Source organism: Reyranella sp. (assembly GCF_004296935.1).
In the GTDB taxonomy this organism is placed as follows: Bacteria; Pseudomonadota; Alphaproteobacteria; order Reyranellales; family Reyranellaceae; genus Reyranella.
The window spans coordinates 1-55,690 of record NZ_SCVH01000043.1; the positions used below are offsets into that span (position 1 = coordinate 1).

At 64.4% G+C, this 55,690-nt stretch carries 58 protein-coding genes and 1 tRNA gene (1 of these 59 cut by a window edge); 24 read left to right on the forward strand and 35 right to left on the reverse strand.

Features of this window, described 5'->3' with window-relative positions; translation table 11 throughout:
- Window positions 1-207: 207 nt before the first annotated feature.
- The 5 genes from EPO55_RS05565 (at window position 208) to EPO55_RS05585 (ending at window position 5,647) form a co-directional block, all read left to right on the forward strand.
- On the forward strand, window positions 208-1,470 hold the full coding sequence (locus EPO55_RS05565) for a hypothetical protein (RefSeq protein WP_296335511.1): 1,263 nt from the start codon (window positions 208-210) through the stop codon (window positions 1,468-1,470).
- Window positions 1,471-1,473: 3 nt separating this feature from the next.
- Entirely contained in the window at window positions 1,474-2,379 is a 906-nt protein-coding gene (locus EPO55_RS05570) for a hypothetical protein (RefSeq protein ID WP_296335512.1), read from the forward strand.
- A gap of 222 nt (window positions 2,380-2,601) precedes the next feature.
- Entirely contained in the window at window positions 2,602-3,198 is a 597-nt protein-coding gene (locus EPO55_RS05575; protein ID WP_296335513.1) for a recombinase family protein, read from the forward strand.
- A gap of 75 nt (window positions 3,199-3,273) precedes the next feature.
- The gene (locus EPO55_RS05580; RefSeq protein WP_296335514.1) at window positions 3,274-5,175 is read left to right on the forward strand and encodes a DUF262 domain-containing HNH endonuclease family protein; all 1,902 of its coding nucleotides are present in this window, start codon (window positions 3,274-3,276) and stop codon (window positions 5,173-5,175) included.
- A gap of 34 nt (window positions 5,176-5,209) precedes the next feature.
- Window positions 5,210-5,647 carry a hypothetical protein gene (locus EPO55_RS05585; protein ID WP_296335515.1) on the forward strand — a complete coding sequence of 146 codons (438 nt, stop codon included), beginning with the start codon at window positions 5,210-5,212 and terminating at the stop codon, window positions 5,645-5,647.
- 1,540 nt (window positions 5,648-7,187) lie between these two features.
- On the opposite strand, the gene EPO55_RS05590 is transcribed toward EPO55_RS05585, so the two are convergent.
- From EPO55_RS05590 to EPO55_RS05600, 3 genes are all read right to left on the reverse strand, one after another.
- Window positions 7,188-7,385 (reverse strand): hypothetical protein, encoded by a 198-nt coding sequence (locus EPO55_RS05590; protein ID WP_296335516.1) that lies wholly within the window; start codon window positions 7,383-7,385, stop codon window positions 7,188-7,190.
- Window positions 7,386-7,514: 129 nt separating this feature from the next.
- Entirely contained in the window at window positions 7,515-8,231 is a 717-nt protein-coding gene (locus EPO55_RS05595; RefSeq protein WP_296335518.1) for a hypothetical protein, read from the reverse strand.
- The gene (locus EPO55_RS05600; protein WP_296335520.1) at window positions 8,228-8,839 is read right to left on the reverse strand and encodes a hypothetical protein; all 612 of its coding nucleotides are present in this window, start codon (window positions 8,837-8,839) and stop codon (window positions 8,228-8,230) included. The genes EPO55_RS05595 and EPO55_RS05600 overlap by 4 nt, the downstream gene beginning before the upstream one ends.
- Before the next feature lie 944 nt (window positions 8,840-9,783).
- Here EPO55_RS05600 and EPO55_RS05605 point away from each other — a divergent pair.
- The 3 genes from EPO55_RS05605 to EPO55_RS05615 all read left to right on the forward strand — a co-directional run bounded on the left by EPO55_RS05605 (window position 9,784) and on the right by EPO55_RS05615 (window position 11,699).
- Complete coding sequence (locus EPO55_RS05605; RefSeq protein WP_296335521.1) at window positions 9,784-10,275, forward strand: gamma-glutamylcyclotransferase family protein; 492 nt, start codon at window positions 9,784-9,786, stop codon at window positions 10,273-10,275.
- A gap of 154 nt (window positions 10,276-10,429) precedes the next feature.
- A complete protein-coding gene (locus EPO55_RS05610; RefSeq protein ID WP_296335522.1) occupies window positions 10,430-10,894 on the forward strand; it encodes a hypothetical protein in 465 nt (154 codons plus the stop codon).
- A 145-nt stretch (window positions 10,895-11,039) separates the two neighbouring features.
- Window positions 11,040-11,699 carry a hypothetical protein gene (locus EPO55_RS05615; RefSeq protein WP_296335523.1) on the forward strand — a complete coding sequence of 220 codons (660 nt, stop codon included), beginning with the start codon at window positions 11,040-11,042 and terminating at the stop codon, window positions 11,697-11,699.
- A 19-nt stretch (window positions 11,700-11,718) separates the two neighbouring features.
- Here the strand turns inward: EPO55_RS05615 and EPO55_RS05620 are convergent, their stop codons facing one another.
- Window positions 11,719-12,273, reverse strand: a complete 555-nt coding sequence (locus EPO55_RS05620; RefSeq protein WP_296335524.1) for a DUF2569 family protein — start codon at window positions 12,271-12,273, stop codon at window positions 11,719-11,721.
- 671 nt (window positions 12,274-12,944) lie between these two features.
- Here EPO55_RS05620 and EPO55_RS05625 point away from each other — a divergent pair.
- The 3 genes from EPO55_RS05625 to EPO55_RS05635 all read left to right on the forward strand — a co-directional run bounded on the left by EPO55_RS05625 (window position 12,945) and on the right by EPO55_RS05635 (window position 15,118).
- Window positions 12,945-13,991, forward strand: coding sequence for a hypothetical protein (locus tag EPO55_RS05625; RefSeq protein WP_296335525.1), 1,047 nt, complete (start codon window positions 12,945-12,947; stop codon window positions 13,989-13,991).
- Window positions 13,992-14,072: 81 nt separating this feature from the next.
- Window positions 14,073-14,660, forward strand: a complete 588-nt coding sequence (locus tag EPO55_RS05630; RefSeq protein ID WP_296335526.1) for a hypothetical protein — start codon at window positions 14,073-14,075, stop codon at window positions 14,658-14,660.
- A gap of 29 nt (window positions 14,661-14,689) precedes the next feature.
- Window positions 14,690-15,118, forward strand: coding sequence for a hypothetical protein (locus tag EPO55_RS05635; RefSeq protein WP_296335527.1), 429 nt, complete (start codon window positions 14,690-14,692; stop codon window positions 15,116-15,118).
- Between the two features lie 215 nt (window positions 15,119-15,333).
- On the opposite strand, the gene EPO55_RS05640 is transcribed toward EPO55_RS05635, so the two are convergent.
- The 12 genes from EPO55_RS05640 to EPO55_RS05695 all read right to left on the reverse strand — a co-directional run bounded on the left by EPO55_RS05640 (window position 15,334) and on the right by EPO55_RS05695 (window position 29,057).
- A complete protein-coding gene (locus EPO55_RS05640; protein ID WP_296335528.1) occupies window positions 15,334-16,689 on the reverse strand; it encodes a tyrosine-type recombinase/integrase in 1,356 nt (451 codons plus the stop codon).
- Window positions 16,690-16,777: 88 nt separating this feature from the next.
- Window positions 16,778-16,854, reverse strand: a tRNA-Arg gene (locus tag EPO55_RS05645).
- Window positions 16,855-16,942: 88 nt separating this feature from the next.
- Window positions 16,943-17,227 carry a hypothetical protein gene (locus EPO55_RS05650; RefSeq protein WP_296335530.1) on the reverse strand — a complete coding sequence of 95 codons (285 nt, stop codon included), beginning with the start codon at window positions 17,225-17,227 and terminating at the stop codon, window positions 16,943-16,945.
- A 25-nt stretch (window positions 17,228-17,252) separates the two neighbouring features.
- Window positions 17,253-17,726, reverse strand: coding sequence for a hypothetical protein (locus tag EPO55_RS05655; protein ID WP_296335531.1), 474 nt, complete (start codon window positions 17,724-17,726; stop codon window positions 17,253-17,255).
- Between the two features lie 20 nt (window positions 17,727-17,746).
- On the reverse strand, window positions 17,747-18,319 hold the full coding sequence (locus EPO55_RS05660) for a DUF2478 domain-containing protein (protein ID WP_296335532.1): 573 nt from the start codon (window positions 18,317-18,319) through the stop codon (window positions 17,747-17,749).
- 17 nt (window positions 18,320-18,336) lie between these two features.
- Entirely contained in the window at window positions 18,337-18,666 is a 330-nt protein-coding gene (locus tag EPO55_RS05665; protein ID WP_296335533.1) for a hypothetical protein, read from the reverse strand.
- Between the two features lie 9 nt (window positions 18,667-18,675).
- On the reverse strand, window positions 18,676-19,527 hold the full coding sequence (locus tag EPO55_RS05670) for a peptidylprolyl isomerase (protein WP_296335535.1): 852 nt from the start codon (window positions 19,525-19,527) through the stop codon (window positions 18,676-18,678).
- 5 nt (window positions 19,528-19,532) lie between these two features.
- Complete coding sequence (gene narI / locus EPO55_RS05675) at window positions 19,533-20,246, reverse strand: respiratory nitrate reductase subunit gamma (protein WP_296335536.1); 714 nt, start codon at window positions 20,244-20,246, stop codon at window positions 19,533-19,535.
- Complete coding sequence (gene narJ, locus EPO55_RS05680; protein WP_296335537.1) at window positions 20,243-21,013, reverse strand: nitrate reductase molybdenum cofactor assembly chaperone; 771 nt, start codon at window positions 21,011-21,013, stop codon at window positions 20,243-20,245. The genes narI and narJ overlap by 4 nt, the downstream gene beginning before the upstream one ends.
- Window positions 21,013-22,536 carry a nitrate reductase subunit beta gene (gene narH / locus EPO55_RS05685; protein ID WP_296335538.1) on the reverse strand — a complete coding sequence of 508 codons (1,524 nt, stop codon included), beginning with the start codon at window positions 22,534-22,536 and terminating at the stop codon, window positions 21,013-21,015. Before narH ends, narJ begins: the two co-directional genes overlap by 1 nt.
- Before the next feature lie 14 nt (window positions 22,537-22,550).
- Window positions 22,551-26,297 (reverse strand): nitrate reductase subunit alpha, encoded by a 3,747-nt coding sequence (locus tag EPO55_RS05690; RefSeq protein ID WP_296335539.1) that lies wholly within the window; start codon window positions 26,295-26,297, stop codon window positions 22,551-22,553.
- A gap of 12 nt (window positions 26,298-26,309) precedes the next feature.
- On the reverse strand, window positions 26,310-29,057 hold the full coding sequence (locus EPO55_RS05695) for an MFS transporter (RefSeq protein WP_296335540.1): 2,748 nt from the start codon (window positions 29,055-29,057) through the stop codon (window positions 26,310-26,312).
- A 243-nt stretch (window positions 29,058-29,300) separates the two neighbouring features.
- Here EPO55_RS05695 and EPO55_RS05700 point away from each other — a divergent pair, with 243 nt between their 5' ends.
- Both EPO55_RS05700 and EPO55_RS05705 read left to right on the forward strand, forming a co-directional pair.
- Window positions 29,301-29,990, forward strand: coding sequence for a cyclic nucleotide-binding domain-containing protein (locus EPO55_RS05700; RefSeq protein ID WP_296335541.1), 690 nt, complete (start codon window positions 29,301-29,303; stop codon window positions 29,988-29,990).
- A gap of 22 nt (window positions 29,991-30,012) precedes the next feature.
- A complete protein-coding gene (locus tag EPO55_RS05705) occupies window positions 30,013-31,209 on the forward strand; it encodes an NnrS family protein (protein ID WP_296335543.1) in 1,197 nt (398 codons plus the stop codon).
- Window positions 31,210-31,276: 67 nt separating this feature from the next.
- Here EPO55_RS05705 and EPO55_RS05710 read toward each other — a convergent pair whose 3' ends face one another.
- Complete coding sequence (locus tag EPO55_RS05710) at window positions 31,277-31,936, reverse strand: YoaK family protein (protein WP_296335544.1); 660 nt, start codon at window positions 31,934-31,936, stop codon at window positions 31,277-31,279.
- An 83-nt stretch (window positions 31,937-32,019) separates the two neighbouring features.
- Between EPO55_RS05710 and EPO55_RS05715 the strand changes: the two genes are divergently transcribed.
- Genes EPO55_RS05715 through EPO55_RS05725 form a run of 3 tightly spaced genes read left to right on the forward strand, consistent with a single transcriptional unit; the run spans window position 32,020 to window position 35,128 of the window.
- Entirely contained in the window at window positions 32,020-32,415 is a 396-nt protein-coding gene (locus EPO55_RS05715; protein WP_296335545.1) for a hypothetical protein, read from the forward strand.
- Window positions 32,412-33,896 (forward strand): malate dehydrogenase (quinone), encoded by a 1,485-nt coding sequence (gene mqo / locus EPO55_RS05720; protein ID WP_296335547.1) that lies wholly within the window; start codon window positions 32,412-32,414, stop codon window positions 33,894-33,896. Before EPO55_RS05715 ends, mqo begins: the two co-directional genes overlap by 4 nt.
- A complete protein-coding gene (locus tag EPO55_RS05725; protein ID WP_296335548.1) occupies window positions 33,893-35,128 on the forward strand; it encodes a threonine/serine exporter family protein in 1,236 nt (411 codons plus the stop codon). Before mqo ends, EPO55_RS05725 begins: the two co-directional genes overlap by 4 nt.
- Before the next feature lie 3 nt (window positions 35,129-35,131).
- Here EPO55_RS05725 and fumC read toward each other — a convergent pair whose 3' ends face one another.
- The 6 genes from fumC to rsmI are packed head-to-tail and all read right to left on the reverse strand — an operon-like array spanning window position 35,132 to window position 40,121.
- Window positions 35,132-36,535, reverse strand: coding sequence for a class II fumarate hydratase (gene fumC, locus EPO55_RS05730; RefSeq protein WP_296335549.1), 1,404 nt, complete (start codon window positions 36,533-36,535; stop codon window positions 35,132-35,134).
- Window positions 36,536-36,576: 41 nt separating this feature from the next.
- On the reverse strand, window positions 36,577-37,017 hold the full coding sequence (gene arfB, locus EPO55_RS05735) for an alternative ribosome rescue aminoacyl-tRNA hydrolase ArfB (protein WP_296335550.1): 441 nt from the start codon (window positions 37,015-37,017) through the stop codon (window positions 36,577-36,579).
- A complete protein-coding gene (gene gshB / locus EPO55_RS05740) occupies window positions 37,017-37,976 on the reverse strand; it encodes a glutathione synthase (protein WP_296335551.1) in 960 nt (319 codons plus the stop codon). Before gshB ends, arfB begins: the two co-directional genes overlap by 1 nt.
- 22 nt (window positions 37,977-37,998) lie before the next feature.
- On the reverse strand, window positions 37,999-38,844 hold the full coding sequence (locus EPO55_RS05745; RefSeq protein ID WP_296335552.1) for a transglutaminase-like domain-containing protein: 846 nt from the start codon (window positions 38,842-38,844) through the stop codon (window positions 37,999-38,001).
- A 3-nt stretch (window positions 38,845-38,847) separates the two neighbouring features.
- On the reverse strand, window positions 38,848-39,213 hold the full coding sequence (locus tag EPO55_RS05750; protein ID WP_296335553.1) for a YraN family protein: 366 nt from the start codon (window positions 39,211-39,213) through the stop codon (window positions 38,848-38,850).
- A complete protein-coding gene (gene rsmI, locus EPO55_RS05755; RefSeq protein WP_296335554.1) occupies window positions 39,210-40,121 on the reverse strand; it encodes a 16S rRNA (cytidine(1402)-2'-O)-methyltransferase in 912 nt (303 codons plus the stop codon). Before rsmI ends, EPO55_RS05750 begins: the two co-directional genes overlap by 4 nt.
- Before the next feature lie 29 nt (window positions 40,122-40,150).
- Between rsmI and EPO55_RS05760 the strand changes: the two genes are divergently transcribed.
- A complete protein-coding gene (locus tag EPO55_RS05760; protein WP_296335556.1) occupies window positions 40,151-41,347 on the forward strand; it encodes a penicillin-binding protein activator in 1,197 nt (398 codons plus the stop codon).
- 5 nt (window positions 41,348-41,352) lie between these two features.
- Window positions 41,353-42,075, forward strand: a complete 723-nt coding sequence (locus EPO55_RS05765) for an HAD family hydrolase (RefSeq protein WP_296335557.1) — start codon at window positions 41,353-41,355, stop codon at window positions 42,073-42,075.
- 523 nt (window positions 42,076-42,598) lie between these two features.
- Here EPO55_RS05765 and EPO55_RS05770 read toward each other — a convergent pair.
- The 5 genes from EPO55_RS05770 to EPO55_RS05790 all read right to left on the reverse strand — a co-directional run bounded on the left by EPO55_RS05770 (window position 42,599) and on the right by EPO55_RS05790 (window position 45,618).
- Window positions 42,599-43,789 carry an ATP-binding protein gene (locus EPO55_RS05770; protein WP_296335558.1) on the reverse strand — a complete coding sequence of 397 codons (1,191 nt, stop codon included), beginning with the start codon at window positions 43,787-43,789 and terminating at the stop codon, window positions 42,599-42,601.
- Between the two features lie 90 nt (window positions 43,790-43,879).
- Entirely contained in the window at window positions 43,880-44,164 is a 285-nt protein-coding gene (locus EPO55_RS05775; RefSeq protein ID WP_296335559.1) for a Fis family transcriptional regulator, read from the reverse strand.
- Between the two features lie 187 nt (window positions 44,165-44,351).
- The gene (locus EPO55_RS05780) at window positions 44,352-44,708 is read right to left on the reverse strand and encodes a HepT-like ribonuclease domain-containing protein (protein ID WP_296335560.1); all 357 of its coding nucleotides are present in this window, start codon (window positions 44,706-44,708) and stop codon (window positions 44,352-44,354) included.
- Complete coding sequence (locus tag EPO55_RS05785) at window positions 44,698-45,000, reverse strand: nucleotidyltransferase family protein (protein WP_296335561.1); 303 nt, start codon at window positions 44,998-45,000, stop codon at window positions 44,698-44,700. The genes EPO55_RS05780 and EPO55_RS05785 overlap by 11 nt, the downstream gene beginning before the upstream one ends.
- A gap of 78 nt (window positions 45,001-45,078) precedes the next feature.
- Complete coding sequence (locus EPO55_RS05790; RefSeq protein ID WP_296335562.1) at window positions 45,079-45,618, reverse strand: VOC family protein; 540 nt, start codon at window positions 45,616-45,618, stop codon at window positions 45,079-45,081.
- Between the two features lie 443 nt (window positions 45,619-46,061).
- Here EPO55_RS05790 and EPO55_RS05795 point away from each other — a divergent pair, with 443 nt between their 5' ends.
- Complete coding sequence (locus EPO55_RS05795; RefSeq protein WP_296335563.1) at window positions 46,062-46,286, forward strand: hypothetical protein; 225 nt, start codon at window positions 46,062-46,064, stop codon at window positions 46,284-46,286.
- 61 nt (window positions 46,287-46,347) lie between these two features.
- On the opposite strand, the gene EPO55_RS05800 is transcribed toward EPO55_RS05795, so the two are convergent.
- The gene (locus EPO55_RS05800) at window positions 46,348-46,719 is read right to left on the reverse strand and encodes a (2Fe-2S) ferredoxin domain-containing protein (protein ID WP_296335564.1); all 372 of its coding nucleotides are present in this window, start codon (window positions 46,717-46,719) and stop codon (window positions 46,348-46,350) included.
- Window positions 46,720-46,726: 7 nt separating this feature from the next.
- Complete coding sequence (locus EPO55_RS05805; RefSeq protein ID WP_296335565.1) at window positions 46,727-46,990, reverse strand: DUF6489 family protein; 264 nt, start codon at window positions 46,988-46,990, stop codon at window positions 46,727-46,729.
- A 45-nt stretch (window positions 46,991-47,035) separates the two neighbouring features.
- Between EPO55_RS05805 and EPO55_RS05810 the strand changes: the two genes are divergently transcribed.
- From EPO55_RS05810 to EPO55_RS05830, 5 genes are all read left to right on the forward strand, one after another.
- Complete coding sequence (locus EPO55_RS05810) at window positions 47,036-48,208, forward strand: diaminopropionate ammonia-lyase (protein WP_296335566.1); 1,173 nt, start codon at window positions 47,036-47,038, stop codon at window positions 48,206-48,208.
- 62 nt (window positions 48,209-48,270) lie between these two features.
- Complete coding sequence (locus EPO55_RS05815; RefSeq protein ID WP_296335567.1) at window positions 48,271-49,014, forward strand: creatininase family protein; 744 nt, start codon at window positions 48,271-48,273, stop codon at window positions 49,012-49,014.
- Window positions 48,999-50,390, forward strand: coding sequence for an adenylate/guanylate cyclase domain-containing protein (locus EPO55_RS05820; protein WP_296335568.1), 1,392 nt, complete (start codon window positions 48,999-49,001; stop codon window positions 50,388-50,390). The genes EPO55_RS05815 and EPO55_RS05820 overlap by 16 nt, the downstream gene beginning before the upstream one ends.
- Before the next feature lie 27 nt (window positions 50,391-50,417).
- Complete coding sequence (locus EPO55_RS05825) at window positions 50,418-51,362, forward strand: NAD(P)-dependent oxidoreductase (protein WP_296335569.1); 945 nt, start codon at window positions 50,418-50,420, stop codon at window positions 51,360-51,362.
- Window positions 51,355-52,152, forward strand: a complete 798-nt coding sequence (locus EPO55_RS05830) for an N-acyl homoserine lactonase family protein (RefSeq protein ID WP_296335571.1) — start codon at window positions 51,355-51,357, stop codon at window positions 52,150-52,152. Before EPO55_RS05825 ends, EPO55_RS05830 begins: the two co-directional genes overlap by 8 nt.
- A 114-nt stretch (window positions 52,153-52,266) precedes the next feature.
- Here EPO55_RS05830 and EPO55_RS05835 read toward each other — a convergent pair whose 3' ends face one another.
- The 5 genes from EPO55_RS05835 to tsaD all read right to left on the reverse strand — a co-directional run.
- On the reverse strand, window positions 52,267-53,127 hold the full coding sequence (locus EPO55_RS05835; RefSeq protein ID WP_296335572.1) for a DMT family transporter: 861 nt from the start codon (window positions 53,125-53,127) through the stop codon (window positions 52,267-52,269).
- Window positions 53,128-53,222: 95 nt separating this feature from the next.
- Window positions 53,223-53,630 (reverse strand): EVE domain-containing protein, encoded by a 408-nt coding sequence (locus EPO55_RS05840; protein WP_296335574.1) that lies wholly within the window; start codon window positions 53,628-53,630, stop codon window positions 53,223-53,225.
- Window positions 53,631-53,643: 13 nt separating this feature from the next.
- Window positions 53,644-54,633, reverse strand: a complete 990-nt coding sequence (locus tag EPO55_RS05845) for an NAD(P)H-dependent glycerol-3-phosphate dehydrogenase (RefSeq protein WP_296335575.1) — start codon at window positions 54,631-54,633, stop codon at window positions 53,644-53,646.
- A gap of 10 nt (window positions 54,634-54,643) precedes the next feature.
- Window positions 54,644-55,270, reverse strand: coding sequence for a TIGR02466 family protein (locus EPO55_RS05850; protein WP_296335576.1), 627 nt, complete (start codon window positions 55,268-55,270; stop codon window positions 54,644-54,646).
- 10 nt (window positions 55,271-55,280) lie between these two features.
- Window positions 55,281-55,690, reverse strand: partial view of a tRNA (adenosine(37)-N6)-threonylcarbamoyltransferase complex transferase subunit TsaD gene (tsaD, locus tag EPO55_RS05855; RefSeq protein ID WP_296335578.1) — the final stretch only. Its footprint extends 664 nt past the window's final position; 410 of the gene's 1,074 nt are visible here — the last part of the coding sequence; its start codon lies off the right edge, out of view — the gene reads right to left on this strand; its stop codon occupies window positions 55,281-55,283.

Sequence of the window (55,690 nt, forward strand, 5' to 3'; positions counted from 1 at the left end):
GGCGACGCAATCATGCACGGGGTTTGCGGTGAAGCACCTCCACCACCTGCCCCGGTAAACGATCCCACAGCCGAATCGCCTCTACTTTCTGTGCCGCACGGTGATTTTCCAGTCGCGTCCTGCAGGAAGTGGAATGGAACAATTACTGAGCGAACCGGACTAGGTGATTCTAGGGCCTCGATATCCGGAGTCGTCACCGAGGCCGACGTGTTTGAATACGCTGTGCGCGATCCCGGCGGCACTACGACTCGCGCTGGCGGCAAACTTACGGTCGCGCAGTACTTCGAATCTCTGCGCAAGGAAGTGGGCACTCGATTGTTGGCAACTGCCAACTGCCGAACCGGGGAACTGCAATTCCACTACGGAACTCGGCCGCCCCGAAAGGTAAAATTTCCTCTACCGCCCGGTACCGATGAGAGTTGTGCGTCTGGGATGCCACCTTTAATCGAGCAATTTCGGTTACTTTGCCCGACCTCAGCGAGCAAGGCCGAGCAAACACCACCGCCACCATCCTCTAGCGCCGCCGGTGCGCCGCAATCATCCAGTTCCGGCGTTCTTCCAGTTCCCGTCTCGCCCCAAGCTCCAAGAGAAAACTCGACAATCGTTGCGCCTGATTCACTCCTATCGTTTCGGGACCTTGGAGATATTCAAGCGCTCGAACGGTCCCGCATCACCGAGACCGCGAACCCAAGCGTGCCTATTGAAGTGCTGGTGCTTGTCGCGGCTGAACGCTTCAAGGTCGTTCTCGGCTGCACTAACGTTGGCTCTCGGCCGGATGAAGCGCGTCCTAGCGTCTATCTAGCTGGGCTGCCAGATGGACCCGCTAAATTTCGATGGGCTATTCTTTGGGGAGCAACCGGCAAGCGCGAACTATTCGGAGACGAAATCCAAGGACAAACAGTCAAAACGTCCGCAGGCGCTCTTATGAAGTTGGAATTGTCGGAGGCTCAGCGAGCAGAGTTAAGCGTGATAGTCGGTGGCTACCGTTCGGACTCGGACGGTTTCTATGTCGTGTGGCGCAATGCCAACGAGTCGGTGGGATTCAAGCTGAATCCGCTCCATGCAAAAGTCCGCCAAGAATATTTCAATATGATTATGTCTTGCAGCCCGAGCGCAGCCACAGCAATGGCTGCCGCGAAAGAAAAACAGCAACGAGAGGCAATGCTTGCCGAAATCGTAAACAATGCATGCCCATGCCGCGGATGGTTCCAAATGGCGGCGCGCTTGGGATTCTCAATCCCCGCCGCAGATAAGAATGCGATTGACGAAGCATCACAGGAAGCGAATCGCATCCGCTCGGGTCCGGATGACAGGAACAGAGCTTGGCGCGAGGACGGCTGGGCCTCCGATTGTTCGGCGCTGATCGAGAACCTAAAGCGCCAGTACGGTAGCGAGCCTAGTGTTGTGAAACCACGTGCCGAATCATGTCAGGCTATCGCTAGGCACTGGCGTACTCTGAAAAAGCAGTGAGCGATGCAGAATTTATTTTGCTCAGCGCCATACTCGGCGACGTTCGCCCTTGTCGAAGCGATGATGAAGGAGATGGGGTTCCGGATAGATAGCCGGGAGCCCAAGCAGGGAGTTCTGAAGACATCGAAGCGCTATCACGCACTCGCGCTCCCATGGGAACGACACTTGGTTTCCCTGCTCTTCAGCAACCAAACGGCGGGAGCCGAAGGCCCTATTGTGGTTCAAGTGAGCACTACCAATTGGCTGCCCGGCGCATCTGACCCGCTTCATGCAATTCCCAAGATCGAGGCGGCAGTCACACAGGGAATTGTGGCTGTGGTCGAGAAGGCTTTCCCGGGAAAAATCAGCCAGCAGGCCCCCGATAGCGCTGCCTCGGGGATTCCGTCCATGGCACTTCCAGAAGCGGCGCTAGCCACCGAAAATCGATCACCCGCCTCTGGTCCCGTTGCGCCGCCTCAAATGGCGCTGGATGGCCAGACCGACGTAGGTCCTATAGCAACGGAAAGTGGAAAGAAGTCCAACTCAGCTTCTTCGAAGACTGCTTTGATTGGAATCATCGCCGCCATAGCTGGCTTGGCGCTGGTCATCGTTCTCACCACTGGTAATTCCACCCATCCCAAGAGAGCATACTACTGCATTGGCATCCTCAGTTGGGCGCAGTCGGCCGCCGCCCTTGGGAAGGCCGAGCACTATCAGCAGCGGGAGCTGCTGGATGTTGCCAGCAATGCTGGGAAAGTTTTTCGCGCCACCGCGAAGGATTTGACGGCCGTAGACCTGTCCGACGCTGACGAACGAGTTCGGAGGTGGGCTGCTCTATTCGGGACGACAGGAGGTGGTGCGTGGAACGGCCGAAAAATTTCTGGAACCGATCTGGCCGAAATTGATTCCTGCTTCTCAGAATTTAAGTAAAGAGATCAATAGGGGAATACCAGTCGCTCTGCCGAGACCAGCGTAGAAAGCCTGCGCGGAGTCCGACGTTCTGTTCAATGGGGTACAGAAATCCCCTGAAAAATCCATCCGCCGGGACCCAGCATTTTGGGGCTCCAGACAGGTCCGTCACACCTTGCTCGCTCCCGTACGGAAAACAACTGATTTCCGCACCCTAGGGTAGGGACACCCTTTGGAGGCGGCATGGCTAAGCGAGTGGCGGTCTACGTCCGGGTCTCGACCGGGAGCCAGACGGTCGAGAATCAGGAACGGGAGCTTCGGGCGGTGGCAGCCCAAGCTGGGTGGCGGATCACCAAGGTCTATGCCGACCGGGCGATCTCCGGGGGCAAGTCTCGGGAAGAGAGGCCCGCCTTCCGGGAATTGTGCGACGATGCGGTCCGAAGAAAATTCGACACCGTCGCCGCATGGAGTATCGACCGCCTTTCGCGGAATCTCCAAAACCTGCTCGACTTCGTTGCAGAACTTCAGGCGCTGGGGGTCGGCCTGTATCTGTATCGGCAAAACATCGACACCTCGACGCCGGCCGGCCGAGCGATGTTCCAAATGTGCGGGGTGTTCGGTGAACTGGAAAAGTCCGTGAACCGCGAGCGTGTCGTGGCCGGGCTGGACCGGGCTCGGGCGGAAGGCAAGAAGCTCGGCCGACCCCGGATCGATCCGGAGATCGAAGAGCGCATTAAGGCGGCGCTCATTGCCGGTGATAAAGGGATTAAGAAGATCGCAAAAACTCTCGGTGTCGGCACTGGTACGGTCCAACGGGTGAAGATGACCCTCACGGTATAGAGGTTGCCACCAACGTGTACGGTTGTTCTTGCGCGGGACGATGCTACCGTGCACGTCCAAACGCGGGGGGCGAACGTGGAATCGGAAACTGTCTCAGTTCAAAAACTATTTCAGGACCGTCGGCAGTTTCGAGTGCCTTTCTTCCAACGCAAGTACGTTTGGAATCGTGACGACCAGTGGGAACGCCTGTGGCAGGACATCTCCGGTAAGGCAGACAGTCGAGTCGCCGGCAAACCAACTACCCCGCATTTCCTCGGTGCTACCGTTGTGGAACCGCAACTGCGCACCGGCCTTCTCGGCGTCGATGCCTTGCACATTATCGACGGCCAGCAACGCCTCACGACACTTCAATACGTGCTGGCGGCCCTCGCCATCAATTTGCGTAGCCTTAGTCAGGGCACCCTCCTTACCATCGTCAACGGCTGTCTCCTGAACGGCAACGAATCGACCATGACCGATCCGGGGATGGAGGTGTTCAAGGTCTGGCCGACGTTCCGGGATCGAGAGATGTATCGGCTAGCGATGACAGCGGAGTCGCTTGAAGACCTGCGGTCTCGGTTTCCCGACAGCTTCACCCAAGGCGGGTCGCTAAGGAAGATTGGCATCGATCACTCGCCCCCGCTGGAAGCAATCTGGTACTTCGCTACGGAAGCCGAGGCGTGGATCAAGCAAGAGGATGAGTCCGCCAAAATCACCCATCGGGCTATGGCCTTGACGGAGTCCGTGCTGACCGATCTTCATCTGGTTTCAATCTCACTTGGCACGAAGGACGATGCTCAAGTCATATTCGAAACGCTGAACGGCCACGGTGCTGAACTTCACGCGACGGACCTGATCCGGAACTTCGTCTTCATGCGAGCGGATCGGGAAAACGCCGACCCGAAGCTCCTGTACGACAATCTTTGGACTCCGCTGGAGGGCGACTTCTGGTCGGAGGACCAGCGGCGAGGACGCCTCGTACGGCCCCGGCTTGAATGGTTCATGCACTCGGCTCTGCAATCGGAGACGACCGAAGAGATCGACGTAAGCCGGCTGTATGTTGCCTACAAGGCTTTTGCCGGCGCAGGCGAGACGGCTAAGCCCGCGAAGGCCCAGCTTGAAATTCTGAACAAGCTCGCCGGCCACTACCAGCAACTCATATCCGGTATCGGCGCGAAACCTATCGCGCGATTCGGATACAGGACGCGGGCTTGGGATGCCTCGACTACCCATTCCGTGGCCCTACGGATCGCAACCTCATCAATGTCTGCGGCAGACCAGTTAAGCGCATTCGAGGCCATCGAATCTTACCTCGTTCGCCGGTCCATCTGCGGACTCACCACCAAGAACTACAACAACATATTTTCTTCTCTTCTGAAGAAGACTGCCGAGGAGGCCACCATCACGGCCGCCGGCATTCGCTCGGCTCTCGCCTCACTCGAAGGAGACGCTTCGCGCTGGCCAACCGACGCAGAGTTTCTGAAAGAGTGGGTAGACGGGCCAGCTTACTACGGCCGGCTCGACGCTCAGCGCATCAAGGCCGTGCTGATTGCGCTCGAAATCGGAATGCGCCCCGGACAATCCGAAGAGCAGTTGCCCGTGAATCTGGAGGTGTTGGACGTAGATCACGTCCTTCCCACCCATTGGTTCGAGTATTGGCCGCTCGGCGACGGATCACAGGCGACTTCGACGGAAGCGCAGGAGGCGTACCACGCCCACCTATCCGGGCTTCCTCTGACGAACCGGCTCGGAGCGATATACGAACGAGAGGCCGCCAAATCCACGATGGGCAATCTGACGCTGCTCCACTATGGCGCGAACAGGTCGCTCCAGCACCATGCCTTCCCGGAGAAGAAGGCAAAATTTTTCGAAGTCTCAAATCTTCATCTGAACCGTTTTCTGATGGTCGCATCCGACTGGAACGAAGCGGAAATTCGGGGCAGAGCCCAGAAGACGTTCGATGTCGCCCGGAAAATCTGGCCCGGCCCGTCGAACTGATTCAACATACCTGTAGGTGATACTGGAGTTCACAATGTCGAACGAGAAGAATTTCGAAGAGTTTTCGGCAATTACGGCACTCATCTTGGGTAGATCATTTAGCAATTTTCCAATCGCCTCAGACATCGACTTCAATCGTATTGCGCAGTCGATGGGGTTAAGTGACATACAGGCGAAATTGGAGTCCGGGCGAGTATTTCAGGTCGTCGCGGCTCACACCCTGAAGTGGCTAATGGACAATGACTATGTCCGTGCGGCTGGCGTGCTCCCACGAGATCGAGTGTCAATTACAGATAAGGGCCTAGCTGGAATGCGAGCGAAGTCTGGAACCGGAATTTCGTTTGGAGAGGAGATTGAACAGAAAAGCACGGGCGCGAATACGAGTGAAGGCCGCCGAAACCTCGCAGAGGTCATCGGTTCCTTTGTCGGCTCTGCCGCTGGCTCGTTCACGAAGAGCTTGTCCGGCGGCTAAAGGCCCGCGGGAAATGTGCGCGCTTTTTCCAATCCGCCGGAAATGGATAGGCAATTTTAGAGAATATTGTCGGGGGTTTTGATAATCGCCGATAGATTCCGGCTGGCGCTCGATCCACCGGTCGGTCCGTAGATCGAGACCTAGCGCCTCCGGGCTGGTCGTGCCGGAAGAGACCGATCTCGATTTGCAATCGGCCGAGCTTTCGGCGGACCGCGTGCCGGTGTCTTCCACGTCGCGACGCGCCAGACATCGGCCGGACCGTGACCGGGCCCGGGTGAGCAGTCGCTTTGCCCTCCGGGCCGCGCTAACCAATCCGAAGCTCTCCAACCCTGCTCTTGCCGGAACAGATATCTATACACCCCCCCCTTAGTTTCCCCAGACCATGTCCAATCAACCAGATTTACCAAGTTCCATATCCGGACCAAGGATTGTTCGAAGATACTCAATTGATGCTCTGCGCCTCGGGCAGTCACTAGCTTCTGTTTCCGGTTCTTCATTCTCCGAACGCCGAGCCTGATGGTAAGTCGGATCGGATTACCCTTCCGGTTCCTAAGAGCGGCTTGGAGTTCGACCCATCGAAGCTTCTCCTCCGGAGTAGTCAACGAGTGGTGTTGCCAGTCCGGCTTCCGATTGTGCTTCGGTGCGGTAATAGCGGAGTCGAGCGCGTACGACAGCCATGTTGTTGGGCCGTCCGAATCGTCATTGAGGCGATCCCGGAGTTGGTCCGCCGAGAAGCTACGGAGCCCACTACACCGAGCCCTCAGAGTATTCTCGGCTTCCCCCAGCCTCTCCGATGGTCCAATCAACGCCGCATGAACATGGACCATGACTCGCCCATTTGGCTTTAGAGCGAAGTCGAAACCTCCGACCAAAGCGCACTGTTCCAGTTGCCGTTCATATAGCTTGCTCAATATGACCCGCTGACGCTCGACGGTCTCGGCAACCTCGCACTCGGAAACATCCAAGAGATTGAGTGTCACGCGCCGGACGTTCGTGAGGTCCGAGTTCGATAGGTCTCGTACGTCCTTGGCCAGCGTCCGGGCGGTTTTGCGCTTCCACCTATCACAGCAATGCCGACAGATATGCTGGCCACACCGATAACGGGCTGGGGTTCCCCACGCATTATAAGAGCGTCCGTTCCAAGTCCCGCAGGCACCAAGCATTCCAATGGCCCGTTTCGCCGCCGGGCTGGCCGTGGTCCAAAACGGAAGGAGCGCCGCGACCACCTCCCGGTGCGCCTTAGACTGGAGCACCAGCGGCGGATCGGCTGATCGGTATTTCCTCGATCCAGCCCTATCTGTCTCTAAGATTCGCTCGGCATTCGACACCGCAACTCTGATGCTCCAAAGAAATCGCCCCGGCTGAGGCACCAGCCGGGGCGAAAAGCGTCGAGGTCGCGTTGCGGTCGCGTGGTTCGACGAGGAACCCTAGTCAGACGTATACACTTACATCCGCCATTCCATTGCGACCGCTGTCCTCGCCGATATGCCTTCGGCTCCCAGTATGTAGGTCGGTGGAGTCACAGACCCAAATGGTTCAGTTAGTCCCGGTGTAGGCCGCGCAGCGTGCGCTCGACGATCCGCGGATGCCGATTCGCCAGCCCACGTAACCGATGCTCAAGCGCTCCCATCAGCACATCTGAATCCGGATCGCGGGTGCGTTGCTCCGCGAGCTTGATTGCAGCCAACAGCCCCGTGATCTTGACAGCACGCTGCCTTGCCACCCTGAACCCGATCACTGTCGTCTCGCCTCCATGAACCCGGGGACGACCTCGCTTCCGCTTGCCCACGCCTGCTTCCCCGGCCATTGCCATTCTCCAATTTCGTTAACGATATTTAGGCCGAAGCCAGCTTCGCGATCAGGGTGTTCAGTGCAACGCGAAGATAATCTTCTTGGTTGTCGTCAGGCACAGGCCGCAGGACTCGCACTTCGGGGTGTCGCCGGTCTCCGCTGGGCAGGTGATCGCGCCGTCGGCGTGTCTGCCGCGGGGCGCTGCCTCCATCACCTCCGTCGAACGTTCGCCCTCCGCTCCACTGAAACGAACCTTAAAGCGGTCCCATTCGCGAGAGGCGTCGTCGATGATCTTGCCAATCGGCGTCGACTTCGGCCACGCAGTGAATCCGAAACAGTGCAACCCCGGTCGCCGTCGGACCTGATCCACCCAGAACCGAGCGTATCCTTCATCGAAGAAGTCGCCCAGTTGGTGAAGACGCACGCTGATCCGGCTGAAGCGCGACAGCAGAATCCCGATCTCCGCCTCCAGCTTGGGGATCAGATGCTCGTCGGGACGAACCCGGATAGTGAAGCGTTGGCGGTTTCCGTAACAGGAACGCCACTGCTCACATGATCTGGGGCAGGTCGAACGCTCTGGCAGGCTGAGTGTGACTATCCGAGTGCCCCGCCAGCCCTTCTCCCACAGGCCGCCGATCTTGGAGTTCATTTCGCCCGGAATCAGGATGCGAGCCAGGTCGCGGGCCGAGAACACTCGCGATGTGAACAGCGGCTCGCCGTTGACCACCGCGCGATGGTTTTCCGGCAGAATGCGGGGTTTACCGCCGGGCTTGAAATCGAACCGGCTCCTCACTGAAGCCTCCCCAACTCGATGAGGAAGCGCCGGTTCAGGGCCGGCTCCAGCGGTTCGCGCGTTCCGTCCGGTCCCACTAGAAACAGCGTCAGAGTCGGCGGAATGTCGAGGATGACCTTCTTCCGGCAGGAGTTACCCTTGGCCGTTCTAGCGATCCGTAGGATGCCTTTGACACCCCCAGCGTTGACGATGTGCGTCAGAAGCTCCTCGACGTTAACCTTGCCATCGGCGCAGTAGGCATCTCGGGCAACTCGGATGGCCTTACCATAGAGGGAGATTCGTTCCCGGCTCGGGTAACTAGCGCGATGTCGTCTCCACAGAACTGACGCGACTTCACGGGCCTCCCAATCTTTTCCCTTGCAGGCGATCTCCTTGGCTTGCGGATCGGCATTCTTGAACGCCTCCCACGCCGCTGGGTCATTGTGCTGAATCTCCAGCATCTGGACCCCCGCGCTGATGATCTTGGCCGAGCCGCTTCTATCGGCTTCTTCCGACCGGATCATCGATTTGAGGATGCCGGACACGTCGGCGTCGATCTGTTCGAGCTTCCGACGATTGTCAGCCGGGCTGACATTGGGCTGGGTGCCCAATTCTACTACGCTATCCATGACTACGCCTTTCGGTTCGCGGCACCGTCGCGGAGGTATCGACCTCCCCACGCCCTCGCTGGGCACGACGGCTCGAAACGATTTCGAGCAATTTCGGCTGATCTACTTTTCGGGGACTTCAGTCAAGCAGACCGGAATAAAGATTCAAATGGTCGGCTGTATACGACTCGATGTTGCATCGAAGACACATGCCGGCGCCCCGACTTCCGGGCATCATGGTTACATGGCCTACCCGTCTCTGTCTGTCGTCGTTACATCTCTGCACCATATCGCCGATGCACTAGACCAGTTCAAACCCGACTTCGTCGTTTCGATATTGAGCGCGAAGGAGAGATCGCAGTTCCGAGCGCCCCAGTTTGGGAGCCGGCGGGTTCTCAAACTCGACTTCGAAGATTCCGAGAGAGCGGACAACGCGCTCGGGCCAACCCGAAGCGATATCGAGCGGCTCATTGCATTTGCCCGGGAAGAGTGGCGAGGCCGAGGTCCAATGTTATGCCAATGCCGGGCCGGCGTCGCTCGATCCTCAGCGGCTGGCCTGATTGCGGCGGCAGTGCTTCGCCCCACCCATCCGGAGTTCCTTGCCCGAGTTGCCCGGGCGAAGGCGTACTTCAAGCCGAACACCACAATGCTTCGGCTCGCCGACGATGTGCTCGGCACGAGTCTGGTCGAGCTTGTACGTGGTCTTCCGCCCCCGGACCGGCGGGACGAATGGGGTCCAGCATACGTGCCCCTCGACCGGTAAGTGGTTCGGATAGAGGCCGCCCTATGCGGAAGCCATCCAGACTCTGCCTCAAGAAGGCCCTCCGCAGCCGTTCCGGGACTCGTAGGACGCAATTTGGGCGTCCGGACGGACTTGGGGTCCTCCCGGCGAGAATTGATCCTACAAGGTCCAAATTGCCCCTGTGGATTCGAAACCTCGCCCGTATAGGGTAGGAGGTCTCGAAATGCTCGATCAGCCGAATCCCCTGCTCCACATTGTGGGCGAAGTGATCCGCCCAGAACGCGGCCGGCACATGGTGTTCACCTACGACGAAGCAATGGACGACGGCGTCGTCCGGGCCCGATGCCCCGATCCCAAGTTCGTTTGCACAGCCCGGTGCACGGGTCGCCGAATCATCTTCGGGCCAACCGGCGCGAGCGTAATTCATGCGCTCGGCCGGGAGGTCTACGGTGCCGTGTGGGAAGTCGATGCCGCCGGTTTGGCGGGGCTGGATGCCAGCATGGGCGCACCCGGCGTTAAGGAGCGGCGCGGCGCGTTTGTCAGAACGTCCGAGGGGCGACTGTTGGTGACGGACATCTACGCGCTGACAAATCCCGAACTCGGCGAACCGGACCCCGCATTGGTTCTCCGGATTGCGGAATTGGGAGGTCGCCTCGGATTCCCCATCGGCTACAAGGAGCAAATCAGAGGTTGGCTCGGTGCGTCCATTCACTGAGCCGTTAAGCCTTACTCCGTCGATTGGCTTCACTAAGTGCCAGCACGAGCGGATCGGGCGATGGCCCAATCTGGCGCGTTCGACTGGGTGCAACCCTCTCTTCGCACGTACACTAGAAAGCGCATGTATGATGGTTCCCGGCTGGGGAGTATCCATGGAAAAGATCGTGACCATCCTGACGCAGATCGGGGCCTTCACTGGCTTCGTCGCGTTCGTGTTCAAGGCGTATGAGTTCTGGCGAGACCGGCGGCCAAGCCTGCGGATCAGCACCTCGTTCACTTCCGATCCTAACCGGGGCAGCACGATCCTGATCCTGAACTCCTCCAAGGTCGGAACCACGATCAACTACTACACACTGGAAGCCCTTCCTCCGTCGTGGCTGAGGCGGCGGGGTTGGTGGCGTCGGTTCCCCGAGGGGCACGATCACGTCGAGTTCACCCTTGAGGCCGAACATGTGAAGATTGAAGTTCCCGGGTACGGTCAAGGGATGATCAAATTTTCGGAGGCCGATCACTTCCAATGGGGGGTGAAGCGCACCGATGACCTGTATCTCCGTGTCTGGACCTCGACCCGGGAGGCCCCGTTCAGTTTCTTGGTCGCCCGAGCCGGGGGCAGTTAGAGCCGCTAGGGAGCCCGTACAGCGCGATCCTGAGTTTCTTGGCCGCGTAGAGCGTCAAAAATATCCTGTTCGCCTCTCTAAGGCTCCCAGAACGCATCTATTGAGGAGGTTGAGTTTGACTAGGCTTCGGAATGTGGCAGCCGCCTTGAGCGTCATCTCGCTCCTTTTACTAACACTGCCAGCAACGGCTGGGCCTTCCCGGTCCGACGAGCGCGAGGCCGCCGTCGTCCTGTTCAAGCGTAGCCTCTACATTCTCGGCGCGGCGGCCTACTGCGATAAGCGGATCGGAAGGAATCCGGAACTCATTGAAGCCGCAGCGGCGTGGAACAAGCGCAACATAGCGACCATGGAGCAGATCATCGCCGTCCTGAAAGCGACCGGGGACCTGTCGAAGGACGAGAAAGACCAACTCGACAAAAATGGCCTAGTCGAGGTTCGCACTGCCATGAAGAGCAAGACAGATTGCGACCGGCATCGGGCCGATCTGGAAGGCCAGAAACTTGAACTCGCAACCAACCCCAACACACGAGACCCAACCCGTGCCGTACAAGGCGCATCCCTAGTACAGGCAAAGCTAGTTTGGGTAATTCTGTCGATGGACATCGGGCAGAAGTCCCCCGTTCAAATGACGTTCAGAAATCCAGACCGCCCTCAGGAATCAATGGACGAATGTCGCAAGTCTCTCAAGGCACTGGAGCCTGAACTGATCAAGGCTGCACGTGAGAAAGAGCCAATGCTCAAGTCCGCCAAGTTTGTCCGTGCGGAGTGTATCCTCTCGACGGATGACCCACTCCGGCCGAAGTGAATGTCTATAGACCTCGTCACTACTTGATGAAGGTATTGCGGACCCGCTTGGACACCAACATGTACCAAGTCCAGATGCCCGCCGCGATTGCCATGGGAATCACTTGGCCCAACTGAGTTAGCACCGGGCCTGCGGGCACACTCGTTGCACTCACGACTACAAAGGCGTCTATAAGTGGCAACAAGATCGCCGCTACCGCTTGCGCAATCCAAAGCCTAGGAAACGAGCGCAACTCACGAAACATGATCGTGGTCACGTAGACTACAAACGCAAGGAACGCCGCATTCAAGACAAGTTCAAACGTGACTACCCAATGAAGGTTCTTGGGTAGCTGGTTGTATACGTCGAGATCATCGATAATCGCCTTTAACACACGCAGGGCGCCGACGATCTGGCCGATTACGATCAGGATCAGCCATCCACCTAGCCCTCTGGGCTCCACGTAGCCGGTCCCGGTTCCCCCATCGGCAGTCGCGACCGCCGCTTTCGGCCTCCGACTCCTGACCACCGCGTAAATGACAATTGCGATGGGCACGAGAACAATCACCCAATGCCAAACCGAAAACGATCCCATCGTCTCCCCCGAAGACTCGTTCGAATACATTAGCCGCCACGAATTGCTGACACCAGACTCTATAGGCGATTGCAACCGTTGGTGGCTTGCTCCCGAAATGCTCTCGCACCACCATTTATAGATGCATTGGCTCCTTCTCTTGCTTCTAGTTCCTTACTCGGCCCTCGCGGGAACATGGTCGGGAGTTCCACGGATCGTGGATGGGGATACCGTCGTGATCGATGGGACCCGGCTTCGCTTCATCGCCATGGATGCATTCGAGATCGAGCAGGCTGTCAGAGGGATTCCGGCCTCTACGCGTGCGGGGTCGAGGCACCTATGCGCTGGCCGACCTGATCAGGGGGCGGATCATCACCTGTACCGGGGACAAACGGGATCGGAACGGGCGTCCGCTGGTGGTCTGCGAACTCGACGGGACCGACTTGGGCCGGGCGCTAATTCGGGCTGGCTGGGCAGTTCCCGAGTACGGACATCCGTACGATGCAGAATGGGATAAGGCCCGTATGGGCCGGCTTGGCGCTTGGGCTGGTACCTTTGTGACCTCTAGGGAGTGGCGCTCCGGGAAGCGTTAGAGCAACCACAACCCAAAATTGGTGGCTGCCCACAGGCCGCTGGAGGTAAATGGGTATGGCTATGCCCAATAACGAAGCGAACCTCATGGAGTCCCTCCCTTGAGTAGCCTTCAGCGTCCCGGCGTATTCAAAATCTCACTGGCCGACGAGGAACTGATCTCGCGTCGCGTGACCAGCGACAATCCCGAGGCAGAGCCGAACATCCTCGATTTCATCCCAACTGACCTCAAGGATTGGCTGATTACGCATCGATACGACCGCCCTCGGGGGATGGAAGTCCGATGCCGTCATTGCCGGGCGGTTGGGAAGATGCCCAATCATCGGCGTGGCTACGTCGTCCGATCCGACCATGGGCGCGGCCCCGGCATCCTCGTCGGCAACAAGTGCGGAGCGGACCATTACAAAGACGAATGGGGGATCATTACAGACGTTTGGGATCGGAAGGAGCGTCGGCGTCGCGCTGCCAGCCGATTGCAGGAGCTTGGCTTCCACTGGGAAGTGATCCGGACCGAACTCTTCCAGTTCTCGGATTCCCCGATGTGGGGGATTCACGACACGATCTCGCAGAACATCCGCGAGAAGCTGCCCCGCTTACAGGAGTTCATCAGCCGCACGCTATCGGAGCGCGGCGGAGACCTCTTCGTGATGGAACGGTTCCGGGACCTCAAGGCCGAGGAGAAGCAGTCAGACGACAAGAAGGAGCAAATCTTCAGGATGCGTGAGCGCGGCATGGGCTCCATCGGTGGTCGCGAGTTCGTCGTCGGAACCGGATCGTTGAAGGCGAGCTTCGAGGACTATCGAGCGAAGCTGATCGCCGAGATCGAATCCCTGCGGAAACTCGGCTCCGACCTCGGCACGGAAGAACTCGAAAAGCGGTTGCGCCGCGTCACGGCCCTCTTCAAGCAGATCAGAGCCGCCGTTGAACGCGTTCGGTCATTGCAACGGTTCGTCGATCCCGAGCACCTTCGCAGGCTCTGCCTTTGTGCGACGGATTGGAGCAAGCATCGTGACGGGCGCGATCAGTACACGTTCGACGGCAAGAACGTCATCTGGATCGAGCGCGATGGTCAGGGGCCGGTGAAATGTCCAATCCAAACCTTCGTGATTGCCCCGACGAAGCGGCTCCAGATGTATATCGGCCCATAGAGGCGCATATCCGGATGGCGCGCTGGCTACTAAGGGGTAGGTTGCACAAAGAAGAATCATGGGGAGAGGATGCAAGCTCTTATGGTGGCACTGATGTTGCCCCTCACATTGCTCAATGTCTTCGGCGGTATCGTTTCAGGTATTTGGCTGGCTGTTCTGGGACAGTGGTGGGCTATTGGAATTGGCTTGGCAGCAATCTTCGCGCACGTCTTCATTTCACCCGTTATGTTGCTTGGACTGGCTTTCGGCGCTCCAGCAGCAGCGCTTATTAATAGGGGGCAATACGTTCTAGCATTGCCGTTTGTCTTCCTTAGCCAGCTATTCACCTACGGCGTAATTGCGACGTGGTGTGTCGCGGCCTTCCATATCTTTATGTCACGTGCTGATCATCAGACTTACCTCCCCCTTCTGATTTGGTCTTACGGAGTTGCGGTGGGACCTTGGGGAGCACTTAGCGAACGGGAACGCCGGTCGGGTGGCGGCGAGGCTGGGCTGATGGCGACGTTCTTTGTGCAGATTGCCTACGTCGCTACGGCATTAGTTGTAGTCTTCGGAACGGCGTCTCCAATTACATGGCTGATGATCTTCCTTGGAATCATGCTGGTTGGCCTGTTGGCGCAGACGGCTTTCGCTGCCGCAATCATGTTCAGCCACAAGCCGGTGCGTTAGTCAGTGACTTCGAGAGTGCAGAGGTTTCGATGATCTGGCCATTCAAGAAAAAGCATGTGCCTATGCCGAAGCAGACAATTCCAGAGCCGCTATCAGCGGCTCGTCTTTTCAAGAAAACATTAAGCGAACAGATGCCAAATGGCCGCGCGCAGATTGTTATCGCGCTGTGGCATACACCCATTCACCTATCGGTATTTCGCAGGGCATTAACCGAGGAAGGAAACCACGAGGAATTTAGAATCGAGCATATGCTTCCTGTCTTAGAAGACCAGCTTCAGCGGGCCACAGGCGATATTGCGCCGCGACGCCTAGGCTGGCTGACATTGCCGGAATGCTCTACTATCTTTGCTACCCGGGAGCAGATGTCGCTCCAGCCGTGCAAGACGAGCTCGCAGACATCTTCGTCATGCTGGCCGATTCGATGTACGTCATCCCAAACATTGTCGAGCACAACGTGATCTGGAGCGAGCATGAGAAAGACCCATTCCGAGATGGATTGTTTACGACCAAGGACTACGCGATCAATTTCCTGACGCCTCCCTATCTTCGGAGCCATCCAAGCCTAAAGGCTTACGCTCAGGCAAATGGCGTCTACATCTCGTCTTAAGATTTTTTCTATGCATGGCCGGGAGTTCCATCGTTTGTTCCCGGCGCTGATGCCAGCTAGGCTCCGCTACTTGCGGATATTGGTGGGTTTCCACCTCGGAATAACGACGCCCTCGAATTTCACCTTCCCTATCTCCTCCGCCAAAGCGGCAAGCGAGATGTCCCCGTAGGTCTGCACTACGTCTCTGACAGAGTGGCCGGTCCATCGCGAGAAAATATCGGTCGGAATCTTCGCATTTCGACACGCCGTGATGTGCGTATGTCGGAAAGAATGGGCGTCCTGACGATACAGGTAGATGCTGTTCTCCTTGCGATACTTAGTAAACCAAGTCGAAAAGCGGCCGCCGGAGCGCTTCATCTTGTCGGGTTTGACGAGCGGGAACAGGCGCTCGTCTCCACATTCGCACTTATGCCATTTGAGGAATCGAATGAAGTCATCTCGAATTAGGGGATGCAGAGGTACTTCTCGCTTTGATCCAATATTCTTGACGTGCTGCTCGTCGCCCGCGTCCGTAATGCTTAGACCGATCTGTTCACCCACGTAGATTACATCCGAGACCCGAAGTTGAGCGAATTCGGAGAGCCGATTCCCATGGAGGAGCGACAGCACTGGCAACCACCAAGATGCTTCTCCGCCCCCAACCAAGGGGCGTTCGCCAGATGCCCACACTGGCGTTGCGAATAGCTTGTTGAGTGCTTCGGACGACCAGTCCAAACGCTCGACCGAATCATCCTCTAGCTCCAGTCGAATATCTCGAAACACATCGACGGACACCAATCTGTTGGCCTTCGCAAATGTGAATAGAGCAGAAAGCATGTTCCAACGCTTGCGCTTGGTCCCGTTCTTAACGGGCTCGGCAAGTACAGCGGCTTTGACCTTACGCACGTCGTCATGATCATACTCGTCGATTGCCTTGGTGCCACAGGCCACTTTCAGAACGCGCAGGGCTGTGTTCATATCTGAGCGACTTGAGGGGCGCACGCCCCGCTCTGTTGCCCATTGCTCGACTACCGCGTCCAGCTTGACCAACGCACGATTCGTCGTCACCTGCCCCGGAAGGACGCCCGCCGCGACCAGCTTCTGCGTAAGTTCACGAAGGTCGTGCCCGGGAATCCGAGAATTGACATATGCTGCCGTAACCTCGGGATCGAAACCCGCCAACGAGGGCATCTCGAACTCGAACATGATGGGCTGGATTGGCCGGGGCATACCCTGCTGCTCGCGCCAACTCGCGAGGTCTCGATCCGATTCGGCCATATACTGGCGGTAGAGGCGGGCGGTCGTAGCGTTCCATTCCCGTGCGCGCAGCGTCTTTTGCCAAGTTGTGCGCCCGGCGACAGGTCGCAATTCCTTCGGAATATCGCGCTTAAACAGCAGTCGACCGTCGCCGTGTGTCGTTACGTGTTGCATCTTGATCCACATTGCCCGCCCGCCAATCCGCAGCGTTTTCGTAGCGGCACAAGTGGAAACTGTTGCGCGATTTCAATGACTTCAAGGGCTTATGCGAGAATGGCGTCCCCGAGAGGATTCGAACCTCCGACCTCCGGTTTAGGAAACCGCTGCTCTATCCGGCTGAGCTACGGGGACGTGAGGCGGATATAGCATCCGGTCCATATGGCGTCTGCCATTTTTCAGGGTTCCAAATACGCAACCCGATTATGTGAGTCCGGCAACGTCACCTCGGCGGGATGGGAATCTTGCAGTGCTTCAGGATCTTCTCCAGCTCCCGAATGCCCTCTTCGTACCGGCCGGCTTGGCAGTCCATCATCGCCAGCTCGACCCGCGCCTTCTGGCCAGTGTGGAAGAGAGTCAGGACCGGCTCGTAGCGTACCCAAAGCATCTGGAGCTTCTGGCAATGCGCCATGAGCTCGGGCGACGCGGGCGGGGTCGACGTACAGCCGGACGCGCCGATGATGAACGCGGCCGTGGCCGCGAGCCGCGACGCCAGACGAACAACCATGGACATTTCATGCTCCCTTGCGGCCTCAGTCCAGCAACCCGTGGGCGCCGAACACGCCGGCGGCCGAGACCGTCGTGCCGATCAGCAACAGAAACGCGTGCGCCCGTTGAAGCCGCCGGAACGTGCCTGCCGGATCGGCCGCCACATGGCGGTGGAACCAGCCGCGCAGCAGCAGCGGCTCGACAACGAACAGGATCGCCATGAACAGCAGCCAGACGAGCGCCATCGCCGCCAGCCACCAGCCCGCCGGCTCGAGGAACCGGCTCCACGCGTCGAGACGCCAGACCATCCAGGCGCCGCTGAGGCCTGCCACCGGCACCGAGATCTTCACCTGGGCGGAGAAGCGATGCTCGATCGCCTCGAAAAGCGCGAAGCGGCGCGATGGCTCCTCGAGCGCAGCGATGGCCGGCAGGATCACCGCGGTGACGAACGCGACGCCGCCGAACCAGTGGATCACCGCCAGGACATGAATGGCCCGCGCCACGGTGAGATCGTCCATCTCATGCTGCCCCGCGGCGCCTAGGCGCGCCGCGTTGCGGCTGGCCGCGTCGCATCCCGCGCACCCGGCACCGCGGGCAGGCCCTGCGTCTCGAGCCACGCCGCGATCGCGGCCGGCTCGGCCGGCAGCTCGACGGCGAGCGGGCCGGCGAAGGCGCGCCAGCGATCGAGGTTGCGCGCCGGGACGCCGACCAGGACGGGAATGCCAAGGCCGGCCGCCTCGGCGATCGCGCCACGCAGGCCGCCGCCGTCGGCTTCGATCTTGCCGAACTTGTTGACGACCAGGAGGCGCGGTTCCTCGCTATGGAGGCTGTAGGCGACTGACTCGGCGAGGTCGGTCAGGAGGCTGACGTCGAGCCGGCAGCCGCGCGCCTCGCTGCCGCGATGCTCGGCGATGGCCGAGACCTCGCCGCTCGCGAGATCCTGCAGGAGCATGTCGCAGGGGTGTCGGCCCGGCAGGTCGGTGGACTCGAGCTGCAGCGCGCCCGCCAGGGCAACGCCGCGCTCGCGCAACGGCTCGATGGCGCGCGCGATCACGCGATCGGGATAGATGCCGTCGGCGTAGACCAGCGCGGCGATGAGGACTTCGGACATCGTTCAACTCCCCTTGTTCAACTCCGCTCACAGGTGCATTCGCCGCCGCAGCCCTCGTCCGCACTTTTGGCGTCGTGGCGCAGAGACCATTCGAGCATGTGTTTCAGGCAGGCCGTGCCGGCATCGTCAGCGCGCTCGAGCGCCGTCATGAGGGCGAGCCAGTCTTCATCCGAGGCAATTTGCGCAAAGCGGCGCGAGGCCCCCGCGGCGTATTCCCCGATATCTTCCCCGAACGGCCGTCCGGCCGCCTCGACCTGGACCATCAGGTTGAGATCTTCGAGCGCCACCAGCGTCTCGGCGGCATAGGCCTCGTCGCCCAGACGTTCGAGAACCTCACCCAGCACCATCGCCGCCTCCTACTGAACCAGCGGGCCGCGCGCGGCGGCGAGATCGACACCACTCACCTGGGCGCGTCCGGCCAGGATCGACACGTACTGCTGCTGGGCACGGCGGCGGACCACCTCGTCGAGATAGTCGGCGATGCAGTCGCGGACGAGATCGAAGGGCAGCACCTCGCCGTCGATACGGCGGTCGAGCCGCACGACGTGCAGGCCGTAACGGGTTTCGACCGGCGCGGGATGCACCAGCCCCGGAACCATGCCGCGCAAGGCCGTCTCGAACTCGGGAACGGTCTGGCCGGTGCTGACCTGGCCGAGATTGCCGCCCTGCTTCGACGAGGGGCAGGCCGAGTGAGCGGCGGCCGCGGCGGCGAAGCCGGCCGGGTCCTGCACCAGGTCGGCGATCAGCGCGGTTGCGGCCTCGCGGGCCTTGTCGCGAGCGTCCAGATCGTCAGGTGCCGCCACAAACAGGATGTGTGCCGCCTCGAACAGGTCGGGCGAACGGAAGCGGCGGCCGTTGGCATCGTAGTAGCGACGGCATGCATCTTCGTCGGCGCTCGGCACGACGACCTCGCGCTCGATCAGGGCGCGCAGGCGCGCCTCCTGCGGCGTCTCGCGGCGGCCTTCGCCGTCGTCGAGCGGCTCGGCCACGATCGAGAGCCGCTCGACTTCCTGCGACAGCAGCTCGCGGATCGCCAGCGCCCGCGCCGCCAACATCCAGGCCTGGTCCGGATCGGAGGCCTGGTGATGCTGGGTCTCGCGGGCGATCGCCGCACTCGGGATGATCACGCCGTTGACGCTGACCGGTTCGGGCCGGGTGAAGCGACGGCGGGCCGGGCGCGGCGCGACGGCGGATTGCAAGGTGCTCATGGCCTTCACTCCGCCGGTTGACGAGAAGCCGGTAACGGCCGGCGGCGGCGCACGACCTGGTAGCCGCGACGGCCGAGGTACCACACCGGTGCCGACCAGATGTGCACCAGGCGGCTGAACGGGAAGACCAGGAACAGGGTCATGCCCAGCACGAGGTGCGTCAGGTAGGGCCAGGCAAGTCCCTGCAAGGTCGTCGCATCGACCGGGTGCAGGATGACGATGCCCTGCGCCCAGTGCGACAGGATCAGCATCACCGACCCATCCGAATGCGCGAAGGAGAACGGCAGTGTGGCGAGGCCGAGGCAGAGCTGGAGCCAGAGGATCGCCAGGATCGCGATATCCATCACCGAGCTGTTGGTGCGGATGCGGACATCGAACAGGCGACGGTGCAGCAGCATCGTGAGACCGACGAAACAGACGACCCCGGCAATGCCACCGGCGGCAACGGCAATCAGCTGCTTCTGCTCGACGGTGATGACGAGTGTGTAGAGCCAGGTTGGCGTCAGCAGGCCGACGGTGTGGCCCAGCAGCAGGAACAGGATGCCGACATGGAACAGGTTGGAACCCCAGCGAAGCTGACGCTTGCGCAGGATCTGGCTGGAGCTGGCGCGCCAGGTGTATTGCTCGCGGTCGAAGCGGACCAGGCTGCCGAGCAGGAAGATCGTCAGGCAAATGTAGGGATACCAGACGAACAGCAGGTGGAAGATGTAATCCCTCATGACCGGACTCCCGTGCTGGACGGCGAGGTGGGGCGGCGCCCGGCCGACCTCGCGTGCGCGAGCGGCGGGGCGACGCCGTCGGCCGGCCGCATGGCGGCGCGCAGACGGGTCGAGAGCCCCTCGACGCCGCATGCGCCTTTGGCGTCGGCGGAACCGGGACCGAAGGTCACTTCCTCCTCTTCCCACGCCGCATCCAGCGCCTCGAGATCGTCGGGTTCGGGATCGGGTTCGGCGCGCAGGACTGCGAGAGCCTTGTCATCGAGCCTGGCCTTCGAGATCGCCAGCAGCGCCGACATCACGGCGGCGTAGGGCGAACTCCGCTTCGCCAGGCGCTCCTTCAGGGCCGCGATCACGTTAGCCGGCTGGCCGATGAGTTCGACCGCCGCCTGCGGCGGGCGCGTGGAAGCATATTCCAGGAACAGCGGCAGGAAGTCGGGCAGCTCGGTCGCGGTCGGCGTGTAGCCACTCTCTTCGTAGAGCTTGAGCAGGTCGACCATGGCCTGACCGCGGTCGCGGCTCTCGCCGTGGACATGCTCGAAGAGGTGCAGCGACAGCGAACGCGTGCGATCGAACAGCAGGCCGTAGCGCTCCTGCAGGTCGTAGAGATCGCCGCCGGCAAGATCGTCGATCAGGCGATGCAACTCGGCGCGTTGGGTGGCCGGCAAGACAGTGTCGCCATCGATCACATGGCGGATTTCGTCGGCCGCCGCGATGAGGTCGGCGGACGGATAGGAAAGCAGTGCGGCCAAGGCCCTGAGCGTCTTCATCACACGACCTCCATCGGATTCTTGCTGCGCAGCTTGCCGCCGGAGAACAGATTGCCGCCGTCGTCGCCGGACGAGCAGCCGTTGCCGAAACTGAAGCCGCAGGCGCCACGGAGCTGATAGGCATCCTCGGCGGTCTCTCGATGCGCCGTCGGGATCACGAAGCGGTCCTCGTAGTTGGCGATCGCCATGATCTGGTACATGTCCTCGATCTGCTGCGGGCTCAGCCCGACGCGCGCCGCGACCGCGCCATCGATCACGCCATCGACCGTCTTGGCGCGCATGTAGGCGCGCATGGCGAGCATGCGCTCCAGGCCGCGCGCCACCGGGCCCTCGTCGCCTGCCGTCAAAAGATTGGCGAGATAGCGCAGCGGAATGCGCAATGAACGGACGTCGGGCATGCCGCCGTCGATGCCCATCTTGCCGGCCTCGGCCGCCGCCTGGATCGGCGACAGCGGCGGCACGTACCAGACCATCGGCAGCGTGCGGTACTCGGGATGCAGCGGGAACGCGACCTTCCATTCCATCGCCATCTTCCACACCGGCGAGCGGCGGGCGGCCTCCAGCCAGGCATCGGGCACGCCGTCGCGGCGCGCCTGGGCGATCACCGTCTCGTCGTTGGGATCGAGGAAGATGCCCATCTGCGCGTCGTAGAGCTTCTTGTCGTCGGCGACGCTGGCGGCCTGCTCGATGCGATCGGCATCGTAGAGCATCACGCCGAGGTAGCGGATGCGGCCGACGCAGGTCTCGGAGCAGACCGTCGGCTGGCCCGCCTCGATGCGCGGATAGCAGAAGGTGCACTTCTCCGATTTGCCCGACGACCAGTTGAAATAGATCTTCTTGTAGGGGCAGCCGGACACGCACATGCGCCAGCCGCGGCACTTGTCCTGGTCGATCAGGACGATGCCGTCCTCCTCGCGCTTGTAGATGGCGCCCGACGGGCAGGCCGCGACGCAGGCCGGGTTGAGGCAATGCTCGCACAGCCGCGGCAGGTACATCATGAAGGTGTTCTCGAACTGGCCGTACATCTCCTTCTGCACGCCCTCGAAATTGCTATCGACGGAGCGCTTGGCGAATTCACCGCCCAGGATCTCCTCCCAATTGGGGCCCCACTCGATCTTCTCCATGCGCTTGCCGGTGATCAGCGAGCGCGGTCGCGCGGTCGGGAAAGCCTCGAGCTCGGGCGCCTTCTGCAGGTGCTCATAGTCGAAGGTGAAGGGCTCGTAGTAGTCGTCGATCTCCGGCAGGTCGGGATTGGCGAAGATGTTGGCGAGGATGCGCCACTTAGAGCCGATCTTCGGTTGGATCTTTCCGTTGCGCTTGCGCGTCCAGCCGCCCTTCCAGCGCGTCTGGTTCTCCCAGTCCTTCGGATACCCGATGCCGGGCTTGGTCTCGACGTTGTTGAACCAGGCGTATTCCATGCCCTCGCGGTTGGTCCAGACGTTCTTGCAGGTGACGGAACAGGTATGGCACCCGATGCACTTGTCGAGGTTCAGCACCATCCCGATTTGAGCGCGGATCTTCATGATACTTCTCCCCTTCACTCGGCGGCGCGCAAGACAGGAACGGCGTCCTTGTGCGGGCGTTCGAGCCAGTCGACCTTGCCGAGCTTGCGTAGCACCACGAACTCGTCGCGGTTGGTGCCGATGGTGCCGTAGTAGTTGAAGCCGTAGGCCTGCTGGGCATAGCCGCCGATCATGTGCGTCGGCTTCATCACCGCGCGCGTGACCGAATTGTGGATTCCGCCACGATTGCCGGTCATTTCCGAGCCTGGCACGTTCACGATCTTCTCCTGCGCGTGATACATGAAGAGCGTGCCTTCCTTCATGCGCTGGGAGACGACGGCGCGGGCGACCAGCGCGCCGTTCACGTTGTAGGCCTCGACCCAGTCGTTATCGACGATACCCGCCCTGGCCGCGTCGGTTTCGCTCAGCCAGACGATCGGCCCGCCGCGCGACAGCGTCAGCATCATCAGATTGTCGGTGTAGGTGGAGTGGATGCCCCACTTCTGATGTGGCGTGATGAAGTTCAAAACGATCTGCTTCTCGCCGTTCGGGCGACTGTCGATCACGGGCTTGATCGCCCGCAAGTCGAGCGGCGGCCGGTAGACGCACAGGCCCTCGCCGAACGCCAGCATCCAGAGATGATCCTGGTAGAGCTGCTGGCGTCCGGTCAGCGTGCGCCACGGGATCAGTTCGTGGACGTTGGTGTAGCCGGCGTTGTAGCAGACCTTGTCGCTCTCCAGCCCCGACCAGGTCGGCGCCGAGATGATCTTGCGCGGCTGGGCCACGACATCGCGGAAGCGGATCTTCTCGTCTTCCTTGGGCAGCGCGAGATGGGTGTGGTCGCGGCCGGTCATCTTGGACAAGGCCGCCCACGAACGCACGGCCACCTCGCCGTTGGTCTCTGGCGCCAGCATCAACAGGGTTTCCGCGGCATCGATATCGCTCTCGATCCGCGCCAGTCCCTTGGTGGGGCCCTCGGCCGTGACGACTCCGTTCAGTTGCTTGAGAAGCTCGACTTCGTGTCCGGTCGGCCAGGCGATGCCCTTGATGCCGTTGCCGATCTTGTCCATCAGCGGTCCGAGCGAAGTGAAGCGCTTGTAGACGTTGGGATAGTCGCGCTCGACGACGGCGATGGCCGGCATGGTCTTGCCGGGGATCGGCTCGACCTCGCCACGCTTCCAGTCCTTGACGTCGAACGGTTGTGCGATCTCGCCCGGGCTGTCGTGCATGATCGGCGTCAGCACGACGTCCTTCTCGACGCCGAGGACTTCCGGTGCCACGCGCGAAAAAGCCTTGGCGATGGACTTGTAGATCTCCCAGTCGCTGCGCGCCTCCCAGACAGGATCCACCGCGGCCGTCAGCGGATGGATGAAGGGATGCATGTCGGAGGTGTTGAGATCGTTCTTCTCGTACCAGGTGGCGGTCGGCAGGACGATGTCGGAGTAGACGCAGGTCGTGGACATGCGGAAGTCGAGCGTCACCAGCAGGTCGAGCTTTCCCTGCGGGGCCTCCTCGTGCCACACGGCCTCCGCCGGCTTCGCCTTGCCCTCCTGCCCGAGATCCTTGCCCATGACACCGTGGGCGGTGCCGAGCAGGTGCTTCAGGAAGTACTCGTGGCCCTTGCCTGAGGAGCCGAGCAGGTTGGAGCGCCACACGAACATGTTGCGCGGCCAGTTCTTCGGACCGTCGGGATCCTCGCAGGAGAGCTTGAGTTCGCCGCTCTTGAGCTTCTGTACGACGTAGTCCTTGGCCTCCATGCCGGCGGCGGCGGCATCGCGCGCCACCTGCAGCGGGTTGGTCTCGAGCTGAGGTGCCGACGGCAGCCAGCCCATGCGCTCGGCCCGGATGTTGTAGTCGATGATCGCGCCGTCCCAGGCACCCGGGGGCGCGGTCGGCGAGACGATGTCGCCGACGTTGATCGTCTCGTAGCGCCACTGGTCGCTGTGCGCATAGAACGCCGACGTCGAGTTCTGCTGCCGCGGCGGGCGGCCCCAATCGAGGGCAAAGGCGAGCGGCGCCCAGCCGGCCTGCGGCCGGAGCTTTTCCTGACCGACATAGTGCGCCCAGCCGCCGCCCGACTGGCCGACACAGCCGCACATCGCCAGCATGTTGATCACACCGCGATAATTCATGTCGGCGTGGTACCAGTGGTTCATCGCCGCGCCGATGATGATCATCGAACGGCCATTGGTCTTCTCGGCGTTGGTCGCGAACTCGCGCGCCACCTGGATGATCTTGTCCCGCGAAACGCCGGTGATCTTCTCCGCCCAGGCCGGCGTGTAGGGGACGTCGTCGTCGAGCGATTTGGCGACGTTGGGCCCACCCAGCCCGGCGTCGACGCCATAGTTGGCGACGAACAGGTCGTGGACCGAAGCGACGAAGGTCTCGCCGTCGACCAGCTTCAGCGACTTGACGGGAACGCGCCGCTTGAGCACGCCGTCATGATCGGTCGAGGCGAAGTGCTCGTGCTTGATGTTGCCGAAGTAGGGAAAGCCCACGTCGACCACTTCGTCGCGAACATCGGCGAGCGAGAGCCGAAGGGTGACGTCCTTGCCCGAGGATTCCTTGTTCTCGAGGTTCCACTTGCCGCTCTCGCCCCAGCGGAAGCCGATCGAGCCGCGCGGCGCCACGACGTTGCCCGAGGTCTCGTCGAAGGCGACGGTCTTCCATTCCGGATTGTTGGACTCGCCCAGCGACGCGTCGAAGTCGGACGCGCGCACGAAGCGATCGGGCACGTACATGCCGTCGCGCTTGGCGAGCCTCACCAGCATCGGCATGTCGGTGTACTGGCGGATATAGTCGCGGAAGTACTTGGCCTGCCGGTCGACGTGATATTCCTTCAGGATCACGTGGCCCATCGCCATGGCGAGCGCCGAGTCGGTGCCCTGCTTCACCGACAGCCAGATGTCGCCGAACTTCGACGCCTCGGAGTAGTCGGGGCAGATCACCGCGCTCTTCATGCCGCGATAGCGGGCCTCGGTGTAGAAGTGGGCGTCGGGCGTACGCGTCTGCGGGACGTTCGAGCCCCACAGGATGATGAAGCCCGCGTTGTACCAGTCGGCCGACTCAGGCACGTCGGTCTGCTCGCCCCAGGTCTGCGGCGAGGCCGGCGGCAGGTCGCAGTACCAATCGTAGAACGACATGCAGACGCCGCCGATCAGCGACAGGTAGCGCGAGCCCGCGGCATAGGAGACCATCGACATGGCGGGGATCGGCGAGAAGCCGAAGACGCGGTCCGGCCCGTAGGTCTTGGCGGTATAGGCATTGGCTGCGGCCACGATCTCGGTCGCCTCGTCCCAGCCGACGCGCACGAAGCCGCCGTGCCCGCGCTTGCTGGTGTAGGCTTTGCGCTTCTCCGGGTTCTCGACGATCGACGCCCAGGCCGCGACCGGCGTCAGGGTGGCGCGTGCCTCGCGCCACAGCCTGAGCAGGCGCGAGCGGGCCAGCGGATACTTCACACGGTTGCCGGAATAGAGATACCAGCTGTAGCTCGCGCCGCGCGAGCAGCCGCGTGGCTCATGGTTCGGCAACTCGGGGCGCGTGCGGGGATAATCGGTCTGCTGCGTTTCCCAGGTGACGATCCCGCCCTTGACGTAGATCTTCCACGAGCACGAGCCCGTGCAGTTGGCGCCATGCGTCGAGCGCACGATCTTGTCGTGCTGCCAGCGCTTGCGATAGGCGTCCTCCCAACCGCGATTCTCTTCGGTGGTGATGCCGTGGCCATCGGCAAACGGCTCCCTGACCTTCTTGAAGAACGTCAGCCGATCGAGGAAATGCGACATGATGGATATCCTTCAGCGAGCAGGACTGATTGATGGCGCAGACACCGAGGCGCGACCGCGTTCGATGTCGAACAGCAGGCCGCCCCGGCGGGTGTAGAAGAACCAGGTGATGGCGATGCAGCTCAGGTAGAAGATCAGGAAGCCGTAGAGCGCGAACGACGCCCCGCCGGTCATCGCGATCGACGAACCGAAGCTCTTGGGAATGAAGAAGGCGCCATAGGCCGCGATCGCCGACGTGAAGCCGATGATCGCAGCCGATTCCTTGTCGGACTGCATACGGCGTGTATCCGCCGATGCGCCGGGCATCAGCCGATCCATGTCCTTGCGCATGATCGCGGGGATCATCTGGAAGGTCGACGCATTGCCCACGCCGCTGGCGAAGAACAGCAGCAGGAACATGGCGAAGAAGCCGGTGAAGTTCTTCTCGCCCAGGAAATGCACGACGCCGAGCGCGCCCAGAGCCATGACGACGAACACCCAGAAGGTGACCCGCCCCCCGCCCCAGCGGTCGGCGACCCAGCCGGTCAGCGAACGCGACAGCGCACCGACCAGCGGCCCGAGGAATGCGTACTGGAGCGCGTTGATCTCGGGGAACTGCGTCTTGGCGAGCAGCGGAAAGCCCGCCGAGTAGCCGATGAAGGAGCCGAAGGTGCCGGTATAAAGCCAGCACATGATCCAGTTGTGCCGGCGCTGGAAAATCACCGACTGTTCGGCGAAAGAGGCCTTGGCCGAGGCGATGTCGTTCATGCCGAACCAGGCGGCGAAAGCCGAGGCGGCGATGAACGGCACCCAGATGAAGCCGGCGTTCTGCAGCCACAGCTTGCCGCCGCCGGCGTCGGTCACTGGCTGCGGCGCGCCGCCCAGCCATCCGAACACACCGGCCGTGATCACCATCGGCACGACGAACTGCACGACGCTGACGCCCAGGTTGCCGAGGCCTGCGTTCAGCGCAAGGGCGTTGCCCTTCTCCGCCTTGGGGAAGAAGAAGGAGATGTTGGACATCGAGGAGGCGAAGTTGCCGCCGCCGAAGCCGCAGAGCAGCGCCAGGACCAGGAAGATCCAGTACGGCGTTGCCGGATTCTGTACGGCGTAGCCGACACCGACCGCCGGGATCATCAACGACCAGGTCGCCAGCGTCGTCCACAGCCGCCCGCCGAAGATCGGGACGGTGAAGGAGTAGAAGATGCGCAGCGTGGCGCCCGTGATTCCGGGCAACGACGCCAGCCAGAAAAGCTGGTCGGTGGTGTAACGGAAGCCGATCGACGGCAGCTTGGCCACCACCACCGACCACACCATCCAGACGGCGAACGACAGCAGCAACGCGGGAATCGAGATCGCGAGGTTGCGCCGCGCGATGCGCCGGCCCGTCTGCTCCCAGAAGGTCTTGTCCTCCGGGCGCCAATCCTCAAGGGTCTTGCCCGAGAGCTTGCCGACATGCTCCGGACCGTGGATTTCCCGCATTTCCGGAAGCTCAGGCAGCCTGTCCAGCGCCTCGCCCGCCGCCTCGCGCTCCATGGCGCGGATCGAAACATGCATCCAGACAAGCGAAATTGCAGCGACCAGGAACAAGAGCATGAAACAGCTCGTCCAGACGCCGGTCAGGTCATTCAGTGCACCGAAGGCGATCGGCAGCACGAAGCCGCCCAGACCACCGACCAGGCCGACGACACCGCCGACGGCGCCGACATGCTTGGGATAGTAGACGGGAATGTGCTTGTAGACCGCAGCCTTGCCCAGGCTCATGAAGAAGCCCAGCACGAAGGCGACGACGGTGAAGGGAATGAGACCCATCTCGAGTGTAAAGGAGATCGGTCCGGTGATGCCCTTCACGACATATTGGGTCGGCGGATAGGACATCACGAAGCAGGCCGCGACCGAGACGCCGAAGGTCCAGTACATCACCCGCCGGGCGCCGAACTTATCCGACAGAACGCCGCCGTAGATGCGGAACAGACTGGCCGGCACGGAGTAAGCCGCCCCGATCATGCCCGCGGTCGTGATGTCGAGACCGTAGACGCCGATCAGGTAGCGCGGCAGCCACAACGCCAGAGCCACGAAGCCGCCGAAGACGAAGAAGTAATAGAGCGAGAATCGCCAGACCTGGATGTTGCGCAGCGGCTCGAGCATGGCCGAAATCGGCTCCGGCTTGGTCCCTGCCTTGCGCCGCGCCGCGACCTGCGGGTCGTCCTTGGTGAAGAGCCAGAAGGCCAGCGCCATGATCACCAGGGCGATCGCCCAGATGTCGGCGACGGCTTTCCAGCCGTAGGCGACCATGATGAAGGGCGCCACGAACTTGGTGACGGCGGCGCCGACATTGCCAGCGCCGAAGATGCCCAGCGCGGTGCCCTGCTTGCCCGGCCCGTACCAACGGGACACGTAGGCGATGCCGACCGCGAACGAGCCACCGGCAATGCCGACGCCGAGTGCCGCCAACAGGAAGGTCGGATAGTCGTAAGCGAAGGTGAGCAGCCAGGTCGCCACCGCCGCGGCGAGCATGACGCCGACGTAGACGACGCGCCCGCCATACTGGTCGGCCCAGATACCGAGAATGAGGCGGATCAGCGAGCCGGTCAGGATCGGCGTTCCCACCAGCAGGCCGAACTGCGTGTCGGTGAGCCCGAGGTCCTTCTTGATCTGGATCCCGATGATGGAAAAGATCGTCCAGACCGCAAAACAGACGGTGAAGGCCAGCGTGCTCATGCCGAGCGCCATGCCCCGTCCTTCTGGACCCGCCTCCTGCACACTCATCGGTCGCTGCATCGGATGCTCCCCCGTTGCGCCGCTCGCTGGCACAGGTGAAACATCGGAGCAGTCCGCGTCGGGTTACTTGACGTGAATCAAGCCCGATACCGGCGGCGGCACTCTTCGGCTATTTGTTCTCTTTTACGAACAGGTATCGTTCACATTTGGTAACATCCGAGCGGACAAGGGATTGAGCCATATCAACGAAATTTAAGGTTGAATGGCGCAACGATGCCTTGAGTGGGAGGACACAACCACATCATGCGTACAACCGACATGCCGCTGATCCGTCGCTCGAGGTTGTTCGCTCAAGTGGGCGAGCCCGACCTCGCAGCGATGTTGACCGCCTGCTTTGTCCAGACGCTGCCCGACGGCGCGGTCCTCTGCCGGCAGGGCGAGAAAGCGGAATTTCTCCATGTCGTTCTGTCGGGCCGCGTTGGCCTGTTCGGAGAGGCCGCCCGCGACGAAGCGCTGGTCGAGTTCCTCGGACCGGGCGATGCCTTCATCGTTCCCGCGGTCGTGCTCGACGTGCCCTACCTGCTGACGGCACGGTTGCTGGATGAGGGGCGCATCCTGATGTGGCCGGCCGCGGCGTTCCGCGCCCAGGTGCGGGCCACCGGGCAACTGGCATATGGAGCCGTGCTTCTGTTGTCCGGCTACTGGCGAACCCTGATCGGCCAGATCAAGGACCTGAAACTGCTTTCGGCGATCGAACGTCTGTCGGCCTTCCTGTTGGCGCTGGCGCCGCGCGACACAGGGCCCGTCACCGTCACCCTCCCCGGCGGACGTCGGCTCGTGGCGGGCCGGTTGGGCATCACGCCGCAGAGCCTGTCGCGTGCCTTCGCGGCCCTGCGTCCCCTCGGCGTCAGCGGCGGCGGGCGCGAAGTCGTCATCGCCGATCCGGCACGTCTGCGCGAATTCGCGGGGGTCCGTGCCTTGAAGAACACGTAGAGACGGAAGCAGAGGACCGACCATGGCCGCGATCCCACGTCTAAAGCCTTACGCGGGCCCAGCGTTGCTGTCCTACGGCTTTCGTCCCTTCTTTCTCCTCGGTTCGATCTGGGCCGGCCTGGAAGTCCTGGCCTGGCTGCCGATGTTCTACGGCGAGCTGTCGGTGGCGACGGCCTTCTCGCCGCGCGATTGGCATGTCCACGAGCTGCTGTTCGGCTATGTGCCTGCCATCGTCGCGGGCTTCCTGCTGACGGCCATCCCCAATTGGACCGGGCGCCTGCCGCTGCAAGGGCCGCCACTGGCCGGGCTGGTGCTGGTCTGGCTTGCGGGCCGCTACGCCGTCACCCTGTCCGCCAACATCGGCTGGCTCGGCGCCGCCGCCGTGGATTGCGCCTTCCTGCTCCTCATGGCGGCCGCGGTAGCGCGCGAGATCGTAGCCGGCAAGAACTGGCAGAATCTCAAGATCGTAGCCCTCCTCGGCCTGCTGGCCGCCGGCAATCTGGGATTTCATCTGGAGGCACATTTCGAGGGTATCGCGCTCTACTCCTCGCGGCTCGGCATCGCGGCTGTACTCAGCCTGATCATGGTGGTCGGGGGTCGCATCATCCCCAGCTTCACACGGAACTGGCTGATGCGGCGCCAACCCGGCCGCCTGCCCGTCCCCTTCGATCGCTTCGATACCGCCTGCATAGTACTGAGCGGCATCGGCCTCGCTCTATGGGTCGTCATCCCGGAAGAGGCGCCGACCGGCGTGGCCTTGCTTGCCGCTGCCGTTCTCAATCTCGTCCGGCTTTGCCGTTGGGCAGGCCACCGTACCTTTGCCGACAGGCTCGTGCTGGTATTGCATGTTGGCTACGCCTTCGTGCCACTGGGCTTCCTGCTCGCAGGCCTATCCGCTTTCGACATCACGGCCCCAAGCGCCGGCATCCATGCCTGGACGGCTGGCGCAATCGGCATCATGACGCTCGCCGTCATGAGCCGCGCCAGCCTCGGCCACACCGGCCGTGCGCTCATCGCGTCGCCCGCCCTGCAGGCGGTCTACGCGGCGGCGCTGATCGCAGCGCTCGCACGCATTTGTGCCGTGTTGCATCCGGCATGGAGCGACGGGTTGCTGTATGTCGCGGCCTTTGCCTGGGCCGCGGCGTTCCTGGGTTTCGCTTCTCTCTATGCTCCGATCCTGTGCCTGACACGGCGGAAGGCGGCGGGCGCGCCGTCGTAGGACACTGTCCGGTTGGACGAAGGAAATGCGAGCCGCACGACAGCCACGGTCATGACGGGCGTTCGCTCTAGCTGTCGCCTCGGCCATTCCAAAGCGCCCGGCGGATCAGCGCCAGCGGAAGAAGAAGCACCACGGGCAGCAGCGGATAGGTGATCCATTGGTGGGCGAGCGCGCCCGCCACCACGCCGCCGAGATAGGCGATCCACAGTTGGCCGATCACGGCACCTTCGGCGGCTTCGGACTGGAGCGGCTTCGTCGACCCGGTGAAGCGGCCGAGAAAATCCTGCATCATCTTCTGAAGGTTCCCCGTGAGGAAGACGGTGTTCAGGCTTGCGCCGGCGAAACGCGTCATGGTGGCGTTCTGCAGCCCCATGGCAAAGGCGAGCACCGGCGCCGCGACGGGTGGCGCGATCAGCGCGGCCACGACGATCGCGACCGCCTCGATGCCGAGGATCGCCATCAGCGGGAGCCGGCGCCCCAGGATGGCGCTCGCGGCAACGCCCACCAGAAACGACGCGATGATGATGGCGCTCTGTGCGGCCGCGCCGAAGTCCCGTCCGGCGAGCGCGATGCCCAGCAGCACCGTGTTGCCGGTCATGGCGCCGGCGAAGGCGCCGAAAGTCAGGAACCCCACGGCATCGGCATAGCCCGCGACGATCACCAGGATAGAGGCCTGCCAGGTGGTGTTGTCCGACGAGGAATGGAGATTGGCCAAGAAGCGTTGCAAACCCTGATTTCTTGCCAGTTAAACAGGCCCATACTACGGTCGTCCACCCTTGGCCTGTTGTCCAGGAAACGAGAGTTGACGAGATGATCCGCTGCATTCGCCTGTGGACCGGCGACGACCAGAACTCGCATTTCCAGGAGGGCTGGATCGATCTCGGATCGGGCGTTCGCGGTGACTTGATGAGCGGCACCATGCCGGTCACCAGTGTGTCGTTTCAGGAGACGGTGCCGGGTGGCACCTTCGCCTGGCACACCGCGCCCGCCCGCCAGTTCGTCATCACGCTCTCCGGCACGCTCGACTTCCAGACCCGGTCCAGCCAGCATTTCATCCTCAAGCCCGGCACCGTGCTGCTGGCCGAGGACACGGCCGGCGGCGGACATTCCTGGAAGCTGGTCGATTCCCAGCCGTGGCGGCGTGTCTATGTCGTGCTGGCGCACGGGGCACATGTGCCCTTCAAGGCTTCAGAGGTGAATTCATGAGCAGCGACAAGGTCGACGTGGTGCTGGTCGGCGCCGGCATCATGAGCACCACCTTGGGTGTGTTCCTGAAGGAACTGCAGCCCCACCTCCGCCTCGAGATGATCGAACAGATGCCGGGCGAGGCGCAGGAAAGCTCGGCCGCCTGGAACAACGCCGGTACCGGCCACGCCGCCAACTGCGAGCTGAACTATACGCCGATGCGCGCCGACGGCAGCGTCGACATCGCCAAGGCGCTGGAGGTCAATGTCGAGTTCGACATGTCGCGCCAGTTCTGGTCGTACCTGATCAAGAAGGGCGCCATCGCCTCGCCCGACAACTTCATCCATCCCGTGCCGCACATGAGCTTCGTGATCGGCGCCGATCGCCAGGCCTTCCTCAAGAAGCGCCATGCCACGATGAGCGCCCATCACTGCTACCGCGGCATGGAATATTCCGAGGACCACGCCAGGATCGCGGAATGGGCGCCGCTGATCATGGAGGGACGGGATCCCAGTCAGCCGGTCGCGGCGACTCGCATCGTGAGCGGCGCCGACGTGAATTACGGCGCGCTCACCACCAACCTGCTGGATTATCTCAAGCGCCAGGAAAACTTCACCGTCCGTTTCTCCCAGACGGTGACCCATCTGCACCGCCTGACGGGTGGCGGCTGGCGCGTCGAGGTCAAGGACGAGGCCACCGGCGCGAAGCGGACGATCCTCACTCACTATGTCTTCCTGGGCGCGGGCGGCGCCGCGCTGACGCTGCTGCAGAAGTCGGGCATCCCCGAGGCCAAGGGCTTCGCGGGCTTCCCGGTGAGCGGCATCTGGCTGCGCTGCGGCAAACCCGAGGTGGCCGAGCGCCACGCCGCCAAGGTCTACGGCATGGCGGCCCAGGGCTCGCCGCCGATGTCGGTGCCCCATCTCGACACCCGAATCATCGACGGCAAGCGCTGGCTTCTGTTCGGCCCCTATGCCGGCTTCTCGACCAAGTTCCTGAAGCACGGCTCGCTGTTAGACCTGCCAATGTCGCTCCGGCCAGACAACCTGCTGCCGCTGCTGGCGGTGGCGCGGGACAACTTCCCGCTGGAGGAATATCTGGTCGGCCAGGTGTTGCAGAGCAACGGCCACCGCTTCAAGGCGCTGCGCGAGTTCTATCCCGACGTGAAGGAATCGGACTGGGAGTTCGACGTTGCCGGACAGCGGGTACAGATCATCAGGAAGGACACCGCCCACACCGGCAAGCTGGAGTTCGGCACCGAGATCGTGCACTCGGCCGACTCCTCGATCGTGGCGCTGCTCGGCGCCTCGCCCGGTGCCTCAACTGCGGTCTGGATCATGGTCCACATGCTGGAGAACTGCTTCCACAAGCAGCTCGTCGGCCACTGGGTCCCCAAGCTGAAGGAGATGATTCCCTCCTATGGTCACGACCTGAAGACAGACGCCGCTCTCACCGAGCGTGTCCGAGCCGAGACGGCGGAAGTTCTGGGATTGCACACCGTTTGACCGCCGTTCGGGAAACGCTCGACGTCCTCCTACGCTTCGGCGCGATGATGCTGCAGGCGGGCGACACCGCCTTTCGCGTGCGCGACTCCCTGAAGACGCTGGGCGACCGCCTCGGCGTCGACAGTCTCTCGGTCCAGATCGCGCTCGACGGAATGACCGCCACCGCACGGCGGGGCGACGAGCTGGTGACGATCACAAGAGAGATCGGCCCGCCCGGCATCAACGCCTGGCGCATCTCGGCCTTGGAGCAACTCGCCCGCGAGGGCAGAGCAGGGCTCACGGTCCGCACCCTCAGTGAAGAACTCGATGCCATCGAGGCAGCGGCGCCGCTCCGTTCGATCGCCACGGTGGCGATCGCGATCGGTCTCGCCTCGGGCGCCTTCTCCTTCCTGAACGGCGGCGACTCGCTCGGCACCGCCATGGCGGTCGTTGCCGGCGGCTCCGGCCAGGCGTTGCGCGCCCTGTTGTTCCGGCGTCGGCGCAATCAGTACGCCGTGACCGCTCTCTCCGCCGTCGTCACCGCAGGACTCTACTGCGCCGGAATCGCCAGCCTGGGCGCCACCGGCTTCGGGCCGGGCCACGCCGCTGGCTTCATCTTCTCCGTGCTGTTCCTGGTACCGGGCTTCCCGCTCGTGGCGGCACTGCTCGATATCGTCCAGCACCAGCCTGTGGCGGCAGTGAGCCGTCTCTTCTACGCAACCATGATCCTGCTGGCGGCGGCCATCGGCCTCTCCGCCGTGGCCGCCGTCGCGGGGTTGGCGGCCACCACGGCGCCACTCGCACCTTCCAGTGTCGACCCCGCCACGCTGGCATTGCGCGCGCTGGCAAGCCTGCTGGCCGGCTTCGGCTTCGCCGCGCTCTACAACAGCTCGACGCGCACCGTGCTCGCCGTCGGCATCCTGTCGCTATTCGGCAACGACCTGCGTCTCTTGCTGCACGATCTCGGCATGCCGCTGCCGCCCGCGACCTTCTTCGGCGCTCTGGCGGTCGGCCTGCTGGCCTCGCTGGCGGAGACACGCCTGCAGGAGCCGCGCATCACCTTGACGGTGCCCAGCATCATCATCATGACGCCCGGTCTTTATGCCTTCCAGACCATCGTCATGCTCAACCAGGGCGACGTGCTGACGGCCCTGCAGGCGGGCGCCAATTTCTGCTTCGTGGTCGGCGCCATGGCGATGGGCCTCGCCGCGGCGCGGTTCATGACCGAGCGGCGCTGGCTCGTCGAAAGTTAGCCCCTACTCGGTGGCCACGTACGGCCGCACCATCTTCGTCGGATCGACGACCTTGTCGAACTCGGCCTCGGTCACGAAGCCCAGTTTCAGGGCGGCTGCCTTCAGCGTCAGGTCGTTGTCCATGGCGTAGTGGGCGATCTTGGAAGCCTTGTCGTAGCCGATCACCGGCGCCAGCGCCGTTACCAGCATCAGCGAGCGGTCGACGTATTCCTTGATCTTCTTGAGGTTGGGCCTGGTGCCCTCGACCAGGAACTTGCGGAAGTTGGTGCAGCCGTCGGTCATCAAGGTGATCGAGTGGGTGATGTTGTAGATCATCAGCGGCTTGTAGGCGTTCATTTCCAGATAGCCGCCGGCGCCGCCCATGCCGACAGCCACATCGTTGGCCATCACCTGGACGGCCAGCATGGTGAGCGCCTCGCATTGGGTCGGATTGACCTTGCCCGGCATGATCGAGGAGCCGGGCTCGTTTTCCGGGATTTCCAGCTCGGCGAAGCCGGCGCGCGGCCCGCACGACATCAGGCGGATGTCGTTGGCGATCTTGTAGAGCGAGACCGCGAGCGTCCGCAGCGTCCCCGAGAGCTGGACCAGCGCGTCGTGCGCGCCCTGCACGGTGAACTTGTTGGGCGCCGTGATGAACGGCAGCTTCGTCAGCTTGGCGATCTCCGCCGCCGACGCTTCGGCAAAGCCCGGCGCCGCGTTGATGCCGGTACCGACGGCGGTCCCACCGAGTGCGAGATGGTAAACGCCCTTCAGCGCGTCCTGCAGCCGTTCGAGGTCGTCCGACAGTGCGCCGGCATAGCCCGACCATTCCTGGCCCAGGGTGATCGGCGTGGCGTCCTGCATGTGGGTGCGGCCGATCTTGACGATGTCGTCCCATGCCTTGGCCTTGGCAGCGATGGCATCGCGCAGCGCCGTCACCGACGGCACCAGGCGGCCCGTCACGTTCACCGCCGCGGCGATGTACATGGCGGCCGGAAAAGAATCGTTGGACGACTGGCTCATGTTGACGTGGTCGTTGGGATGAACCGGCTTCTTGCTGCCGAGCGGCGTGCCCGCGAGCTGGCAGCAGCGGTTCGACATCACCTCGTTCACGTTCATGTTGAATTGCGTGCCGCTGCCGGTCATCCAGACGTGCAGCGGGAACATGTCATGGTGCTGGCCGGCCAGGATCTCGTCGCAGACCTGCACGATCAGCTTGTGCGCCGTGTCGTCGAGCCGCTTGCCGTCATGATTGGCGTTGGCCGCGGCTTTCTTCAGGATCGCATAGGCCGTGATCATCTCGCGCGGGATCAGGTCCTTGCCGATGCTGAAATGCTCGAGCGAGCGCTGGGTCTGGGCGCCCCACAGCTTGTCGGCCGGAACGCTCACCTCGCCCAGGCTGTCAGTTTCCTTGCGAACGTCTGCCACAGGGCACCTCTTTCGTTTCCGGCGGCGACACTAGCACGCTGCTAGTCGTCCGCCCGCTTGCTGCGCAGCGACTTGATCGCGCCGTGGTGCTTCTTGTCGTCGACACGGCGGCGCTTGGCGGCCTTGCTGACCCGCGTCTTCTTGCGTGGAGTCGGCGGCCGGGCGGCTTCGCGGATCAGGGCGACCAGGCGGTCGAGCGCCTCCTCGCGGTTGCGCTTCTGGCTGCGCTGGCCCTGCGCCACCAGCACGATCACGCCATCGCGCGTCAAGCGGCGCCCAGCTAGGCGTTCCAGCCTGTGGCGCACGTCGTCGGTCAGCGACGGCGAATGGCGCACGTCGAAGCGGAGCTGCACTGCGGTCGAGGTCGTGTTGACGTGCTGTCCGCCGGGGCCCGTCGCCCGCACGAAGCTCTCCTCGATCTCGGCGGGATCGAGGGTCAGCGCCCCCGTGACCCAGATCGGTGCGGCTTTGGCCGCGGCCATTACTTGCGCCCGCGGGTTTCCTGGTAGCGCACCTCGATGCGATCCCAGATCTGGGCCTCCAGCGACACGCCGTCGAAGCGGTTGATCTGCTGCAGGCCGGTCGGCGAGGTGACGTTGATTTCTGTGAGGTAATCGCCGATCACGTCGATGCCGACGAAGAGCAGCCCGAGCCGGGCGAGCTCGGGGCCGATGATCTCGCACAGCTCGATGTCGCGCCTGGTGAGGGAGGCCTTAACGGCGACGCCGCCGACATGCATGTTGGAGCGCGCCTCGCCTTGGGCCGGCACGCGGTCGATCGCGCCCACCGCCTTGCCGTCGATCAGGATGATGCGCTTGTCGCCCTTGCGGACCTCGGGAAGGTAGCGCTGGGCGATCACCGGTTCGCGGCTGCGCTGCGAGAACATCTCCAGCAGCGAGGCGAAGTTCTCGTCGTCGGGCCGCACGCGGAACACGCCGGCGCCGCCGTTGCCGAACAGCGGCTTCAGGATGATGTCCTTGTGCTCGTCGCGGAATTCCCTGAGCGCGCGGGCGTCGGCGGTGATCAGTGTCGGCGGCATCACATTGTCGAAATGCGTGACGAACAGCTTCTCCGGCGCATTGCGCACGCTGGCAGGATCGTTGACCACCAGCGTCTTGGGATGGATGTGCTCCAGGACGTGCGTCGTGGTGATGTAGGACATGTCGAACGGCGGATCCTGGCGCAGCAGCACGACATCGACCTTCGCGAGGTCGAGCATCTCCGCCGCGCCCAGGGTGAAGTGATTGCCCTTCTCGCGCCGGAGCTTCATCGGCTGGGCCCGTGCCAGCACCTTGCGGTCGCGGAAGATCAGGTCGGTCGGCGTGTAGTGCCACAGTGCATAGCCGCGCCGTTCGGCCTCGAGGCCCAGGACGAACGTCGAATCGCCGTCGATGTCGATGGTCGACACATGGTCCATCTGGATGGCGACGCTGAGCTTCATTCTTTCATCCTCTCGTGACCCGTCAGTTAAGCCCGCGGCGCAGTTCCTGCAACAGGGCGGTGGCGCGCTGGCGCAGCCCGGCATCGCCCTGGCTGCCGACAACCGCGAGAAACCGCTCGAAGGCGGCGATCGCGGCCCGCCGCTTGTCCAGCCGGCTGTTGAGCTGCCCCGCCTCGAACAGCAGCTCGGGCCGGTCGGGCGCGATCGCCAGCATGCGGTCGAGCGACTGGGCGGCACCCGCCCAGTCCTCGCGTTTGACGAGCCGGAGCCGGACATTGTTCTCCAGCCGCAGCAGGACATCGCGATCGAACACCGGATCGAAATGTTCGGGCGCGAGCTCGGCGGTCGGGCCCAACACCTGGCGCAGCAGCTCGCGCAGGTCGGCTGCATCAAGCACGCAGCCGTCATGGAAGGGATCGATCACATGCCGTGCGCCGTCGATTTCGACGCGGATCAGGAAGTGGCCGGGAAACGCCAGGCCTTCGGCATGCCAGCCCTGGGCGCGGGCGACATGGAGATAGAGGATCGACAGCGCCACCGGCAGGCCCTTGCGGCGCTCGATCACGCGCGCGAGGTCGGCATTCTGCAGGTCGTCGTAGGTCTCGCTGTCGCCGCGGTAGGCGTAGGACTGGGCGATCACCTCGGCCAGCGATTCCGGCGTGGCGCCGCGCCGGCGCACCAGGTCGGCCACGGCGGCGGACATGGCCGCCACGTGCTGGCGGAGCGGCGGAAGATCGAGGGCATCGTCGTTCCTGAGGACGCTCAAGGCCAGGGCCGCTTCGAGAAGATCGAGACGCTCGCCGTCGCCGGCGCAGAGATCGCGCAGGCGGGCAAGGTTCTTGGCGGTTTCCAACTCTACGCTCGACACAGGCTACTCCGGGGCGCGCCAGACGTCGGGCAGGTGCCGCGGCCAAAAGCTGCTGACCAGCACGGCGTCGAAGCGCACCGAGCAGGCGGCATGGCGCGGATGGCGGGCGAGGAACAGGCTGGCGGCGCGCGACACGCGGCCGAACTGGCGATTGCCCAGCGCATCGACCGCCGTCAGGAGATCGCCGCGCGCCTTGACCTCGACGAACACCAGCAGGTCGCCGCGCCGCGCGACGATGTCGATCTCGCCCAGCCGGGTCTTGTAGCGCCGGGCCAGGATCGAGAAGCCGGCCAGGCGCAGCCGCCACACGGCGCGCCATTCGGCGGCGTGGCCGAGGCGCTGCGCTCTTTGCCGGGCCGCCGTGGTCACGACGCCGCCTCGCGTTTCAGCTCGAGCGCCCGGGCATAGACGTCGCGGCGTTTCAGGCCAAAGCGCGCCGCCACCTCCGACGCCGCATCCTTGACCGAGGCGCCGGCCATGGCCGTGCGCAGGGCCTGGTCGAGCGCGGCACCATCGGGCGCCTGGTCCTCGCCGGGCGGGCCGATCACGATCACGATCTCGCCCTTCACGTCGGGATGGGCGGCGTAGTGGGCGGCAAGCTCGGTGAGCGGCGCCCGGCGGACCTCCTCGAACAGCTTGGTGAGCTCGCGGGCGACGGCGGCGGGGCGCGGGCCCAGAAGATCGGCGAGATCGACCAGCGATTCCGGCAGACGGTGCGGCGCCTCGAAGAACACCAGGGTTGCCGGCACGCCGGCCGCCGCCCCGATGGCGCGCCGGCGGTCGCCGTCGCGGGCGGGCAAAAAGCCGCCGAAATAGAAGCGGTCGGTCGGCAGGCCCGACAGCGCCAGCGCCATCGGCACCGCCGAGGGGCCGGGCGCCGAGGTGACGGCATGGCCGCCGGCGATCGCCGCCTGGACGAGGCGGTAGCCCGGATCGGAGATCAGCGGCATGCCGGCGTCGGACACCAGCGCCACCCGCTTGCCTGCCGCCAGCGCGCGCACGATGCGCGGCTCGGCCAGGTCCTGCGTGGCATCGCTGTAGGCCACGGTGGGGACCGAAATGCCGTAATGGCTGGCCAGCTTGGCAAACACGCGGGTGTCCTCGCAGGCGACGAGATCGGCGGCCCGCAACACGTCGAGGGCACGCAAGGTTATGTCACCAAGATTGCCGATCGGTGTGGCGACAATGTGCAGCCCCGGCGCGAGCGGCGGTTTACGCCGGCCCTCCCCCCCGGTAGCTTGGCTGTCGCTCGCTTGGGACTGTTCTTCCACGTCCATCTGAATCCGTTCGCCGGAGTATGTCGTTGATGCGCCCAATCTCGCGCCAGTCCTTTTTCGCGCTCGTGGCCACCCTGTTGTTCGCGGGTGCCTGCAGCGATGCGCCCCAGACTAGCACGCCGGCCAAGCCGGCCACGACCCCGACGGGCTCGCCCGTCTCGGCCTCGGGCAAGGCCCGCATCGCGCTCCTGCTGCCGCTCAGCGGCAACGCCGCGCCGATCGGCCAGTCGATGCAGCAGGCCGCCGAAATGGCCCTGTTCGACAGCGGCGCCAAGGAACTGGCCCTCTCCGCCTACGACAGCGGCGACACCACGGAAGCCGCGGTCGAAGCCTATCGCAAGGCGCGCGCCGGCGGCGCCGCCCTGGCGCTGGGCCCGCTGTTCGGCACCTCGGCCACCGCGCTGGCGCCGCTCGTGGCCCAGGGCGGCCCAACGGGTGGTATCAATGTCGTGTCCTTCTCCAACGACGAATCGGCCGCCCAGCGCGGCGTCTGGGTGATGGGCATCGCCGCCCCGCCGCAGGTCCGCCGCGTCGTCGACCATGCGATCGACGCCGGCATCAAACGCTTCGCCACCTTCGCGCCGCAGACGCCCTACGGCGAGCAGATGGCGCGCACCCTGGAAAGCCATGTCGCCGTGCGCGGCGGCACCGTGGTGGCGGCCGAGCTCTACGACCCCAACAGCTACGATCTCATGCCGGCGGCCCGCCGGCTCTCCGCCGAGGCCCAGTCCAAGGGCGGCGTCGGCAAGCTCGCCATTCTCGTCCCCGTGGCGCCGCCGCGCCTGTCGGCCGTGCTCGCCTCGCTGACCGCCGCCGGCATCGACAAGGACCAGGTGCAATTCATCGGTACCGGCGTCTGGGACATCAACGGCATCGGCGCCGACACCATGCTGCGCGGCGCCTGGTATGCCGCCCCCGATCCGGCGCGGCGCGCCGACTTCGAGCGCCGCTTCACCGCGACCTACGGCCGGCCGCCGCATCGCCTGGCCACGCTCGCCTACGACGGCGTTGGCCTCGCCGGCCACCTCGCGCGGCTGAAGCCGGGCGGCGATTTCTCGGCCGAGGCCATCACCAATCCCACCGGCTGGTCCGGCGTCGACGGCATCTTCCGCTTCCTGCCCGACGGCCGTTCCGAACGGGCGCTGGCGGTGATCGAGATCCAGGCCGCGCGCAACGTCGTGGTCAGCCCCGCCCCCGGCACCTTTGCGGCGCGCCCGGTGAACTGACGACGATGGCGGCGCTTCCTAAGGCGATCCTGTTCGACCTCGACGACACGCTGATCCGCGCCTACGCCCAGCCCGAGGAGGCGTGGACGCGCCTGCTGCATGTCTTCGCGGCCCACCTCGATGCCCATGACGCCCAATCCATCGACCGCGTGCGCGTGGCCGTGATGGAAGAGGCCCGCGCCTTCTGGAACGACCGCGCGGAAGCCGCCAAATGGCGGCTGAACATTCCCGGCGCCCGCCGCCTCTCGGTGCGGCGCGGTCTCGCCAGGCTCGGCCGCGCCGACGACGAACTGGCCGACCGCATCGCCGATGCCTTCACCGAGCTGCGCCGCACCGAATACCGGCTCTATCCCGACGCCCACGCCACCGTCGATGCGCTGCGCGACGCCGGCGTCCGCCTCGCCCTCGTGACCAACGGCGCCTCCGAGACCCAGCGCGCCAAGATCGAGCGCTTCGAGCTCGCCCACCGCTTCCACCACATCCAGATCGAGGGCGAGTTCGGCCAGGGCAAGCCCGAGCTCGCCGTCTACCGCCACGCGCTGGAGCGGCTGGACGTGCCGGCGGCCGACGCCTGGATGGTGGGCGACAACTACGAATGGGAAGTGGTGGCGCCGCAGCAGCTCGGCATGTGCGGCATCTGGTACGACCCGTTTGGCGCCGGCGTGCCCGCGCACGCCACCGCCCAGCCGACGCGCATCATCAAGCGGCTCTCCGAACTGGTGGAATAGCCCGGGCCCAAAGGCGCGATTCCGGCCCAACGCCGGTGACGGAATTTCGTGTTCCGACACCGCGAAAAGCCATCACCGGCAGGCTTTTGGGCCCCTCAACGGGCCCACCTGAAACGTGGGAGTGTTGGGCCCGAAGTTGGGCCGGACTCCGAGATGAGCCTTATTCGACGGGCTTTTCTGCATCTCGCTCGTTCTTCGCTCGCACCTGCCCCGGCGCACCCTGTGCCCAGGGTGTCGTTAAGTGTCTGTTCCGGCGTCGTTATTCGGCGCGCGGTTGAGACGGGGTCGTTCTTGGGACTGTCCACGACTGAGGAGCCGCGGCGGCTGCACCAGCGCATTGCGCGATCCCGCGGCCCCTCTTGCGGACTCCAGAGGGCGCGGGCAGGTCTTGCCGGAAATGGAAAAGGCCGACGCATGCCTCGCGCCAGCCTATGGAACAATCTAATGAAAACCTGCTGAACTTGCAACTAAATACTTGCATATCTGGCAGGGCGACTGCGCAGGGCGATCAATCGGCCCCGGCCTACGCCCGCCAGTCGTCGCCGGGCATGATCCGCCGCATGAACTCGTCGAACAGCGGCACGGTGAAGGCGGTGTCGCCGTGGTTGGGACTCCAGATCATGCCCTTGACGATCAACTGGCTGCGCACCGGGCCAAGCGAGGACACCGGGCGGTCGAGTTCCGTGGCGATGTCGCCCGAGCGGTGCGGACCCGGCCCCAGCTCGGCCATGGCGCGCAGGTATTTCTTCTCGCTGGGCGTCAGGCGGTCGAAGCGCACGCGGAAGAAGCTCTCGTCGAGCGCGGCGATGGCGACCACCGACGCGCTCTCGACATGGCGCTCGCTGATCGGCGAGACCTCGGCGGCTTCCCACGAATGCTTTCCCCATTCCTGCACGAAATAGGGATAACCGTGTGTCTCCGTCACGATGCGCTCGAGCGCGGCGGACGTCACGTCGACGCCCTGGTCTCGCAGCGGCTTGGTGATGGCGAGCTTCGCCGCGTCGCGCGGCAGGGCGCCGATCTCGGGAAACTCGAACATGCGCTCGGCATAGGACTTGGCCTCGCCCATGCGGCCGCGCAGTTGCGGCAGGCCGGCACCGATCAGGATGACGGGAAGCTGGCGCTGCGCCGTCCGGTGGAGCGCGGTGATGAGCGCCGCGAGTTCCTCTTCCCGCACATACTGCAGTTCGTCGATGAAGAGGGCGAACGCGGTGCCCGCAGCCTTGGCCGCCTCTCCCGCCGCCGCCAGCAGCGCCTGCAGATCGTGCTCGAGGTCGCCATTGTCGGCGAGCCCCGGTTCGGGGTCGAAGTCGAGGCCGACCTCTATGTCGGCGTATTTCACCTTGAGGCTTTTCGCGAAACCGGCGAGCGCGCGCAGCGCGCGCCGCGACAGCTCGCGCGCCCGCTCGATACGCGACAACCTGAGCAGGGCCTGGCGGAGTTGGGGCGCCAGCAGTGCCGGCAGGGAGCGCCCCTCCGGCGCCTCCATGCGCAGCGTATGGATGCCCGCGCCTTCGGCATCGTCGCGCATGCGATCGAGCAGCACCGTCTTTCCGACCCCGCGAAGGCCGACCAGCATCATGCTCCGGGCCGGCAGGCCCCGGCGGACCCGCTCGATGGCCACCCGGATCGTCTCCCGCAGCTCGTCGCGGCCCGCCAGCTCGGGCGGCGGCGTTCCGGCACCGGGGGCAAAGGGGTTGGAGACAGGATCCATGGCCGAAATATAGGGAAATTAGGGAATTTATCAAGATTAGATAATTTCACTAATTTCCATCAAATCAGGAGATCCCGCTGTGCCCCCTCATCAGACCAGCTCCAGCCGCAGTTTCCGCCCGACCGCGCGGGCGGCGCGGGTGAGCGTGCCCAGCGTCACCGACTCGTTGTCCGGATCGAGCACGCGATCGAGCTGGGCCCGGCTCGTCTGCATGCGTTTTGCCAGCATGGTCTTGGTGAGCTGCTCCTCGCGCATCAGGGCACCGAGCTGGCGGGCGATCACGCGCTTGACCTTGCCGTAGTCGGATTGCTTGTAGTCGCCACGCAGGAGATCGGCGACGGACCAGAGAAAAGAAGAGAGATTGGGATCAGCCATTGGGATTTCGTGTCGCCTGAGATGTCGCCATGGCCGCTAGCTTCCCCCTCGAAACGCGCTCTGGTTGCAGGCCGGCAGTGTTGGCGATGCGGCGCGGCGGCGCAACCGCATGATGATGCGAGGGGGCGCTTCTCAGCCGTCGTGTGACGAAGAATGAGGAGACCCACCTCACCTCGGGAGGAGCCTTTCAGCGCGGTGGCGGCAGAGCCGCGACGATTGACTCCAGCGCAGACACGAGCCGCGGCGCGTCGCGCTCGGCGGTCTTCCAGATTTCGTCCAGGTCGACGCGGCCGTATTCATGGGCGATGACATTGCGCATGCCGACGATGTCCTGCCATGGCACGGCGGGATGGGCCTGCCGCGTGCCGGCGGAGATCCGCCGGGCACATTCTCCAACGAGTTCCAGGGCCCTTTCGAGAGCGCGCAGAAACGCCCTGTCCCGGTCGAGGTCGGCGCGCTTGCGCCCCCGGCTGAACGCCACGACCTCGCGGGCGAAGCCCAGCATGTCGACGAGCGAGGCCCGGTCTTCGTCGTCAGGCGGCATAGAGCGGGCGACGATCGCGGCGAATCGAAGCGAGCCGGTAGGGATTGGTGACGTTGCGCTCGCGCACCAGATCGACCGGACGTCCGAACAGCTCGGCGAGCTCGGCGCGCAGGCGGGCGGTATCGAGGAGGCTCCAGTCGGCCGTGGGATCGTAGTCGACCAGCAGATCGACGTCGCTGTCCGGCCGCGCCTCATCGCGCGCCTGCGAGCCGAAAAGACTCAACTCGCGAATCTTCCAGCGGCGGCACAGCGCTTCCAGCCGATCGGGGGGCGGTGCGGCGAGCGTGGACATGGCGGTATCCTATCATGGCCGCCGGGCGCTGCCCAACGCCGGACCGGGAGCGGCCAGCGCCGGCACTTCGTCAACGCCTCACTCCGCGGCGACGGCGACCTGCTTCGCGCGGATCGCCGCGATCTTCGCCTGGGCCCGCGCACGGCGCTCGTCGAACTTCGCCAGCCGCCGTTGCGGGTTCGCCTGCACGACGTTGTCGGCGGATCCTGGGTTCTTCTGCGACCCGACCCAGCCGTGCGCGGCGATGTCGAAGATGATGCCGTCGAGGTCGGTGTGCTTGATCTCGTAGCCGTTGGGATTGTTGGTGTCGCCCATGATCCAGGTGGCGCCGGTGTTGCGCGCGATCCGGCCCTGTTCGACCACGTCATCGACCCAGAAGCCGATGTGGTGGATGCCGACGAAGTCCGTGCCGGTGCCCTGCGAGGCCTCGTCGTTCTTGAAGTGGAGGATGGCGAGGTTGACCACGCCGTCGGTCAGGAACACGCCCTCGGCCAGCGGGCCGTCGAGTTCCAGGACTTCCTGCAGGCCGACGGCCTGCTTGTAGAATTCGGCGGTCTCCCACGGGTCCTTCACGCTGAGGGCAATGTGGCGGATGCGGCCTCTGGTCTCGGCGGTCATCGGCTTGCTCCCTTCCATCAGTTGGCGGTCATCAGCGATCGGCCGGGCAGTGTAACGGAAATCGGGCCGGCGACCCAGGCGGCCCCCTCCGCCCCCTTCGGGGGCGCCTTCCCCGAGACGCAGGGCAATCGCATATGGCTCTCGTTCTCCTCCCTCGCGCTCTTGCGCGGGGGAGGTGCCCGTAGGGCGGAGGGGGTCGGAAGGCTCGCGCGCTGGTCTTTGACCCCCTCCGGCCTTCGGCCACCTCCCCCAGTCATGCCTATGAAGGCATGACTGGGGGAGGAGAAGAGCTGTTTCGCGCGGTCCCCGGGCAGGGTGGGGTTTTGACTCGGGCCAGCCATTCTGCCTAGCCTTGCGGCGTCATCCTTCCCGGCGACGGAATGAATTGAGAGTTGCCGCCGTGGAGGCGATCGCCCTGGTATTCCTCGTTCGAGGAGGAACGGATGAACCCGGAAGAACTCACCAATTCCCTCGGCCGCGCGGTCGCCGCGGTCTGGGGAGAGCTGCCGGCCAGCGTACAGCACGAGCTGTTCGAGTCGGCGGTACGGCTGTCGGGCCCGGGCACCCGCGAGCAGCTGGCCGTCTTCCTGCATCGCCGGCATCCGCGAACCTTCGACGGCGGAACGCCGTCCCGGGCGGTGCCCGAGCCGGACAGCCTGGGCGGGTAGCGGCCGACGGAGCGGCCGAGCCCTTGCCTTCTCCGCGCCGCTGCGCGGGGGAGGAGAAGAACTATTTCGCGCGATCCTCGGGCAGCTTGTCTTTGGTCTGCAGCATCAGACGCCCGACGCGGCCGCCCTCGACCAGGTGCGTCTTCAGGACCTCATCGATGTCTTCCTTCGTCGGCACCGAATACCAGACGCCTTCAGGATAGATCACCAGGGTGGGCCCGAGCTCGCAGCGGTCGAGGCAGCCGGCGCTGTTGATGCGGACGTTTTTCAGGCCGAGCTCTTTCGCGCGACTCTTCATGTGGTCGCGCAGCGCCTCGCCGTCCTTCTCGGCGCAGCAGCCGCGCGGATGGCCGGCGGGGCGGCGGTTGGTGCAGCAGAAGACGTGGGCTTCGTAGTAGGGCTTCGGATCAGACGACTTCTCACGCTCGCTCATCGCCCGGTCAGCCCTTCTTGGCCGTGCCGGAAGCGATGCCGGCGAGCTGCTGCCAGAAGGCCTGCTGCATCTGCTGCATCTGCTCGACGCCCTGCATCGAGGCCGGCAGCCAGGTCTTGAACACCGTCTCGGGGTTCATGGCGCCCAGGTTGGCGCGCAGCCGCTCCTCGATCTCGCCCATGATGCGGTCCTGCATCGGCTTGAGGTCGGGCAGGCCGAAGAAGGCGCGGGCCTCCTCGGGGGTGCAGGTCACTTCGACATTCACTTTCATGGCTGTCTCTCCGTTTCGGCGACTTTAGCATGCTATGACCCCTCCATGACGACTCCCCTCCTTCCGGCGTGGCTGGCCCCGAATCCCCGGCTCGACCGCGACCTCGCCTTCGGCCGCGACCAGCAGTTCGTGGTCAATCCCAACGGCATCCCCGAGCTGCTGGCGGAGCTGGGCCAATGTCCCGCCCACAAGGTGACGCCGCTGCACCGCCTGCCGGCGCTGGCGGAACGGCTGGGGGTGGGCGAGGTCCGGGTCAAGGACGAGAGCCAGCGCTTCGGCTTCGGCGCCTTCAAGGCACTGGGCGGCGTGCTGGCGGTCTACAACGTGCTGTCGGGCGCGGTGGGCGATGCCTACCATTCGAGCCCGACGTTCGCCGACGTGATGGCGGGCAAGCACCGCGAGGTGACGGCAAAGTACATCTTCACCACCGCGAGCTCGGGCAACCATGGCCGCTCGGTCGCGGCCGGCGCAAAACTGTTCGGCAATCGCTGCGTGATCTTCCTGCCCAGGTTCACCAGCGCGGACAAGGAGGCGGCGATCCGGGCGCGCGGCGCCGAGGTGATCCGCGTCGACGGCGACTACGACACCGCCGTCGCCGAATGCCGCCGCCAGGCCGAGGCCAAGGGCTGGACGATCATCTCCGACACCTCGTGGGAGGGCTACGACGCGATCCCGAGGAGCGTGATGCGCGGCTACACGGTGCTGGTCGAAGAGGTCGTCCGGCAATGGCCCGACGCGCCGACGCATGTGTTCGTGCAGGCCGGTGTCGGCGGACTGGCCGCGGCGGTGATCGGCTACCTGTGGGCGGTGCTGCCCCAGCGTCCGGTTTTCATCGTCGTCGAACCCGTGAGCGCCGACTGCTGGTTCCAGAGCAATCTCGCCGGCAAACCCACGCTCGCCAGCGGCAACGCCGACACGGCGATGGGTGGGCTCGCCTGCCGCGAGATCTCGCCGGTGACGTGGCCGGTGATCGGCCTCGCCGCCGACTGGTTCATGACCATCGAGGAGGACGAGGTGCTGCCGGCGCGCCGGCTGTTCGCCCGGCCGCTGGGCGACGATCCCGCCATCGTGTCCGGTCCGTCGGGCTGCGCGGGCCTGGCCGGCCTCACCCGGATCTGCACCGAGGCCGCCGCCTTCGAGGCCCTGGGCCTCGACCGGAACGCGCGCGTGCTGCTGATCAACAGCGAAGGCGATCTCGGCGAGCCGCTGAGCGACTGAGGCTCCTTGCTCCGCCCTACGAAGCGACGCATCCTCGGGCAAATCCCGAAGGAGTTTCGTTCGTGCAGCTTCAGCTAAAGACCTGGCAATTCGTCGACGACTATCTCAAGACCAAGACCGGCATCATCATCCCGATCGGCTCGACCGAGCAGCACGGGCCGACCGGCCTGATCGGCACCGACGCGCTCACCGCCGAGATGATCGGGCGCGGCGCCGGTGAAAAGGTGGGTGCGCTGGTGGCGCCGACGATTTCTGTCGGCATGGCGCAGCATCACCTGGGGTTCGCGGGGTCGATCACGCTCAAGCCCACGACGCTGATTGCCGTGGTTCGAGATACGGTCGTGTCGCTGGCGCGGCACGGTTTTACACGCTTCTTCTTCGTGAACGGCCACGGCGGCAACATCGCCACGGTGACGGCGGCGTTCTCCGAGATCTATTCCGAGCGTTCGATGGAAAAGATGAGCAACCAGCCCTCGATCAAGTGCGCCCTTCGCAACTGGTGGGACGGGCCCGGCATCAAGAAGCTCAGCCAGGAACTCTATCCCGTGGGCGAGGGCAGCCACGCCACCGCCTCGGAAGTGGCGCTCACCTGGTACAAATATCCCGAGACCATCCAGCGCAAGGAGATGGATCCGAAAATCGCGCCCAACGGCTCGTTCGCCGACGCCGAGGATTATCGGCGCACCTTCCCGGACGGCCGCATCGGCTCCGATCCCAACATGGCAACGCCGGAGCACGGCAAGCGTTTCTACGACACCGCTGTCGACGAAGTGGCACGCGACTATGAATCGTGGGTGGCGAGGTAGAGGAGGCCAATCTGACGAGCATCGACCCTCCCCTGCCCGAGACCCGCTTCGCCCGCGCCGGCGATGTCAGCATCGCCTACCAGACGATGACGCAGAAGGCGGGGACCCAGAAGGCGGGCAAAGCGCCCCTCGACCTGATCGTCGTGCCCGGCATGGTTTCCCATGTCGAGTACCTTCATGAATTGCCGGGCTACACCCGGTTCCTGCGTCGTCTCTCCGCGTTCGCCCGGGTCGTGACGTTCGACAAGCGCGGCCAGGGCCTGTCGGACCGCGTTCCCGGCGTGCCCTCGCTCGAGGAACGCGCGGACGACCTCGATGCCGTGATGTCGGCGATCCGCTCGGAGCGGGTGGCGCTGCTGGGTTTCTCCGAGGGCGCCTCGCTCAGTGCGCTCTATTCGGCCACCCACCCGCAGCGTGTCTCCCATCTCGTCCTCTATGGCGGCTTCGCCCGCTGCGCCAACAGTTCCGATTTCTCGCTGATGTTCAGTCCCGAGACGCTGCGCGCCTCGGCCAAGCAATGGGGCAAGGGCCTGAGCGTGCGTTTGTTCGCGCCGAGCCTCGCCGACGACCCCGACCTGAAGCAGATGTGGGCCAAGGGCGAGCGGCTCTGCGTCAGCCCGGGTGCCTACAGGACGATGATCGACACCAATATCGAGGTCGACGTGCGGGCCATCCTGCCGCAGATTCGAGTGCCGACCCTGGTGACGCACCGCGCCACCGATCTCGCCGTGCCGGTCGCGAACGGACGCTATCTCGCCAGCGCGATTCCCGGCGCGAAGTACATCGAGTATCCGGCCGGCGACCACATGCCTTTTGCCGGCACCGACTTCGAGCCGCTGTGCGGCGACATCGAGGAATTCATCACCGGCCATCGGGTGGCCTCTTCGGCCGACACCGAACGGGTACTGGCGACGGTCCTGTTCACCGACATCGTCGAGTCGACGCAGCAACTGGCGCGCGTGGGCGACCGCGCCTGGCGACAGCTTCTCGACGAGCATGACCGGAGCGCCCGCCGGCTGATCGAGCAACACCGCGGCCGCTTCGTGAAGAACACCGGCGACGGCCTGCTGGCGACCTTCGATGGACCTGCGCGTGCGATCCGCTGCGCGCAAGAGCTTCGCGGTGCCTCGGCTTCGTTGGGCGTCACCATCCGCGCCGGACTGCATACCGGCGAGATCGAGTTGCGCGGCGACGATGTCGGCGGCGTTGCCGTCCACGTCGCCTCGCGCGTGTTGGGAACGGCAGGGCCGGACGAGATCGTGGTTTCGCGGGTCCTGCCCGACCTCGTTGCAGGCTCCGGCCTCACCTTCACGCCGCGCGGACTTTGCGAACTGAAGGGCTTCGACGGCACCTGGGAGCTTTTCACGGTGCGCTGAAGCTGGATCGAGAGAGGGGGGAATCATATGAAAGTCGGATTCATCGGGCTCGGCATCATGGGGGCGAGCCTCGCCGCCAACCTGCAGAAGGCCCAGCACAAGGTCACGGTCCATGACGCGAGACGCGCCGCGGCCGACAGCCACATCGAAGCGGGCGCGATCTGGGCCGAAACGCCCGCCGAGGTGGCGCGCAATTCGGACGTGGTTTTCACTTCCCTGCCCGGCCCGCCCGAGGTCGAGGCGGTGGCGCTCGGCCCCGACGGCATCCTGGCCGGCATGAAGCGCGGCGGCGCCTACTTCGATCTCTCGACCAACTCGCGCGCCACCGTCGCCAAGATCGCCGCCGCCTTCGCCGAGAAGGGCGCGCACATGCTCGACGCGCCGGTGAGCGGCGGGCCCAGAGGCGCCAAGACCGGCAAGCTCGCGATCTGGGTCGGCGGCGAGAAGGACGTGTTCGAGAAGTTCAAGGACGTGCTGGGCGCCATGGGCGACCAGGCGCGCTATGTCGGGCCGATCGGCCAGGCGACGGTGGCCAAGCTGGTGCACAACTGCGCCGGCTACGCCATGAACCTCGCCCTGGCCGAGGTCTTCACCATGGGCGTCAAGGCGGGCGTCGATCCGCTCACCCTGTTCGAGGCGGTGCGCCAGGGAGCGCTGGGACGGCGGCGCACCTTCGACGGGCTGATCGACCAGTTCCTGCCCGGCACCTACGATCCGCCCGCCTTCATGCTGCGCCACGCCCACAAGGACGTGTCGCTGGCGGTGGCGCTCGGCAAGGAGGTGAGCGTGCCGATGCGCGCCTGCAACCTCACGCTCGAGGAGATGACCGAGGCGCTGAACCGCGGCTGGGCCGAACGCGATTCACGCTCCGCCATGCTGCTGCAGCAGGAGCGCGCCGGCGTGAAGATCGCCGTCGATGCCGAGAAGCTGCAGGCCGTGGTGAAGGGCGGCGACGTGATCGGCAATGGCTGAATACGAGATCTTTGCCATCCGCTACGCCTGGCGCGACGCCAAGCGCTCGGATCATTTCATCGGCGGCGACCCGCACGACGGGCCGATGCCGATGGACTATTTCACCTGGGTGATTCGCGGTGAGGGTCGCACCATCGTGGTCGACACCGGCTTCACGGCGGAAGTGTCGGCCAGGCGCGGCCGCACGCACCTGCGCTGCCCGATCGAGACGCTGCCGGCGCTGGGCATCGATCCCGATTCGGTCGAGGACGTGGTGCTGACCCATCTGCACTACGACCACGTCGGCAACTTCCACAAGTTCGCTCACGCCCGCTTCCATCTGCAGACACGCGAGATGGGTTTCGTCACCGGCCCCTACATGCGCTACCCGAAGTTCGGCCACAGCTTCGAGGTCGAGGACGTGGTCGGCATGGTGAAGCTCAACTTCAAGGGCCGCGTCGAGCAGCACAACGGCGACTTCGAGCTGGCGCCGAACGTCACGCTGCATCACGTCGGCGGCCACACGCCCGGCCTGCAGATCGTCCGCGTGATGACCCGGCGCGGCTGGGTGGTGCTCGCTTCCGACGCCGCGCACTATTACGAGCATCTGCAGAAGAACCGCTTCTTCACGCAGGCCTTCAACTTGGGCGACATGGTCGACGGCTACAGGACCTGCGAGCGCCTGGCCGCCTCGCCCGACCACATCATTCCCGGCCACGACCCGCTGGTGATGAAGCTCTATCCCGCCGTCTCGCCCAAGCTGGAAGGCATCATCGTGCGGCTCGACGTGCCGCCGAAGAAAGAGGGCTGACCCCCTCCGCCCCGTCAGACGGGGCACCTCCCCCGATGACGGGGGAGGAGAAAATCAGACTCCTCCCCCGTCTCGGGGGAGGTGGCGCGTAGCGCCGGAGGGGGTCTCACCCCACTACCTCCTCACCCTTTCGCGGTGGAGGATGTAGAGGCCAGAGCCCACGATCACCACGATACCGAAAAGCGCCAGCGCATTGGGCACGTCGCCCCAGACAACATAGCCGATGCCCAGCGCCCACAGAATCGAGGCATAGCGGAACGAGCCGATGACGGAGAATTCCGCGCCGGAGCGGAGCGCGATCACCAGGAACTGGTAGCCCGCCGCCAGCAGCAGCGACGAGGCGAGCAGCAGCCCGATCTCGCGTGCCGTCATCGGCTGCCAGCCTTCCACGAACGTCCAGGCGCACCCCACCAGGGCCACGGCGGCGGCCGAAGCAAAGGAAACCACCAGGGTCGGCACCGACGCCGGCAGGTAGCGGCCGAGGACGTCGCGAAAGGCGCCAAGCACGGTGGCGAACAGCACCACCCAGGCCCAGACGTCGATATCGCCCGGCCGCGGCTGGATCACCAGCAGCACACCCAGGAAGCCCAGGATCACCGCACTCCAGCGCCGCCAGCGCACGGTCTCCTTCAGCAGCAGCACGGCGAGTGCTGTGAAGATGAGCGGCGTCGACAGGTTGATGGCAGTGGCGATGGCGAACTGGATATGGAACAGCGCGACGAGATAGACGATCGACGACGCCGCCTCGAGCGCGCCGCGCAACAGCACGTAGGGATGGGCCACGCCGCCGAGCTGCCGCCATGCGCCGGTCATCGCCAGGGCCAGCGTGACCCAGAGCGTGGCGAAGACGCCGCGCACGCCGATTGCCTGGATAGCGGGCACGGTCTCGGCGGCGATCTTGATCAAGGCATCGTTGAAGATGAAGACGACGACCGCCGCCGACATCGCGAGGATGCCGCGGGTATTGTCGATCATGGCTGGGAGCGCGCCACTCCAGTGGCGCTGTCTTCACATGTTGCAGACGAAGATGCGCGACTGGAGTCGCGCGCTCCCAGCGATGACATGAGGCGTTACGCGCCCGACATCTTCAGGATGAGCTTCCACTGCTCGTCGCTCACCGGCACGACCGAGAGGCGCGACTGGCGCACCAAGCCGAAATCTTTTAGCCGCGGGTCGGCCTTGATCGCGGCCAAGGTCACCGGTGTCTTGACCGGCTCCACCGCCTTCACGTCGACCGTCACCGCCTTGCCGTCCTTGTCGGTGGGATCGGGATAGGCTGCCCTGGCGACCTCGGCGATGCCCACGATCTCCTTGCCCTCGTTGGAATGGTAGAAGAAGCAGCGGTCGCCCGGCTTCATCGCCCTGAGGTTGATCGCGGCCTGGGCGTTGCGCACGCCGGTCCACGAGGTTTTCCTGTCCTTGACGAACTGCGGCCACGAATAGGCCGAGGGCTCGGACTTGATGAGCCAATGAGCCATTCCACTCCCCTTCTTATTCGCCTTCGCGGCGCAACGGCCGCGCCAGCAGCGCGCGGATCGCCTCGTCGAGATCGGCGCCGCGGTGCAGGATAGCATCGACGGCAGCACAGATCGGCATTTCGATGCCGAGCTTCGAGGCGCGCGCCAGCACGGCGGGCGCCGTGGCCTCGCCCTCGACGACCTGGCGCCGTCCCTCCATGTGGCGGGCGAGCGACGTGCCCTTGCCCAGCGCAAGGCCGAGCGAACGGTTGCGCGACAGCGGGCCGTTGCAGGTGAGCACGAGATCGCCGAGGCCACTCAATCCGGTGAGCGTCTCGAGCCGGGCACCCATGGCGGTGCCGAGCCGCGCCATCTCGGCGAAGCCGCGGGTGATCAGCGCGGCGGCGGCGTTGTGGCCGAGGCCTCGGCCCTCGACGATGCCGGCGGCGATGGCCAGCACGTTCTTGACCGCGCCGCCCAGCGACACGCCGGCGACGTCGTCGGTCCAGTAGGGCCGGAACATGCCGGCGGCCAGCGCCGCGGCGAGATCGCGGCCGAGACCAGCATCGGCGGTGGCGATGCTGACGGCGGTCGGCAGACCCTGCACCGCTTCCTCGGCGAAGCTCGGCCCCGACAGCATGGCGAGCGGCCGGCCCGGCAGCACCTCGGCCAATACCTCGGGCATCAGCAGGCCGGTCGCGGCCTCGATGCCCTTGGCGCAGATCAGGACCGGGCTGCTGCCCGACAGCTTCGCCGCCACGACGCGAACGGCCTGCGCCGGGCAGGCCAACAACACCGCGTCGCACGTGCCGAGGCTGGCGAGATCGGGCGCGGCCTCGATGCCGGCATCGAGCGCCAGGCCCGGCAGATAGACCGGGTTGGTGCGCTGCTGGGCGATCACCGTCGAGATCGCCGGATCGCGCGACCACAGGGTGACCTGGCGGCCGGCGCGACGGGCGAGACAGGCGAGCGCCGTGCCCCAGGCGCCGCCGCCGACGACGCCGATGTGATGGACCCCGGTCAAAGGCTGGGCCTCACAGGCTGAGGTTCAAGGCGATGGAGATGCGTTCGGCATTGCCGCGGTAGGGCCTCACCTGGTGCAGGATCCACGCCGGGAACATCACCAGGCGGCCGGCCTTGGGACGCACCGTCTCGTTGGCGCCGGCCGAGAGGCCGCCCGGCATGGCGAAGCCCAGGTGCGGCGCATACATGGCGGGCCCCGGCCCGCGCGGATCCATGAATTCGAGTTCGCCGCCCAGCGACGCATCGGCATCGATGCCGGCATCGTCGACATAGAACACCGCCGACCAGTAGCTGCCGGGGTGGGAATGGAACTCGTTGCCGTGGCCGCTGCGGTTGACGTTCGCCCACATGTTGGCGCGCCAGGTGAGGACGACGGGCTTGCCCTCGCGATCGGTCGTCACGCGGTTGGCGAGATTGCGGGCGAGCGCCAGCAGCTTGATCGCGGGCGCGCCGCCCCAGCGGTCCATGTCCCAGGTCGACTGCCAGCCGCCGAGGTTGGAATGCTGCGTGCCGGGATGGGTCTTCTCGCGCTGCTCGATCACCTTGCGCAGCTCGGCGCAGAGCGCCGGCCCGTCGGGCAGGTCCGAGAGGACGATGGGCGTGGCGAACAGCGGAACGATCTCGAAGTCCTTGCTCATGCCCGCCATCCTACACCCGAACCGCCGTGCCGGCGGCGGCGGGATCGAGCGCAGGATCCAGTGGCCAGCGCGGACGCGGCCGGAAGTCGAGCCCGTCCGTCAGGCCGAGCCGCAGGCGTTCGACGCCGGCCCAGGCGATCATGGCGCCGTTGTCGGTGCAGAGCTTTATCGGTGGCGCCACGAGGCGGGCGCCGTGGGCGGCGGCGAGCGTCTCCAGACGCCCGCGCAGGTAGACATTGGCCGCCACCCCGCCCGCGACGACGAGGGTCGGTGACGGCGCGAGGGCGAGCGCGTTGGCACAGCGATCGGCCAGCACGTCGCCGACCGTGCGCTGGAACGAGGCGCAGAGATCGGCGATGGCGCCGGGATCGTCCGGCGGCAGCTTCTCGATCGTTTGCCGGACCGCTGTCTTGAGGCCGG

What these genes read in the sequence shown, in the direction of transcription:
- EPO55_RS05630 (WP_296335526.1), top strand. Translation starts at nt 14,073, where the DNA reads ATGGTGGCACTGATGTTGCCCCTCACATTGCTCAATGTCTTCGGCGGT.
- EPO55_RS05705 (WP_296335543.1), top strand. Translation starts at nt 30,013, where the DNA reads ATGGCCGCGATCCCACGTCTAAAGCCTTACGCGGGCCCAGCGTTGCTG.
- narI (WP_296335536.1), bottom strand. Translation starts at nt 20,246, where the DNA reads ATGAGGGATTACATCTTCCACCTGCTGTTCGTCTGGTATCCCTACATT.
- EPO55_RS05835 (WP_296335572.1), bottom strand. Translation starts at nt 53,127, where the DNA reads ATGATCGACAATACCCGCGGCATCCTCGCGATGTCGGCGGCGGTCGTC.
- narH (WP_296335538.1), bottom strand. Translation starts at nt 22,536, where the DNA reads ATGAAGATCCGCGCTCAAATCGGGATGGTGCTGAACCTCGACAAGTGC.
- EPO55_RS05620 (WP_296335524.1), bottom strand. Translation starts at nt 12,273, where the DNA reads ATGGGATCGTTTTCGGTTTGGCATTGGGTGATTGTTCTCGTGCCCATC.
- EPO55_RS05810 (WP_296335566.1), top strand. Translation starts at nt 47,036, where the DNA reads ATGACGACTCCCCTCCTTCCGGCGTGGCTGGCCCCGAATCCCCGGCTC.
- EPO55_RS05640 (WP_296335528.1), bottom strand. Translation starts at nt 16,689, where the DNA reads ATGTGGATCAAGATGCAACACGTAACGACACACGGCGACGGTCGACTG.
- EPO55_RS05840 (WP_296335574.1), bottom strand. Translation starts at nt 53,630, where the DNA reads ATGGCTCATTGGCTCATCAAGTCCGAGCCCTCGGCCTATTCGTGGCCG.
- EPO55_RS05635 (WP_296335527.1), top strand. Translation starts at nt 14,690, where the DNA reads ATGATCTGGCCATTCAAGAAAAAGCATGTGCCTATGCCGAAGCAGACA.
- EPO55_RS05800 (WP_296335564.1), bottom strand. Translation starts at nt 46,719, where the DNA reads ATGAGCGAGCGTGAGAAGTCGTCTGATCCGAAGCCCTACTACGAAGCC.
- mqo (WP_296335547.1), top strand. Translation starts at nt 32,412, where the DNA reads ATGAGCAGCGACAAGGTCGACGTGGTGCTGGTCGGCGCCGGCATCATG.
- EPO55_RS05765 (WP_296335557.1), top strand. Translation starts at nt 41,353, where the DNA reads ATGGCGGCGCTTCCTAAGGCGATCCTGTTCGACCTCGACGACACGCTG.
- EPO55_RS05610 (WP_296335522.1), top strand. Translation starts at nt 10,430, where the DNA reads ATGGAAAAGATCGTGACCATCCTGACGCAGATCGGGGCCTTCACTGGC.
- gshB (WP_296335551.1), bottom strand. Translation starts at nt 37,976, where the DNA reads ATGAAGCTCAGCGTCGCCATCCAGATGGACCATGTGTCGACCATCGAC.
- EPO55_RS05700 (WP_296335541.1), top strand. Translation starts at nt 29,301, where the DNA reads ATGCGTACAACCGACATGCCGCTGATCCGTCGCTCGAGGTTGTTCGCT.
- EPO55_RS05760 (WP_296335556.1), top strand. Translation starts at nt 40,151, where the DNA reads ATGCGCCCAATCTCGCGCCAGTCCTTTTTCGCGCTCGTGGCCACCCTG.
- EPO55_RS05650 (WP_296335530.1), bottom strand. Translation starts at nt 17,227, where the DNA reads ATGGTTGTTCGTCTGGCGTCGCGGCTCGCGGCCACGGCCGCGTTCATC.
- EPO55_RS05690 (WP_296335539.1), bottom strand. Translation starts at nt 26,297, where the DNA reads ATGTCGCATTTCCTCGATCGGCTGACGTTCTTCAAGAAGGTCAGGGAG.
- EPO55_RS05570 (WP_296335512.1), top strand. Translation starts at nt 1,474, where the DNA reads ATGCAGAATTTATTTTGCTCAGCGCCATACTCGGCGACGTTCGCCCTT.
- EPO55_RS05695 (WP_296335540.1), bottom strand. Translation starts at nt 29,057, where the DNA reads ATGCAGCGACCGATGAGTGTGCAGGAGGCGGGTCCAGAAGGACGGGGC.
- EPO55_RS05585 (WP_296335515.1), top strand. Translation starts at nt 5,210, where the DNA reads ATGTCGAACGAGAAGAATTTCGAAGAGTTTTCGGCAATTACGGCACTC.
- EPO55_RS05605 (WP_296335521.1), top strand. Translation starts at nt 9,784, where the DNA reads ATGCTCGATCAGCCGAATCCCCTGCTCCACATTGTGGGCGAAGTGATC.
- EPO55_RS05575 (WP_296335513.1), top strand. Translation starts at nt 2,602, where the DNA reads ATGGCTAAGCGAGTGGCGGTCTACGTCCGGGTCTCGACCGGGAGCCAG.
- EPO55_RS05770 (WP_296335558.1), bottom strand. Translation starts at nt 43,789, where the DNA reads ATGGATCCTGTCTCCAACCCCTTTGCCCCCGGTGCCGGAACGCCGCCG.
- EPO55_RS05600 (WP_296335520.1), bottom strand. Translation starts at nt 8,839, where the DNA reads ATGGATAGCGTAGTAGAATTGGGCACCCAGCCCAATGTCAGCCCGGCT.
- rsmI (WP_296335554.1), bottom strand. Translation starts at nt 40,121, where the DNA reads ATGGACGTGGAAGAACAGTCCCAAGCGAGCGACAGCCAAGCTACCGGG.
- EPO55_RS05825 (WP_296335569.1), top strand. Translation starts at nt 50,418, where the DNA reads ATGAAAGTCGGATTCATCGGGCTCGGCATCATGGGGGCGAGCCTCGCC.
- EPO55_RS05795 (WP_296335563.1), top strand. Translation starts at nt 46,062, where the DNA reads ATGAACCCGGAAGAACTCACCAATTCCCTCGGCCGCGCGGTCGCCGCG.
- EPO55_RS05850 (WP_296335576.1), bottom strand. Translation starts at nt 55,270, where the DNA reads ATGAGCAAGGACTTCGAGATCGTTCCGCTGTTCGCCACGCCCATCGTC.
- EPO55_RS05715 (WP_296335545.1), top strand. Translation starts at nt 32,020, where the DNA reads ATGATCCGCTGCATTCGCCTGTGGACCGGCGACGACCAGAACTCGCAT.
- EPO55_RS05830 (WP_296335571.1), top strand. Translation starts at nt 51,355, where the DNA reads ATGGCTGAATACGAGATCTTTGCCATCCGCTACGCCTGGCGCGACGCC.
- EPO55_RS05785 (WP_296335561.1), bottom strand. Translation starts at nt 45,000, where the DNA reads ATGTCCACGCTCGCCGCACCGCCCCCCGATCGGCTGGAAGCGCTGTGC.
- EPO55_RS05655 (WP_296335531.1), bottom strand. Translation starts at nt 17,726, where the DNA reads ATGGACGATCTCACCGTGGCGCGGGCCATTCATGTCCTGGCGGTGATC.
- EPO55_RS05660 (WP_296335532.1), bottom strand. Translation starts at nt 18,319, where the DNA reads ATGTCCGAAGTCCTCATCGCCGCGCTGGTCTACGCCGACGGCATCTAT.
- EPO55_RS05665 (WP_296335533.1), bottom strand. Translation starts at nt 18,666, where the DNA reads ATGGTGCTGGGTGAGGTTCTCGAACGTCTGGGCGACGAGGCCTATGCC.
- EPO55_RS05790 (WP_296335562.1), bottom strand. Translation starts at nt 45,618, where the DNA reads ATGACCGCCGAGACCAGAGGCCGCATCCGCCACATTGCCCTCAGCGTG.
- EPO55_RS05775 (WP_296335559.1), bottom strand. Translation starts at nt 44,164, where the DNA reads ATGGCTGATCCCAATCTCTCTTCTTTTCTCTGGTCCGTCGCCGATCTC.
- EPO55_RS05780 (WP_296335560.1), bottom strand. Translation starts at nt 44,708, where the DNA reads ATGCCGCCTGACGACGAAGACCGGGCCTCGCTCGTCGACATGCTGGGC.
- arfB (WP_296335550.1), bottom strand. Translation starts at nt 37,017, where the DNA reads ATGGCCGCGGCCAAAGCCGCACCGATCTGGGTCACGGGGGCGCTGACC.
- EPO55_RS05805 (WP_296335565.1), bottom strand. Translation starts at nt 46,990, where the DNA reads ATGAAAGTGAATGTCGAAGTGACCTGCACCCCCGAGGAGGCCCGCGCC.
- EPO55_RS05670 (WP_296335535.1), bottom strand. Translation starts at nt 19,527, where the DNA reads ATGAGCACCTTGCAATCCGCCGTCGCGCCGCGCCCGGCCCGCCGTCGC.
- narJ (WP_296335537.1), bottom strand. Translation starts at nt 21,013, where the DNA reads ATGAAGACGCTCAGGGCCTTGGCCGCACTGCTTTCCTATCCGTCCGCC.